At 73.8% G+C, this 57671-nt stretch carries 38 protein-coding genes and 3 tRNA genes (1 of these 41 running past the window's edge); 20 read left to right on the top strand and 21 right to left on the bottom strand.

Translation table 11 applies throughout. The features are described 5' to 3' along the window. A protein-coding gene (locus tag ABT122_RS10795) for an acyl-CoA synthetase (RefSeq protein ID WP_351548529.1) crosses the window boundary here: on the top strand, nucleotides 1–1402 show its 3' portion. The gene continues 38 nt to the left of window position 1, outside the view; only the last 1402 of its 1440 coding nucleotides appear in the window; its start codon lies beyond the left edge, outside the window; its stop codon occupies nucleotides 1400–1402. Between the two features lie 124 nt (nucleotides 1403–1526). Further along, nucleotides 1527–2315, top strand: a complete 789-nt coding sequence (locus tag ABT122_RS10790; protein WP_351548526.1) for a VOC family protein — start codon at nucleotides 1527–1529, stop codon at nucleotides 2313–2315. An 81-nt stretch (nucleotides 2316–2396) separates the two neighbouring features. On the opposite strand, the gene ABT122_RS10785 is transcribed toward ABT122_RS10790, so the two are convergent. The 11 genes from ABT122_RS10785 to ABT122_RS10735 all read right to left on the bottom strand — a co-directional run bounded on the left by ABT122_RS10785 (nucleotide 2397) and on the right by ABT122_RS10735 (nucleotide 13182). Continuing rightward, the gene (locus ABT122_RS10785) at nucleotides 2397–4481 is read right to left on the bottom strand and encodes a ricin-type beta-trefoil lectin domain protein (protein ID WP_351548524.1); all 2085 of its coding nucleotides are present in this window, start codon (nucleotides 4479–4481) and stop codon (nucleotides 2397–2399) included. 370 nt (nucleotides 4482–4851) lie between these two features. Continuing rightward, the gene (locus ABT122_RS10780; RefSeq protein WP_351548522.1) at nucleotides 4852–6957 is read right to left on the bottom strand and encodes an ABC transporter permease; all 2106 of its coding nucleotides are present in this window, start codon (nucleotides 6955–6957) and stop codon (nucleotides 4852–4854) included. A gap of 180 nt (nucleotides 6958–7137) precedes the next feature. Further along, nucleotides 7138–7932 (bottom strand): molybdate ABC transporter substrate-binding protein, encoded by a 795-nt coding sequence (modA, locus tag ABT122_RS10775; protein WP_351548519.1) that lies wholly within the window; start codon nucleotides 7930–7932, stop codon nucleotides 7138–7140. Nucleotides 7933–7999: 67 nt separating this feature from the next. After that, on the bottom strand, nucleotides 8000–8392 hold the full coding sequence (locus ABT122_RS10770) for a TOBE domain-containing protein (RefSeq protein ID WP_351548516.1): 393 nt from the start codon (nucleotides 8390–8392) through the stop codon (nucleotides 8000–8002). A gap of 278 nt (nucleotides 8393–8670) precedes the next feature. Then, nucleotides 8671–9324 carry a response regulator gene (locus ABT122_RS10765; protein ID WP_351548513.1) on the bottom strand — a complete coding sequence of 218 codons (654 nt, stop codon included), beginning with the start codon at nucleotides 9322–9324 and terminating at the stop codon, nucleotides 8671–8673. Further along, entirely contained in the window at nucleotides 9314–10657 is a 1344-nt protein-coding gene (locus tag ABT122_RS10760) for a sensor histidine kinase (protein WP_502976129.1), read from the bottom strand. The genes ABT122_RS10765 and ABT122_RS10760 overlap by 11 nt, the downstream gene beginning before the upstream one ends. Before the next feature lie 177 nt (nucleotides 10658–10834). Further along, the gene (locus ABT122_RS10755; RefSeq protein ID WP_351548510.1) at nucleotides 10835–11629 is read right to left on the bottom strand and encodes an ABC transporter permease; all 795 of its coding nucleotides are present in this window, start codon (nucleotides 11627–11629) and stop codon (nucleotides 10835–10837) included. Further along, entirely contained in the window at nucleotides 11626–12543 is a 918-nt protein-coding gene (locus ABT122_RS10750; RefSeq protein WP_351548507.1) for an ABC transporter ATP-binding protein, read from the bottom strand. Before ABT122_RS10750 ends, ABT122_RS10755 begins: the two co-directional genes overlap by 4 nt. Nucleotides 12544–12746: 203 nt before the next feature. Then, nucleotides 12747–12820, bottom strand: a tRNA-Ile gene (locus tag ABT122_RS10745). A 208-nt stretch (nucleotides 12821–13028) separates the two neighbouring features. Continuing rightward, nucleotides 13029–13104, bottom strand: a tRNA-Asn gene (locus tag ABT122_RS10740). Nucleotides 13105–13109: 5 nt separating this feature from the next. Beyond that, nucleotides 13110–13182, bottom strand: a tRNA-Asn gene (locus ABT122_RS10735). 176 nt (nucleotides 13183–13358) lie between these two features. Here ABT122_RS10735 and ABT122_RS10730 point away from each other — a divergent pair. From ABT122_RS10730 to ABT122_RS10715, 4 genes are all read left to right on the top strand, one after another. After that, the gene (locus ABT122_RS10730; protein WP_351548504.1) at nucleotides 13359–13658 is read left to right on the top strand and encodes a YtxH domain-containing protein; all 300 of its coding nucleotides are present in this window, start codon (nucleotides 13359–13361) and stop codon (nucleotides 13656–13658) included. Between the two features lie 36 nt (nucleotides 13659–13694). Beyond that, a complete protein-coding gene (locus ABT122_RS10725; protein WP_351548501.1) occupies nucleotides 13695–15140 on the top strand; it encodes an FGGY family carbohydrate kinase in 1446 nt (481 codons plus the stop codon). A gap of 336 nt (nucleotides 15141–15476) precedes the next feature. After that, entirely contained in the window at nucleotides 15477–17210 is a 1734-nt protein-coding gene (locus ABT122_RS10720) for an ABC transporter ATP-binding protein (protein ID WP_351548498.1), read from the top strand. Continuing rightward, nucleotides 17207–19126 (top strand): ABC transporter ATP-binding protein, encoded by a 1920-nt coding sequence (locus tag ABT122_RS10715; RefSeq protein WP_351548495.1) that lies wholly within the window; start codon nucleotides 17207–17209, stop codon nucleotides 19124–19126. Before ABT122_RS10720 ends, ABT122_RS10715 begins: the two co-directional genes overlap by 4 nt. Before the next feature lie 169 nt (nucleotides 19127–19295). On the opposite strand, the gene ABT122_RS10710 is transcribed toward ABT122_RS10715, so the two are convergent. From ABT122_RS10710 to ABT122_RS10690, 5 genes are all read right to left on the bottom strand, one after another. Continuing rightward, nucleotides 19296–20393 (bottom strand): RNA polymerase sigma factor, encoded by a 1098-nt coding sequence (locus ABT122_RS10710; RefSeq protein WP_451069177.1) that lies wholly within the window; start codon nucleotides 20391–20393, stop codon nucleotides 19296–19298. A 499-nt stretch (nucleotides 20394–20892) separates the two neighbouring features. Continuing rightward, nucleotides 20893–22830 (bottom strand): DNA primase, encoded by a 1938-nt coding sequence (dnaG, locus tag ABT122_RS10705; RefSeq protein ID WP_351548492.1) that lies wholly within the window; start codon nucleotides 22828–22830, stop codon nucleotides 20893–20895. Nucleotides 22831–22885: 55 nt separating this feature from the next. Then, the gene (locus ABT122_RS10700) at nucleotides 22886–24148 is read right to left on the bottom strand and encodes an NAD(P)/FAD-dependent oxidoreductase (RefSeq protein ID WP_351548489.1); all 1263 of its coding nucleotides are present in this window, start codon (nucleotides 24146–24148) and stop codon (nucleotides 22886–22888) included. A gap of 167 nt (nucleotides 24149–24315) precedes the next feature. Then, nucleotides 24316–25611, bottom strand: coding sequence for a deoxyguanosinetriphosphate triphosphohydrolase (locus tag ABT122_RS10695; protein ID WP_351548487.1), 1296 nt, complete (start codon nucleotides 25609–25611; stop codon nucleotides 24316–24318). Between the two features lie 72 nt (nucleotides 25612–25683). After that, the gene (locus ABT122_RS10690) at nucleotides 25684–25857 is read right to left on the bottom strand and encodes a hypothetical protein (RefSeq protein ID WP_351548485.1); all 174 of its coding nucleotides are present in this window, start codon (nucleotides 25855–25857) and stop codon (nucleotides 25684–25686) included. 150 nt (nucleotides 25858–26007) lie between these two features. Between ABT122_RS10690 and ABT122_RS10685 the strand changes: the two genes are divergently transcribed. The 7 genes from ABT122_RS10685 (at nucleotide 26008) to ABT122_RS10655 (ending at nucleotide 40437) form a co-directional block, all read left to right on the top strand. Continuing rightward, nucleotides 26008–26883: a DUF4132 domain-containing protein gene (locus ABT122_RS10685; RefSeq protein ID WP_351548482.1), complete on the top strand. Its 876-nt coding sequence runs from the start codon at nucleotides 26008–26010 to the stop codon at nucleotides 26881–26883. Beyond that, nucleotides 26880–31916: a hypothetical protein gene (locus ABT122_RS10680; protein WP_351548479.1), complete on the top strand. Its 5037-nt coding sequence runs from the start codon at nucleotides 26880–26882 to the stop codon at nucleotides 31914–31916. Before ABT122_RS10685 ends, ABT122_RS10680 begins: the two co-directional genes overlap by 4 nt. Continuing rightward, the gene (locus ABT122_RS10675) at nucleotides 31913–33070 is read left to right on the top strand and encodes an AAA family ATPase (RefSeq protein WP_351548477.1); all 1158 of its coding nucleotides are present in this window, start codon (nucleotides 31913–31915) and stop codon (nucleotides 33068–33070) included. Before ABT122_RS10680 ends, ABT122_RS10675 begins: the two co-directional genes overlap by 4 nt. Further along, entirely contained in the window at nucleotides 33057–36656 is a 3600-nt protein-coding gene (locus tag ABT122_RS10670; protein WP_351548474.1) for a DUF5682 family protein, read from the top strand. The genes ABT122_RS10675 and ABT122_RS10670 overlap by 14 nt, the downstream gene beginning before the upstream one ends. Beyond that, nucleotides 36653–39061, top strand: coding sequence for a hypothetical protein (locus tag ABT122_RS10665; protein ID WP_351548471.1), 2409 nt, complete (start codon nucleotides 36653–36655; stop codon nucleotides 39059–39061). The genes ABT122_RS10670 and ABT122_RS10665 overlap by 4 nt, the downstream gene beginning before the upstream one ends. Before the next feature lie 96 nt (nucleotides 39062–39157). After that, nucleotides 39158–39772 carry a SanA/YdcF family protein gene (locus ABT122_RS10660; RefSeq protein WP_351548667.1) on the top strand — a complete coding sequence of 205 codons (615 nt, stop codon included), beginning with the start codon at nucleotides 39158–39160 and terminating at the stop codon, nucleotides 39770–39772. A gap of 83 nt (nucleotides 39773–39855) precedes the next feature. Continuing rightward, the gene (locus ABT122_RS10655) at nucleotides 39856–40437 is read left to right on the top strand and encodes a TIGR03086 family metal-binding protein (RefSeq protein WP_351548664.1); all 582 of its coding nucleotides are present in this window, start codon (nucleotides 39856–39858) and stop codon (nucleotides 40435–40437) included. A gap of 137 nt (nucleotides 40438–40574) precedes the next feature. Here the strand turns inward: ABT122_RS10655 and ABT122_RS10650 are convergent, their stop codons facing one another. Beyond that, a complete protein-coding gene (locus tag ABT122_RS10650) occupies nucleotides 40575–41198 on the bottom strand; it encodes an NADPH-dependent FMN reductase (protein ID WP_351548468.1) in 624 nt (207 codons plus the stop codon). Between the two features lie 102 nt (nucleotides 41199–41300). Between ABT122_RS10650 and ABT122_RS10645 the strand changes: the two genes are divergently transcribed. From ABT122_RS10645 to ABT122_RS10630, 4 genes are all read left to right on the top strand, one after another. Beyond that, a complete protein-coding gene (locus ABT122_RS10645; protein WP_351548465.1) occupies nucleotides 41301–42074 on the top strand; it encodes an aminotransferase class IV in 774 nt (257 codons plus the stop codon). Nucleotides 42075–42412: 338 nt separating this feature from the next. Continuing rightward, nucleotides 42413–43084, top strand: a complete 672-nt coding sequence (locus ABT122_RS10640; protein ID WP_351548463.1) for a GVDTG sorting domain-containing protein — start codon at nucleotides 42413–42415, stop codon at nucleotides 43082–43084. A 96-nt stretch (nucleotides 43085–43180) separates the two neighbouring features. Beyond that, a complete protein-coding gene (locus tag ABT122_RS10635; RefSeq protein ID WP_502976128.1) occupies nucleotides 43181–43909 on the top strand; it encodes a class F sortase in 729 nt (242 codons plus the stop codon). Between the two features lie 57 nt (nucleotides 43910–43966). Further along, nucleotides 43967–44893, top strand: a complete 927-nt coding sequence (locus tag ABT122_RS10630) for an oxidoreductase (RefSeq protein ID WP_351548460.1) — start codon at nucleotides 43967–43969, stop codon at nucleotides 44891–44893. A 79-nt stretch (nucleotides 44894–44972) separates the two neighbouring features. Here the strand turns inward: ABT122_RS10630 and ABT122_RS10625 are convergent, their stop codons facing one another. Further along, nucleotides 44973–45692, bottom strand: a complete 720-nt coding sequence (locus ABT122_RS10625) for a hypothetical protein (protein WP_351548458.1) — start codon at nucleotides 45690–45692, stop codon at nucleotides 44973–44975. A 378-nt stretch (nucleotides 45693–46070) separates the two neighbouring features. Between ABT122_RS10625 and ABT122_RS10620 the strand changes: the two genes are divergently transcribed. Both ABT122_RS10620 and ABT122_RS10615 read left to right on the top strand, forming a co-directional pair. Beyond that, nucleotides 46071–48119 (top strand): APC family permease, encoded by a 2049-nt coding sequence (locus ABT122_RS10620; protein ID WP_351548455.1) that lies wholly within the window; start codon nucleotides 46071–46073, stop codon nucleotides 48117–48119. Nucleotides 48120–48289: 170 nt separating this feature from the next. Then, a complete protein-coding gene (locus tag ABT122_RS10615; protein WP_351548661.1) occupies nucleotides 48290–49453 on the top strand; it encodes an alkaline phosphatase PhoX in 1164 nt (387 codons plus the stop codon). 163 nt (nucleotides 49454–49616) lie between these two features. Here the strand turns inward: ABT122_RS10615 and ABT122_RS10610 are convergent, their stop codons facing one another. From ABT122_RS10610 to dusB, 3 genes are all read right to left on the bottom strand, one after another. After that, a complete protein-coding gene (locus ABT122_RS10610; RefSeq protein WP_351548452.1) occupies nucleotides 49617–50669 on the bottom strand; it encodes an ArsR/SmtB family transcription factor in 1053 nt (350 codons plus the stop codon). Between the two features lie 461 nt (nucleotides 50670–51130). Then, nucleotides 51131–53950, bottom strand: coding sequence for a pyruvate, phosphate dikinase (ppdK, locus tag ABT122_RS10605; protein WP_451069350.1), 2820 nt, complete (start codon nucleotides 53948–53950; stop codon nucleotides 51131–51133). Nucleotides 53951–54300: 350 nt separating this feature from the next. Next, nucleotides 54301–55494, bottom strand: a complete 1194-nt coding sequence (dusB, locus tag ABT122_RS10600; RefSeq protein WP_351548448.1) for a tRNA dihydrouridine synthase DusB — start codon at nucleotides 55492–55494, stop codon at nucleotides 54301–54303. Between the two features lie 632 nt (nucleotides 55495–56126). Between dusB and ABT122_RS10595 the strand changes: the two genes are divergently transcribed. After that, complete coding sequence (locus tag ABT122_RS10595; RefSeq protein ID WP_351548445.1) at nucleotides 56127–57581, top strand: MFS transporter; 1455 nt, start codon at nucleotides 56127–56129, stop codon at nucleotides 57579–57581. The last annotated feature ends 90 nt before the right edge of the window (nucleotides 57582–57671 follow it).

Below are 57671 nucleotides of genomic sequence, written 5' to 3'. Positions count from 1 at the left end.
CCGGCCGGCCCTGCGCTTCGGGGAGCGCGCCCTGACCTATGGGGAGCTGACGGGCGCCGCCGGTTCGCTGGCGGTGCGGATCGGGGGCGCGTCCCGGGTAGCGCTCTGGGCCACCCCCACCCTGGAGACGGCGGTGGGGGTGGTCGCCGCGCTGCTCGCCGGGGTCCCCGTGGTGCCGCTCAACCCGAAGACGGGCGAGCGCGAGCTGGGGCACATCGTCGCGGACAGCGCGCCGGTGGCGGTGCTCGCCGGGCCCGGGGAGCAGCTGCCGGGGTCGCTGGCCGGTCTGGAGCGGATCGACATCCCGGTGAGCGGAAGCGCGGGGCCGCTGCCCGAGGACCCCGGGCCGCTCTCCCCGGCGCTGATCGTCTACACCTCGGGCACCACGGGACCGCCCAAGGGCGCGGTCCTCCCCCGCCGCGCCGTCGCCACCTCGCTGGACGCGCTGGCGGAGGCCTGGGCCTGGACCGGTGACGACGTGCTGGTCCACGCGCTGCCGCTGTTCCATGTCCACGGCCTGGTCCTGGGCGTGCTGGGCCCCCTGCGCCGGGGCGGCTCCGTGCGGCACCTGGGCCGCTTCTCGGTGGCGGGCGCCGCCCGGGAGCTGACGGCCGGCGGCACCATGCTCTTCGGTGTGCCCACGATGTACCACCGGCTGGCCGAGGCCCTCGGCGGCGACCCGGAGCTGCGCAAGGCCCTGGCGGGCGCCCGGCTGCTGGTGTCGGGTTCGGCCGCGCTCCCGCTCCACGACCACCAGCGCATCGAGGCGGCGACGGGCCGCCGGGTGATCGAGCGCTACGGCATGACGGAGACGCTGATGAACACTAGCGTGCGGCTGGACGGGGAGCCCCGGCGGGGTTCGGTCGGGACGCCGCTGCGCGGTGTCGAGCTGCGGCTCACCGAGGAGGACGGCTCCGTTGTCACGGCGTACGACGGTGTGACCATCGGCGAGATCCAGGTGCGCGGCGAGCATCTCTTCACCGGGTATCTGAACCGCCCGGACGCCACGGCCGCCGCTTTCGACGGGGACTGGTTCCGCACCGGCGACATGGCCGTCCGGGACCCGGACGGCTCGGTCCGCATCGTCGGCCGCCGGGCCACCGACCTCATCAAGAGCGGTGGCTACAAGATCGGCGCGGGTGAGATCGAGAACGCCCTGCTGGAGCACCCGGGTGTCCGCGAGGCCGCGGTGACCGGCGAGCCGGACGCGGATCTGGGTGAGCGGGTGGTGGCGTGGATCGTCCCGGCCGACGCGGGCGCCCCGCCCTCCGCCGAGGAGCTGGCCGGGCATGTGGCCGCTCAACTGGCCCCGCACAAGCGCCCCCGCACGGTCCGGTTCCTGCCCGCCCTGCCGCGCAATGACATGGGCAAGATCATGAAGCGGGCGCTGGAGGCTCCCTGAGACCGGGCCGTTCGAGCACTGTTCGAATTGAGGGGCTCTCGGCGCGCGGGCTCCTCCGGGGGCGCCTAGCGTGAAGGGAGGCAGCCGCTCCGGGCTGCCCCTTCGCCGCGGAAGGAGCCGCACCATGGCCGTACGATCGGAGGGCACACCCTGCTGGGCGGATGCGATGTTCCCCGACCTGGAGGCAGCGAAGAGGTTCTACGGCGAGCTGCTGGGGTGGACGTTCGGCGAGAGTTCCGCGGAGTTCGGCCACTACACCCAGGCGACCCTGGACGGCAGGGCGGTGGCCGCCGTCTTCCCCCGGGACCCGGGCACCGACACCCCGGCCGCCTGGAACCTCTACTTCGCCACCCCGGACGCGGAGGCCACGGCATCGGCGATCCGGGAGAACGGCGGCGAGCTGGTCAAGGAGCCCATGACTGTCGCGGACTTCGGGAGGATGGTGGTCGCGAGGGACCCCAGCGGGGTGTACTTCAGCGCCTGGCAGGCCGGCGCCCACGAGGGCTTCGAGACGACGGGCGAACCGGGCTCCTACGCCTGGGCCGAGGTCTGCACCCGCGAGGAGCGGAAGGCGGACTCCTTCTTTCCCGTGGTCTTCCCGTTCCAGGTGGAGCGGATGGAGAGCGAGCGGGTCGACTACCGGTTGTGGCGGGTCGGCGGCGAGCCGGTGGGTGGCCGGCTGAAGATGTCGGACAACTTCCCGCCGGAGGCGCCCCCGTTCATCAATGTGTACTTCTCGGTGGCGGACACCGACGCGGCGGTCGCCACCGTCCGCAGCCTCGGCGGCCAGTTGCTGTACGGGCCGAAGGACAGCCCCTTCGGGCGGTTCGCCCCGGTCATGGACCCGCAGGGAGCGGTGTTCACCGTGATCGACACCGGGACGCGCGCGGGCGAGATGCCCGCCTTCTCCTGACACACCCGCTCCCCACGCCGGTACTCCGGCCCGCCCGGAAGGACACCTCCGGACGGGCCGGGATTCCCGGGAGCGGAGTCGTCACCGCGGCCCGGCGGACTCCTCGGTGTCCGGGAGCCCGGCGGGGCGGGCCGCGCCGGACTCCCCGCCGCTGTCCCACACCCGGTCGGAGCGGGCCGAGCGGGGCGCGCCGCCGGCGCTGCCCCGGGCCGGGGCCTGAAGCTCCGGCAGCAGCGGGGCCCCCGGGCCGGACCGGGCGCGCCGCCCGGCCGGGGCCGACGCCTCCACCTCGCGGGTGTCCGCCGTGCCGGTGGCGGCGCGGGGCGTCAGCCGGGGCGTCATGACCGAGGCGTGTGTCAGCCAGCGCTGGGCCCGGGAGCCGTCACGGGGCCGGGCCACCACATCGGCCCCGGCCTCGGACGAGCCGGGGGCCACGGCCAGCCGGCCGTCCCAGTGCGGGATCAACTGGCCCCGCACGGTGAGGTCGTACCGCACGGCCCCGCCCGACCGCTCCCCGCCGCCCCTGCCGTCCCCGCCGCCCCTGCCGTCCCCGCCGCCCCTGTCGCCCTTGCCGTCCCCGCCGTCCCGGCTGTCCTTGCCGTCCCTGTCATCCCTGTCGTCCCGACCGCCCCCGCCGTCCCGGCCGTCCCCGCCGCCCCTGCCGTCCCCGCCGCCCCTGTCGCCCTTGCCGTCCCCGCCGTCCCGGCTGTCCTTGCCGTCCCTGTCATCCCTGTCGTCCCGACCGCCCCCGCCGTCCCGGCCGTCCTTGCAGGGTGTGAGGGTGAGTACGCCGTCCTGGGAACGGGAGTTGAGACAGAGTCCGGGCGCGGCGGCGGAGCGCAGCAGGCCGTCCTGCTCGTGAATCCACTTCTGGGTGAGGGAGTGGGAGCAGTCGGCGGTGGTGGCCGCGGCGTCCCGGCGGGCCCGCTGCTCGCGCAGATCGAGGCAGAGGCCCGACCCGGCGTGGTGGAAGTGGATGGTGACCGGGCCCGGCGGGTGGGCGGCCGCGGTCGCCGACGGCAGCGGGCCCGGGGTGACGGTCACCCGGTCGCTGGGCACGGGGGAGGCCGACGCGGTGCCGGCGGGCGCCGCCACCCCGTCCGTGTCGCCGCCCTGGAGTCCGCTGACGACAGTGGCGGCGACCAGCAGCCCCGTGGCCGCTCCGACCCCGGTGACCAGGGCCGAGCGCCCCTGCCGGGAGAGCCCGCGGCCCCGGGGCCGGCGGGGTGCCGGGGGCCCGGCGGCAGATCGCTCCGGCCGCTCCGGTGGCGCCGCGCCGGCCGGCCGGCGCCCGGTTCCGCGTACCGCCGCCGCCCGCGCCTGGTAGCGGGCGTTTCTGCGGGTGGGCCGTGAGTCCAGATAGGGCTGCGCGGCCGGTCCGAGCACCGCCTGGGCGAGGAGCAGGGGGAGCCGTCCGTCGCGGTGGTCGAGCTGTTCGGCGGCGAACCGGCAGTGCGGGCAGCCGACGGGGTGCGAGCGCATATCGGGGGGCAGTTCACCGCCCCGGCGCAGGCTCACATCGAGCAGCCGATTGTAGTGGCGGCATTCGCACTCGGGTGCGATTTCCAGATGGGCGCGGAGAATCCCGGCCCTGAGCATTTCGTGCGCCTGGCCGAGCTGGACGGCCGCGCCGCGCGGATGCATCGCGAGTAAACCCGAGGGTAGGGATATGTCCTCCGCCTCGGCCTCGGTATGCCACAGGAGGCATTGCGCGGGGCCCGGCAATGCCAGAAAGGCCCGGGAGACCAGCAGGCGATTCTCCGGCAGGGTGAACATGCCGACGGGAACGGTGCGGCCGGTCTCGGGATTCTGGAGTTCGGGCAGCGCGGTAACCCGTTCATCGGCCGCCCAGCCCTTGGCGATATGCCGGGCGGTCAGCAGAAGAAGCGGACGGAGTGCGGCGGTCGTGCGAACTCGCCGGAGATTCTCCAGCACTCTGCTGAAGGCGGCGGTGGTGAGGAGAGCGGCGGCCTTCGCCGACGGTGTGCCGATCGCGGCATAGTCGTGGACCGGCTGCCAGTGTCTCGCCAGCAGCGCCGCCACCGGCCGGGCGTCGCCTCGATCGGCCCCGGCGCGCACCGCGGCGGCCAGGCCTTCGTCGGACGAGGCGGAGTCGAGACCGGTGCGGGCAGGGGGAACGGAACCCTGAGGGCGGGGATTTCGCATAGGACGTCTTTCCATCCTGGGCATTGCGGTGGGGGGTTGGGGCAGTGCCGTGCGGCCCGGAGCCGGCGGACCGGGGATTCGGGTCAATGGAGGCGTCGAGGCCATCGAGGTCGTCGGGGTCGGGAAAAGTCCAATGAGGTCCGGTGAAGTCCGGTGAAGTCCGTCGGCATGGGTCGGGGGCGGCTGGGTCACTGCGCACGTACCGCGACCGGACCGCCGAATGGGAGAGCGGATACCGGCTCTGCACCGCCACCCATGCGAACGGCCGCACAAAACCGGCCGTGTTCGGACGTGAGAGGGCTCACTTTCGCACAACCGCCGGTGCGGAACAAGAGTTCAAGAAGCCGCCGAAAGAGCTGAGTTGACCGGCTCAGAGCGGAGTGAGAACAACCTCTGTGGCCTTGACACTCGTCCACACGGCGGTGCCGTCGACGAGACCGAGTTCGGTGGCGGCCCGGGGGGTGATCTCGGCGACCAGATCGGGGGCCCGCGCCGAAGTGATCAGTACGCGCAGTCTGCTGCCACTGGCGGTGATCTCCCCCACCGTGCCCGGCCAGACATTGCGCGGACTGCCCCCGGGCCGCTCCCGGTGCACGGATACCGCCTCGGGAGCGATGACGGCGAGGGCCTCGACCCCGGGGGCGAGGGGTTCCGCGACGGTCAGCCGCCCGCCGCCGGGCAGCGCGAGCCCGGACTCGGTGGTGGTGCCGGCCCAGGCGTTGCGGCCGAGCATCCTCGCCACCCACGGGGAGCGCGGCCGGCGGGCGACCTCGGCGGGAGAGGCGTCCTGGAGGGTCCGGCCCTCGTCCAGGACCAGGACCCGATCGGCGAGGGAGAGCGCCTCCACCGGGTCGTGGGTGACGATCAGACAGACCCCGCCGAAGCCTTCGAGATGGGTGCGCAGGGTGTGGCGCACCCGGGCGCGGGTCGTCTGGTCGAGCGCCGCCAGCGGCTCGTCGAGCAGCAGCAGCCGGGGGCGGGCGGCCAGGGCGCGGGCGAGGGCCACCCGCTGGGCCTGCCCCCCGGAGAGCTGCGCGGGCCGGCGCGCGGCGAGATGCCCGACCCCGAGGCGGTCCAGCCACTCCTGGGCACCGCGCCGGGCCTCGGCGCGCGGCACGCCCTGGGCGCGCGGCCCGTACGCCGTGTTGCCGAGGGCGCTCAGCCGCGGGAAGAGCGCTCCGTCCTGCGGGACCCAGGCGACGCCCCGCCGGTGCGGTGGCAGCCCGGTGACATCGTCGCCGCCGAGGCGGAGCACGGCGTGGGCGCGGGGCGTGAGGCCGAGGAGGGCCCGCAGCAGGGTGGTCTTGCCCGCGCCGTTGGGCCCGACGACGGCGATCGTGGTACCGGGCCCGGCATCGAGGGTGAGCCGGTTGAACCCGGTCAGCTCGGCGTGCAGCGGCCAGAGTCCACCGGGCGACGGCGGTACGAGGACGGGGACGAGGGTGCCCTCGGGGGCGGGCCCGGGAGCGGGAGCGGGAGCGGGGGTGCCCGCGGCAGCGGGAGCGGGGGTGCCCGCGGCAGCGGGAGCGGGGGTGCCCGCGGCAACGGGAGCGGGGGTGCCCGCGGCAACGGGAGCGGGGGTGCCCGCGGCAGCGGGAGCGATCGGGGGTTCCGGCGCAGGCTCCTCGGGAACCTCCGCCCGGTGACCGGGCCCCTCCGCCCCGGCCCCGGCTCCCTGGGTCCACCGCCCGCGCAGACCGATGAGTACCGCCATCGCGATGCCCAGGAGCAGCAGGGAGAGGGAGGTCGCCGCCTCGGGCCGCTCCTGGAGGAGGAGATAGACCTGGAGCGGCAGGGTCTGGGTCTCCCCGGGCAGATTCCCGGCGAAGGTGATGGTCGCGCCGAACTCGCCGAGCGCTCGGGCCCAGGTGAGCGCGGCGCCGGCGATCAGCCCGGGGGCGACCATCGGCAGGGTGACGGTGAAGAACACCCGTACCGGAGAGGCACCGAGGGAGGCCGCGGTCTCCTCGTAGCCGGGGCGCAGTCCGCCGAGCGCGCCTTCCAGGCTGATGACCAGGAACGGCATCGCGACGAAGGTGGCGGCGACCACGGCGCCGGAGGTGTGGAAGGGAAGGGTGATGCCGAAGGTGCTCTCCAGCCAGGGGCCGGCGACGCCCCGGCGCCCGAAGGCGAGCAGGAGGGCCACGCCCCCGACGGTGGGCGGCAGCACCATCGGCAGCAGCACCAGGGAGCGTACGAGCGCCTTGCCGCGGAAGGGGACCCGGGCGAGCACCCAGGCGAGCGGCACCCCGAGGAGCAGGGAGAGGCCGAGCGCCCAGAACGAGACGAGGAGGGAGAGCCGCAGCGCCTGAAGGACGGCCGGGCTGCTCAGATGCGTACCGAGGTCGGCCCACTCGGTGCGGAGGAGAATCCCGGCGAGCGGCAGCAGCAGGAACGCGATGGCGAGGAGCGCGGGGACGGCGAGCGCCAGGGGGACGCGGGTGCCGGCGGGGCCCTGGGGGCGGAGGCGCTTCAACGGGGTTCCTGGTGTGCGTGGGGTACGCGGTGCGGTTGCCGTGCTCGGGTGCGGTTGCCGTGCTCGGGTGCGGTTGCCGTGCTCGGGTGCGGTCGGTGTGCTCGGGGCATTCGGTGTGCGTGCGGTCCATGGTGCCCGGTGCGCGGGCCGTTCGCTCCCGCGCACCGGCGGCGGCCGGGGTCAGGGCTTCTGGAAGCCCGCGTCCCGGAGAATCCGCTGTGCCTCGGGCCCGCTCAGCCAGGTCACGAACGCGGCGGCGGCCTCGGAGTGCTTCGAGGTCTTGAGGGTCGCGGCCGGGTACTGGGCGATGGCGTTCTGTCCGTCCGGGATCTCGACCGCGTCCACCTTGTCCTCGGCGGTGGCCGCGTCGGTCTTGTAGACGAGCCCGGCGTCTGCCTCTCCCATCTCGACCTTGCTGAGCACGGCCCGCACATTGGGCTCCTGGGAGACCGGCTTCACGGTGATCTTCTGGGCGCCGAGAATCTGCTCGCTGTAGCGGCCCACCGGCACCTCGGGCGCGGCCAGGACCACCTTCAGCTCGCTGTCGGCCAGGTCCTTCAGCTCGTCGATCCCTTCCGGGTTGCCCTCGGTGGTGGCGATCACCAGCCGGTTCTTCGCGATGACGGTCGGGGTGCCGGTGTCGTCCCCCAGCCGGTCCATCGTCTTCGTGTCGGCGGTGACAAGGACGTCCGCGGGGGCGCCCTGTCCGACCTGGGCCGCCAGTTCCTGCGAGCCGGCGAAGGAGAAGGTCACCTCGGTGCCGGGGTGCTTCTTCTCGTAGGCGGCGCCCGCGGTCCTGAAGACATCGGTGAGGGAGGAGGCCGCCAGCACCACCAGCTCGGCCTTCGGCGGGGCGCCGCCGGTGCCGGAGGCCCGGGGGCTGTCGCCCGCCGCGCCGTCCTCGTCGGTGCCGCAGGCGGCGAGCGGCACGAGCAGCGCCGCGGTGAGAGCGGCGGCGAGGGCACGGCGGTTCATGGAGGTCTCTCCTTGTCGGGGTGGTGAAGCGGTGGACCGGCGGGCCGGGAGCGGGGTCGCCGTGCGGTCAGGTCCGGTCGATGTGCACATTGGTCGACTTCACCCGGGCGGTGGCCCGCATTCCGACCTCAAGACCCAGTTCCTCGACGGCTTCCCTGGTCAGCAGCGATACGAGCCGGTGCGGACCGGCCTGGATCTCGACCTGGGCGGCGACATCGCCGAGCTTCACGGCGGTGACGATGCCGGGGAAGGCGTTGCGCGCGGAGGTGTACGGGGTCTCCTCCTCACCGCCGGTCTGGGCGACCTCGATGGAGAAGGCGGCGAGATCCCGGCCGTCGATCAGCCGGCGCCCGCTCTCGTCACGGTGGGTCGCGACCCGGCCCGCGTCCGCCCAGCGGCGCGCGGTGTCGGGGCTCACGCCGAGGAGACGGGCGGCCTGGCCAATGGTGTAGGACTGCATATGCGACACGTTAGGCGTCCCGGGGTCGCATATACAAGGTGATATGCAGGGATGGCCTGGCCTCTGCGCATACCGGAGCCGACAGTCCCGGCCCGCCCGGGGCCCCTCGTGGGTACGGCGGCGCGACCGGCTACGGGCTCCGGGCACGGGCAGGGGCATTCTGTACGGGCAGGGGCACGGGCACTCCGCACAGGCACGGGCACTCCGCACAGGCACAGGCGCTCTGTACGGGCAGGGGCACGGGCACTCCGCACGGGCACGGGCTCCGCGCACGGGCCTCAGCCGAGGATCTTCCGCTCGTACGCCACCGCGACCGCCGCCGCCCGGTCCTTGACGCCCAGCTTGCCGTAGACATGGGTGAGATGGGTCTTCACCGTCGCCTCGCTGATGAACAGCTCCCGCGCGATCTCCCGGTTCGGTGTGCCCCGCGCGACCAGGACGAGCACCTCCCGCTCCCGGGCGGAGAGCGCCGCGCGGGCCGGGCCGGCGGGGGTGCGCACGGCGGTGACCAGGCGGGAGGCGACCGCCGGGGAGAGGACCGTACGCCCCTGGGCGGCGGCGCGCACCCCGGCGACGAGGTCCTCGCGCGGGGCGTCCTTGAGCAGATAGCCCGTGGCGCCGGCCTCGATCGCGGGGAGTGTGTCGGAGTCGGTGTCGTAGGTGGTGAGGACCAGGACACGCGGGCGCGGCCCGCGCCGGGCCAGCTCCCTGATCGCGTCGACACCGTTCCCACCCGGCATGCGCAGATCCATCAGAACGACATCCGGGTCGAGTTCGGCGGCGCGCGCGACGGCCTCGGTGCCGTCCGCCGCCTCGCCGAGGACCGTGAAGCCGTCGACGGACTCGAACAGGCCGCGCAGCCCGTCGCGGACGACGGGGTGGTCGTCCGCGATCACGAGGGTGATGGCCCCGTCCGTCCGTTCAGTGGTCATGGCGGACCAACGGTACCCGGGCCGAGACGGCGGTTCCGCCGCCCGGCTCGGACTCCACCGTGACCTCGCCCGCGACGCGTTCGGCGCGGGCCCGCATCCCGGCCAGGCCGAAGCCGCCGCTCCGGGTGCGCGCGGGCGGGTCGAGCGGGTCGAAGCCGCGGCCGTCGTCGCGCACGTCCAGGGTGACCTCGCCGTCCATGAAGGAGAGGGTGACACCGGCGCGGCTCGCGCCCGAGTGCCGTGCGGCGTTGGCGAGGGCCTCCCCCGCGATCCGCAGGAGCGTCCCCGCGATCTCGTCGTGCAGCGGCTCGGCGGTGCCGGTGACGGTGAACCCGGCGGCCACTCCCGTACGGCGGGACCAGGCGGCGACCGTGCGCCTCAGCGCCTCCGGCAGCGTCGCGTCGTCCAGGTCCGACGGGGCGAGGTCGTGGACGGAGCGGCGGGCCTCGCCGAGGCTGTACCGGGCCAGCTCGGTGGCCCGGTCGAGGTGTTCACGGGCCCGCTCCGGGTCGGATGCGCCGGCGACCACCCGGAGCTGGGCGATGATCCCCGTCAGCCCCTGTGCGAGGGTGTCGTGGATCTCGGCGGCGACGCGCCGGCGCTCGTCGGCGATGCCCGCCTCCCGCGCCTGGAGCACGAGTTGGGTGTGGAGGGCGGCGTTCTCGTCCAGGGCCTCCTGGAGAGCCGTGTTGGTGCGCTCCAGTTCGGCGATGGTGGCGGCCTGGGCGCTGCTGCGCTCGGTCTCCTTCTCCTCCAGATGGCCCATGACGGAGACCAGCACCAGATTGAAGACGAACAGCGCGCCGAACGCGGCCCAGCCGACCGCCCCCTTGGGCGGCAGCCCACCGGACTGCGCCCCGGCCAGGGTGATGGCCGTGGCGGCCAGGCCCGGCCAGAGCAGGGGGCGCGGCAGCAGCCGGTCGGCGCCGAGGTACCCGACGGACGCGTAGAACGCGAAGAAGGGGTTGAGCCAGGTCAGGGCGGAGGCGATGGCCCACCGCACGCCGTAGTGGACGGCGTCGGCCCGGCACGGCGCCGTGCGCCCGGGCGGCACCCGGCCGCCCCCGCCGCGCCGGATGTCCAGCGCGAGGGCCGCCGCGACCAGGGCTCCGGTCGCGTACCAGTCGGCGCGGCCCATGCCGACGACCTCGCCCGTCGCCAGCGCGAGCAGCAGACTGAAGCCGAGCAGGGAGCGGGGGGCGTACCGCTGGAGCGCCCGCTGCCGTTCCTCGACCGCCGCCCCGGCCGCCGCCCCGGCCGCCGCGTGCCCGGGGCCCCCGCGCGCGACCGTATCCGCCACCTGCCCGGACACCCCGCCCCTGACCGCATCCACCTCCGCCCCCTCCTCCGCCCCTGCGTCCCCATCCGCCACGCGCCCGAACGCCCTGTCCGTACCGCTTCTTCCGCCGCCCACCGCGCCGCCCATCCCCTCAGTCTGCGGGGCCGGGACCGCGCGCGGTCAACGGCTTCCCCGAGCCCGTGTCCGCCGCGCGCCCACTCCCCGGGGCCCTCACTCCCAGCGGAACCAGCGCCCCGCCGCACCGATCAGCACCACCGCCCAGAGCGCGAGGACACCGAGGTGCGACCAGGCGGGCCAGTCGCCCGCCGCGGCATCGCCGAGAGCCCGCGCCGCGGCGCCGAACGGCGTGCCCTCGACGACGGCCGCCAGCGCGTCCGGCATCGCCTGCACGGGCATCCACACGCCCGCGCAGAACATCGAGGGGAAGAAGATCACCGAGCCGATCACATGCGCGGCCTTCGTCGTGCCGGAGAGCGCGGAGACGAGAGCGCCCAGGCAGAGCGCGACGGCGACGGACAGCACCAGCGCGAGCAGATACCCGGCGACCTGTCCCGGCAGCCGTATGCCGAAGGCGGCGCGGCCCACGGCGAGCGCGAGCACCGCCGAGGCCAGAGCGGCGGCCCCGTGGATTCCCATCTGCGCGCCGAGCACGGCGGCGGGCCGCACCGGAGTCGTCGACATGCGCCGCAGGATGCCGCGCTCGCGGTATCCGGTGATGACCGGCGGCATGGTCTGGAGACCCGCCACGATCATGCCGAGCAGCACCGTGACGGGCCCATAGGTGTCGATGACCCGCAGGCCGCCGAGAGCCTCGTCGGGCTCGCGGAAGGAGGGGATGGAGCCGAGGATCACCAGCAGGCCGGTGGGGAAGGCCAGAATCCAGAAGAGACTGCCGGGCTCGCGGCGGAAGAGCCGGAACTCGGCGGTGAGCACGGCGCGTTCGGCGGAGCGCGCGGCGGACACGGGAGCGGTGGCGCCGGTGCGGGCGCTGGTGCGGGTGCTCATGAGAGGGCGGCTCCTGAGGTGAGGTCGAGAAAGGCGTCGTCCAGCGTGGCGTCGGAGACCCGGAGCCGGCGGGCGGTGATGTGCCGGCGGGCGAGCAGGGTGATGACGGCGTCGACGGTCTCGTCGGTGCCGCCGAGCGTCACCCGGCCGTCCTCGCACACCACCGAGGCGAGCCCGGGCAGGGAGCCGAGGTCGGCGTCGCCGAGCGGTTCGGAGGGGGTGAACGCGATCACGGTCGCCCCGGCGGACCGGCGGATCAGCCCGTCCGGGGTGTCGAGCGCGGCGACGCGCCCCTGGTGGATCACGGCGATCCGGTCGCAGAGCCGCTGCGCCTCCTCCATGAAGTGGGTGACGAGGAGAACGGTGACCCCGCCGGCCCGTACGTCCTCGATGAGCTGCCAGGTGTCGCGGCGGGAGCGCGGGTCGAGCCCCGTGGTCAGCTCGTCCAGCACGACCACCCGCGGGTTGCCGACGAGGGCGAGCGCGATGAAGAGCCGCTGCTTCTGCCCTCCGCTGAGCTGGGCGAACCGGGTGCCCAGCTTGTCGGTGAGCCCCAGCCGCTCGGCCAGGGGCCGCCAGTCGGCGGGGGCCGGATAGCACGCCGCGTACAGCTCCAGCGCCTCCCGCGCGGTCAGCTTCGGCTGGAGCTCGCTCTCCTGGAGCTGGGCGCCGAGTATCCGGGTGAGCGCCCGGTGATCCCGTACGGGATCGAGCCCGGCGACCCGGACCCGGCCGCGGTCGGGCACCCGGAGCCCTTCGACGCATTCGACGGTGGTGGTCTTCCCCGCGCCGTTCGGGCCGAGGATTCCGAAGATCTCGCCCTCCTCGACGGCGAACGAGACCCCGTCCACGACGGTCCGCCCGGCATACGACTTGCGCAGCCCGGCGACTTCGATGAGTGGTGTACTGGTCATGGGCCGAGCCTGCCGGGGCGGCGGCCTCCGGGGCATCGCCCATCGCGCTCGAAGGCGCATCAACCGATCGGTTGACCCACCCCCGCGACCCGTCGGCCGGGGCGGGCACGGCCCGGGAAACGACGGAGCGCCCCTGACCGGTGCCTGACCAGTAGGAGCGCTCGACCGCTGGTGGGAACGATTCATCGAACAAACGTTCACCGTGGGGCGGGTGGGACTCGAACCCACGGCCGACGGATTATGAGTCCGCTGCTCTAACCGGCTGAGCTACCGCCCCTAACGGCGCGTCGCGCACAAATGTGCGCGCCGTCTGCCGCAGCATAGCCGCTCATACGATCTCCTGCTTCGGATGGTCGGCATCGCTCGTGGGGGAAGACGGCGCTGCCCGCCGCCAGGTTGCCCGGCGGTCCGGAACAGCTCGGGAACGGGTTTGGAACAGGTCCGGAACATACGAAAAAGGACCCTCAAGGGGTCCTCTTCCGTGGTGGCTCCCCCGGCTGGACTCGAACCAGCAACCCTCCGGTTAACAGCCGAATGCTCTGCCAATTGAGCTACAGGGGACCGCGCTCCCCCGACTGGACTCGAACCAGTAACCTGCCGGTTAACAGCCGGCTGCTCTGCCAATTGAGCTACAGGGGATTGCGTCGCGTGCACCGAACGTACCTACCGGGGGGCTCCCGGAGGGCGTGCGCTCGCTGCGACACATACATTAGCGCAAGCAGGGGGGTGCTCCGCCAATCGGTATGGTCCTGGGTGATCACGGGTCGCGCCGGGTAGACGGGCAGGCACGTACGCAACCGAAGGGTGGCAGCGCCATGCGGTACAAGCTCACATTCGTGGTCGGACTCGCCATCGGCTATGTGATCGGGACACGGGCCGGTCGCGAGCGTTACGAACAGATGAGAAAGAGCGCCCGGCAGTTCTCCCAGAACCCCGCCGTGCGCAACGCGGCCGAGTCCGCGGTGCAGAGCGGGCGCGAGGTCGCGGGCAAGGCCCTGCACACCGTGAGTACCAAGGTCGGCGACCGCATCCCCGAGTCGGTCACGGAGCGGGTGAGGTCCCTGCGGGAGCGCGGTTCCGGCGTCGAGGACGACTGGGGAACCAGCAACACCTGACATCCGGCACTCCCCGGGTGGGGCAGAATCTGTTCCATGGGGATAGTCGCCGGCTTGGACAGTTCATCTGCGTTCACCCAGATCGTCGTCTGTGACGCGGACACGGGTGCCGTGCTGCGGCAGGGCTATGCCCCGCACCCCGTGGACCCGAAGGCCGGGGAGATCGACCCGCAGGCCTGGCTGCTCTCGCTCGGCGAGGCGGCGGCCGGCGGGCTCCTGGAGGGTGTGGAGGCCATCGGGGTCTCCGCGCAGCAGCACGGCCTGGTCCTCCTGGACCAGCAGGGATCGCTGGTCCGCCCCGCGCTGACCGGCAACGACAAGCGCGCGCAGGTCGCCGCCGCCGATCTGATCGACGCGCTCGGCGGGCGCCGGGCCTGGGCCGAGGCCGTCGGCTCGGTGCCGCAGGCCGCGCACCCGGTGGCCAAGCTGCGCTGGCTGACGCGCACCGAGCCCCAGTCGGCGCAGCGGGTGGCGGGAGTGCTCCAGCCGCACGACTGGCTCGTGTGGCAGCTGCTCGGCCGCCCCGCCCGCCGGACCACCGACCGCGGCGGCGCCTCCGGCACCGGCTACTGGTCGGCGGCCACCGGCTCGTACCGCCCCGATCTGGTCGAACTGGCCCTCGGTCACCAGTGCGCGCTGCCCGATGTGCTCGGGCCCGCCGAGTCGGCCGGCACCACCCCCGAGGGGCTGCTCATCTCCGCCGGCACCGGCGAGACGATGGCCGCGGCCTTCGGGCTCGGCGTCGCCTCCGGGGACGCGGTGGTCTCACTCGGAGCCTCCGGTTCCGTGATGGCCGTCCACCACGAGGCGCTGGCCGACCCCAACGGCATGATCACCTCGTACGCGGACGCCACCGGGATGCATCTGCCGGTGGTGCACACCCTCAACGCGGTGCGGGCGCTGCGCGGCGCCGCCGAGATGCTCGGCCTCGACGACCTCGACGCCCTCTCCGAACTGGCGATGAAGTCCACCCCCGGCGCTTCGGGGCTGGTTCTGCTGCCGTATCTGGAGGGCGAGCGCACCCCCAGGCTGCCGCACACCGCCGGCACGCTCAGCGGGCTGCGGCGCGAGTCGATGAAGCCCGAGCACCTGGCGCGGGCCGCCTTCGAGGGAATGCTCTGCTCGCTCGCCGACGCGATGGACGTGCTGCGCGGACGGGGTGTGGAGGTGCGCCGGGTCTTCCTGCTGGGCGCGAGCGCGGGGCTGCCCGCCGTGCAGGCCGCGGCTCCGGGAATCTTCGGCGCGCAGGTGGTCGTGCCCGAGCCCGCCGACTACGCGGCGCTCGGCGCGGCCCGGCAGGCCGCCTGGGCGCTCGGCGCCGCGCGGGGGACGCTGTCGCCGGCCGCCCCGCCGGTCTGGCAGGACGCCGTCGTGCGCGTGCTGGAGCCCGGTGACGAGACGGCCGTGGGCCAGGCGGTGCGGCAGCAGTACAGCGCGACGCGGGAGCAACTGCACCCCGGGGCCTTCGGTCCGGCGCACTGAGACGGGGCGCACCGGGACGGGGTGCGCCGATGCTCCGAGACGGGACGCACCGGGACGGCGTGGCCCGGGCCGCGCGGGTGGCCCGGGGCGGCGCGCATGTCCCGGGCGGCGCGGGCCGCGGGCAGGGCGGGTCCCGGAAGCGCGGGCCGCGCGGGCCGATGGGCCGGGGCGGGCGCGGTGATCGCCCCGGCGCGCGAGCCCCGGCGCGGCGGGTGTGACTTGACCCGCCCTTGAAACAAACCGTTGGGGTTCACGGGCTCCGGTGCAGCAAGATGGTGAGGCCCCCGGCCACACCTCTGCCCTGCCCTGCCCTGCCGCCGACCCCGAGAGACGCGCGTGCTGATACAGCTGCTGCGGACACATCTGCGTCCGTACAAGAAACCGATCGCCCTCCTGGTCTTTCTGCAACTCCTCCAGACCAGCGCCACCCTCTATCTGCCCACCCTGAACGCCGACATCATCGACGACGGTGTGGTGAAGGGCGATACAGGCGTCATCCTCAGCCTCGGTTCGGTCATGATCGCCGTGAGTCTGGTGCAGGTGATCTGCAATATCGGCGCCGTCTACTACGGGGCCCGCACCGCATCCGCGCTCGGGCGCGATGTCCGCGCCGCCGTCTTCGACCGGGTGCAGAGCTTCTCCGCGCGCGAGGTCGGACACTTCGGCGCCCCGTCGCTGATCACCCGTACGACCAACGACGTCCAGCAGATCCAGATGCTGGTTCTGCTGGCGTTCACCCTGATGGTCTCCGCCCCGATCATGTGTGTGGGCGGCATCGTCATGGCGCTCGGCCAGGATGTGACCCTCTCCGCCGTGCTGCTGGCCGTCGTCCCGGTGCTCGGGATCTCGGTGACGGTCATGGTGATCAAGATGAGGCCGCTCTTCCGGACCATGCAGGAACGGCTCGACACCGTCAACCGGGTGCTGCGGGAGCAGATCACCGGCAACCGCGTCATCCGCGCCTTTGTCCGCGACGGCTACGAGCAGGACCGTTTCGGTGAGGCCAACACCGAGCTGACGGATGTCTCGCTCGGCACCGGGCGGCTGATGGCGCTGATGTTCCCGACCGTGCTGACGGTGGTGAACGTCTCCTCCGTCGCCGTCGTCTGGTTCGGCGCGATGCGGGTCGACAGCGGGGCGATCCAGATCGGCGCGCTCACCGCGTTCCTCGCCTATCTGATGCAGATCGTGATGGCGGTGATGATGGCCACCTTCATGTTCATGATGGTGCCGCGCGCGGAGGTCTGCGCCGAGCGGATCGAGGAGGTGCTGGGCACCGATTCGAGCGTGGTGCCGCCCACCGCCCCCGTGCGCGAGCTGGCCCGGCACGGCCATCTGGAACTGCGGGACGTGCAGTTCTGCTACCCGGGCGCCGAGGAGCCGGTGCTGCGCGAGGTGGCACTCGCCGCGCGCCCCGGGGAGACCACCGCGATCATCGGATCGACCGGAAGCGGCAAGTCCACCCTGCTCGGTCTGGTGCCCCGGCTCTTCGACGCCACGGGCGGGGAGGTGCTGGTCGACGGGGTGAATGTGCGCGATCTCGACCCGGCGCTGATGGCGCGGACCGTGGGGCTCGTGCCCCAGAAGCCGTATCTCTTCTCCGGCACGGTGGCCACCAACCTCCGCTACGGCCGGCCCGGCGCGAGCGACGAGGAGCTGTGGCAGGCCCTTGAGGTGGCGCAGGCGGCCGGTTTCGTGCGCGAACTCGACGGCCGGCTCGACGCGCCGATCGCCCAGGGCGGCACCAATGTCTCCGGCGGGCAGCGGCAGCGGCTGGCGATCGCCCGGACCCTGGTCCAGCGTCCGGAGATCTATCTCTTCGATGACTCGTTCTCGGCGCTGGACTACGCCACGGACGCGGCGCTGCGGGCCGCGCTGGCGCTGGAGACCGCGGAGGCGACCGTGGTGATCGTCGCCCAGCGGGTCTCGACGATCCGGGACGCGGACCGGATCGTGGTCCTGGACGAGGGGCGGGTCGTGGGAACGGGCAGTCACCGGGAACTGATGGCGGCCAATGAGACCTATCGCGAGATCGTGCTCTCGCAGCTGACGGAGGCTGAGGCCGCATGAGCGGGCCACGCATGATGATGGGCGGCTCGGCCGAGCGCTCCATGGACTTCAAGGGCTCGGTCAAGCGGCTGCTCAAGGCGCTGGCTCCCGACCGGGTGCTGCTGTGGGGGATGCTCGCGGCGGCGCTGCTGAGCGTCGGGTTCTCGGTGGTGGGCCCGATGGTGCTCGGCTGGGCGACCGATCTGGTCTTCGCCGGGGTCGTCGGCCGGGACCTGCCCGAGGGCGGCACCAAGGCCGAGACGATCGAGGGCCTGCGGGAGAAGGGCGACGACGGTCTCGCCGACATGCTCTCCGGGGTGGACTTCACCCCCGGTGAGGGGATCGACTTCGGCGCCGTGGGCCAGGTGCTGCTGGTGGCGCTCGCGCTGTTCCTGGTCTCCGGGGCGCTGGCGCTGGTCGCGAGCCGGCTGTCGATCAAGGTGATCAACCGGTCCATGTACCGGATGCGGGAGGACGTCCAGGCCAAGCTGTCGCGGCTGCCGCTGTCGTACTTCGACCGCGCCAAGCGCGGCGAGGTGCTGAGCCGGGTCACCAATGACATCGACAACATCGGACAGACCCTCCAGCAGACGATGGGCCAGCTGATCAACTCGCTGCTGACCATCGCGGGCGTGCTGGTGATGATGTTCTGGATCTCCCCGCTGCTGGCCCTGGTCGCGCTGGTCACGGTGCCGCTGTCGATCTGGATCGCGGCCCGGGTGGGCAAGCGCTCCCAGCCGCACTTCATCCAGCAGTGGCGCTCGACCGGGAAGCTCAACGCCCATATCGAGGAGATGTACACCGGTCACGCGCTGGTGAAGGTCTTCGGGCGGCAGAAGGAGTCGGCCGAGGGGTTCGCCGAGCAGAACGAGGCGCTGTACGAGGCCGGGTTCAAGGCGCAGTTCAACAGCGGGGTGATGCAGCCGCTGATGTTCTTCGTCTCCAACCTCAACTATGTGCTGGTGGCCGTGGTCGGCGGACTGCGGGTCGCGACCGGGACGCTCTCGATCGGCGATGTGCAGGCGTTCATCCAGTACTCCCGGCAGTTCTCGATGCCGCTGACGCAGGTGGCGTCGATGGCGAATCTGGTGCAGTCGGGCGTGGCCTCCGCCGAGCGGGTCTTCGAGCTGCTGGACGCGGAGGAGCAGGAGCCGGACAGCCCGTCCGTCGAACTGCCGGAGCGCCCGGCCGGGCAGGTCTCGCTGGAGCGGGTCTCCTTCCGGTACGAGCCGGAGAAGCCGCTGATCGAGGGGCTCTCGCTGAGTGTGGAGCCGGGCCAGACGGTCGCGATCGTCGGCCCCACGGGCGCGGGCAAGACCACGCTGGTGAATCTGCTGATGCGGTTCTACGAGGTCACGGGCGGCCGGATCTCCCTCGACGGGGTGGATGTCGCGAAGATGTCGCGGGACGATCTGCGGTCGTCCATCGGGATGGTGCTCCAGGACACCTGGCTCTTCGGCGGCTCCATAGCGGACAACATCGCGTACGGGGCTCCTCGCGAGGTGAGCCGTGCGGAGATCGAGGAAGCGGCGCGGGCGGCGCACGCGGACCGTTTCATCCGTACCCTCCCCGAGGGCTACGACACGGTCATCGACGACGACGGCGCCGGGGTCAGCGCGGGCGAGAAGCAGTTGATCACCATCGCGCGGGCGTTCCTCTCCGACCCGGTGATCCTGGTGCTGGACGAGGCGACCAGCTCGGTCGACACCCGTACGGAGGTGCTGATCCAGAAGGCGATGGCGCGGCTCTCCCACGGGCGCACCAGCTTTGTGATCGCGCACCGGCTCTCCACCATCCGGGACGCCGATGTGATCCTGGTGATGGAGAACGGCGCGATCGTCGAGCAGGGCAGCCACGATGAACTGCTGACGGCGCGGGGCGCGTACGCCCGGCTGTACTCGGCGCAGTTCGCGCAGGCGGTCGCGGAGGTGGACTGAGCGCGGACGGCCGCGTCAGGACTCGGTGCCCGCCGGGTCGGTCGCGGCCGGTCGCGGCTGTGCCCGCCGGGACGGTCGCGGCTTGTGCGCGGAGGGGCGGTCGCGGAGGGGCGGGGCGCGGGCGGTCACGGGCACAGGGGTGGGCCGGGTCCGCGCCGCTGCCGGGGCGTCAGTCCAGATAGCCGCGGAGCTGGTCGGCGAAGGCGTGGTCGCGCAGTTTGTTGAGGGTCTTGGACTCGATCTGGCGGATGCGTTCCCGTGTCACGCCGAAGATCCGGCCGATCTCCTCCAGGGTGCGCGGCCTGCCGTCGACCAGTCCGTACCGCAGCTGGACCACCTTGCGCTCGCGCTCGCCGAGCGTGGAGAGCACGGCCTCCAGATGTTCGCGGAGCAGCAGGAAGGCGGCGGACTCCACGGGTGAGGCGGCGTCGCCGTCCTCGATGAGGTCGCCGAGGGCGACATCGTCCTCCTCCCCCACGGGCGCGTGCAGCGAGACGGGTTCCTGGGCGAGCCGGAGCACCTCGCTGACCCGCTCGGGCGCCAGGTCGAGCTGGGCGGCGACCTCCTGGGGCGTCGGTTCGCAGCCGCGCTCCTGGAGCATCCGGCGCTGGACCCGGACGACCCGGTTGATCAGCTCCACCACATGGACGGGGACGCGGATGGTCCGGGCCTGGTCGGCGAGGGCCCGGGACATGGCCTGGCGAATCCACCAGGTGGCGTAGGTGGAGAACTTGTAGCCGCGGGCGTAGTCGAATTTCTCGACCGCGCGGATGAGGCCGAGGTTCCCCTCCTGGACGAGGTCGAGCATGGTCAGCCCGCGCCCGACATAGCGCTTGGCGACGGAGACGACGAGCCGGAGATTGGCCTCGATCAGCCGGCGCTTGGCCATCCGGCCCATGACGACGAGCCGGTCGAGATCCACGGCGAGCCGGGAGTTGTTGATGTCGGGGGTGTTGCTGAGCTTCTCCTCGGCGAAGAGGCCGGCCTCGACCCGGCGGGCGAGTTCCACCTCCTCGGCGGCGGTGAGCAGGGAGATCCGGCCGATCTCCCGCAGATACTGGCGGAAGAGGTCGGACGACGGGCCGCCGCTCTCACCGCGGGCCGCGCGCCGGGGCTCCGGCGCGTCGGGTACCTCCACGGCGTCCTCGGCCGCGCGGCCGGCGGGCCGGGGCAGGGAATCGGGGTGGTGCGCGGGCAGGCTCTGCGCGGGGACGGCCGCGAGGGTCTCCGTCCCCGCGCGGCGGTGGGCCGGCGGTGTGTCGGTCAGGCTCTCGGCCGGGCTGTCGGCCAGGGTCCGGGTCTGCACGGGGGGCGACCTCCAGGGTGATCGCTGCCGGTTCACGGGCGTGCGGCAGCGGGACGGAGGCGGGCGGGCCGCTGTCCGTCCCGTACACGATGAGCGAATCGATCCAACGGGGGTGCGTGGGCCCACTGCGATGGGCCGGCCGCGCTCCGAGGACTCAGGCACCGCCCCCAGTGTGGGGTACGACACACAGCCGCCACGAGGGGCGTGCGGGGACTTTCTGAGGCCCTTGCGTGACCGGGTGGTTACCGAGCCGGGATCGGGTGGTGTTCCCGGGACCCCCGCGCGGGCTCCCCCGGCCGGGGCCGCGTGGGCGTCTCCCGGGGCGAGGGGCGATCGGGGCGGCGGTTCCGGGGGGGGTGGGGCGGGCCGGTCGGCGGGTGCCGGGCCCGGTCGGGGCGGGCCGGTCGGCGAGGCGCGGTGCCAGGGCTCGCGAGCCCCGGCACGATCCGAAAGAGACGACCTAGAGCGCCGCGGCGCCGTGGTTCCGCAGGGAGCGGGCGTACTGCTGGAGGACCCACAGTTCGTTCTGTACGGCGGTGTGCTGCTCGGGGTCCGCGTGCTGGCCGAGGCGGGAGAGGGTGCCCTGGATCTCGGCGATCCGCCGGTCGACCGCGCGCAGCCGGACCTGGACGAGCTGCTCGCCCGCGTAGGTCTCGTCGACGATCTTCGCGTGGATGGCCTCGACGGCCATCTCGGTGACCATGGCGCGCACGGTGTCGTTGGCGGCGGCCTCGCGGACCCGGGCGAGATAGCCGGGGCTGTCCGCCCGGCCCTGCTCGGCCCCGCCCGCCTCGGCGATGGTCTGACGGACATCCGCGTACGGAGGGGCGGTGAACTCGTCGGCCCCGTAGGCGTCGAAGGCCGGGGAGACCAGCTCGGGGCGCTGGAGGGCGAGCTTGAGCAGCTCGCGCTCGGTGCGGTGGGCGGGGCTGCGGAGATTGAGGGCGGGGCCGGAGCCGCCGGGGACGGCCGTGGGCTGCTGCCGGTCAGCGCCGCCCCGCCCGGGGGCGCCGTTGCGGGAGGGGGCGCCGGTACGGGAGGAGGCCGGGCCGCGCCCGCCCCGGTCCCGGGCCCAGCGGGCGAGCTGGGCGACCCGTTTGACGACGAACTGGGTGTCGAGGATGCCGACGATCCCCGCGAGCTGTACGGCGGATTCGTGCTGGATGGCGAAGTTCTTGATGCCGGCGACGATGGGCGCGGCCTCGTCCAGCGCGGCGGCCCGGCCGGCGGGGGTCTCCAGGTTGTGGCGTGTCACGACCTGGCGGATGGCGAACTCGAAGAGCGGGGTGCGGGTGTCGACGAGCTTCCGCACCGCGCCGTCGCCCTCGGCGAGCCGCAGGTCGCAGGGGTCCATCCCGCCGGGGGTGATCGCGATGGAGGTCTCGGCGGCGAACTTCTGATCGTCCTCGAAGGCCCGGAGCGCGGCCTTCTGGCCGGCGGCGTCCCCGTCGAAGGTGAAGATCACCTCGGCGGTGGCATCGTCCATCAGCAGCCGCCGGAGGATCTTGATGTGGTCTCCGCCGAAGGCCGTGCCACAGGTGGCGATGGCGGTGGTGACCCCGGCCAGATGGCAGGCCATCACATCGGTGTACCCCTCGACGACGACGGCGCGGCGGGACTTGGCGATCTCCTTCTTGGCCAGGTCGATGCCGTAGAGCACCTGGGACTTCTTGTAGATGCCCGTTTCGGGGGTGTTCAGATACTTGGGCCCGTTGTCGCTCTCGTAGAGCTTGCGGGCACCGAAGCCGACAACATCGCCGGAAATGTCGCGAATGGGCCACATCAGCCGGCCGCGGAAGCGGTCGATGGGGCCCCGGCGGCCCTCCTGGGAGAGGCCGGAGAGGGTCAGCTCCTTGTCGCTGAAGCCCTTTCCGCGCAGGAAGCGGGTGAGGTGGTCCCAGCCCTGGGGGCTGTAGCCGACGCTGAAGTGCTGGGCGGCGGCGTGGTCGAAGCCCCGGTCGGCGAGGAAGGCGCGGCCGGTCTCGGCCTCGGGGCTGGTCTCCAGCTGCTCGATGTAGAACTGGGCGGCGACCTTGTGGGCCTCCACCAGGCGGATGCGCTCCCCCCGCTGGTGGCTGGGGTTGTACCCGCCCTCCTCGTACCGCAGGGTGATGCCGGCGGTGGCGGCCAGCCGCTCGACCGTCTCGGAGAAGGTGAGATGGTCGATCTTCATCACGAAGGCGATCGTGTCGCCGCCTTCCTGGCAGCCGAAGCAGTGGAAGAGACCCTTGCTCGGGCTGACCTGGAAGGAGGGGGACTTCTCGTCGTGGAAGGGGCAGAGCCCCTTCAGATTGCCGCCGCCCGCGTTGCGCAGCTGGAGGTAGTCGGACACGACGGCGTCGATCGGGACCGCGTCCCGAACCGCCTTGACGTCGTCATCGTTGATCCTGCCTGCCACATCTGAATTCTACGGGTGGACCGGGGCCTCTCCCGTCGGCTGTGGACAACTCCCGTCACGCGCTCAGCGACTCCAGGGGTACGGAGGGGTTGCCGAGGGCCTCCGGGTCCACCGCGGCACCCGAGCGGATCAGTGTCTGGATCGGGGCAGTGACGTCCCACACATTCACATTCATCCCGGCGAGCACCCGGTTCTCCTTCAGCCAGAACGCGATGAACTCGCGCTTTCCGGCGTCGCCGCGGAGCACCACCTGGTCGTACGAGCCGGCCGGGGCCCAGCCGGAGTACTCCAGGCCGAGGTCGTACTGGTCGGAGAAGAAGTACGGGACGCGGTCGTAGGAGACCTCCTGGCCGAGCATGGCGCGCGCGGCGGCCGGGCCGCCGTTGAGGGCGTTGGCCCAGTGCTCGACGCGGAGCCGGGAGCCGATCAGCGGGTGGTCGGCCGCGGCCACGTCGCCGGCGGCGCAGATGTCGGGGTCGGAGGTGCGCAGGGCGGCGTCGACGGCGATGCCTCCGCCGGCCGAGCGGTCGGCGATGGCGAGACCGGCCGCCTCGGCGAGCGCGGTGCGGGGGGCGGCGCCGATCGCGGCGAGGACATGGTGGGCGGGGTGCTCCTCGCCGTCGTCGGTGCGGACCGCCAGGACCATGCCGTCCTGGCCGGTGATCTCGGTGAGCCGGGCGCCGAAGTGGAAGCGGACCCCGTGGTCCTGGTGCAGCTCGGTGAAGACCTGGCCCAGCTCGGGGCCGATGACCTGGTGCAGCGGCGTGGCCTCGGACTCGACGACGGTCACCTCGGCGCCGTAGCCCCGGGCGGCGGCGGCGACCTCCAGGCCGATCCAGCCGGCGCCCGCGATGACCAGCCGCCCGTTGTCCCGGCCGAGGGCGGCGAGGACCTGGCGGAGCCGGTCGGCGTGGGCGAGGCGCCGCAGATGGTGGACCCCGGCGAGGTCGGTGCCCGGGATGTCCAGCCGGCGCGGTTCCGCTCCGGTGGCGAGCAGCAGCTTGTCGTAGTGGAGGACGGTGCCGTCGCCCAGCTCCACCGATTTCCCGGCGCGGTCGACGGCGACGACGGTCTGGCCGAGATGCAGTTCCACATCGGCCTGCGCGTACCAGCCGGGCTCGTGGACGAAGACGCTCTCGCGCTCCTCCTTGCCCTGGAGGTAGCCCTTGGACAGGGGCGGCCGTTCATAGGGGTGGTCCCGTTCGTCACCGACGAGGATCACGCGCCCGGTGAACCCCTCGGCGCGGAGGGTCTCGGCGGCCTTGGCTCCGGCGAGACCGCCGCCGACGATGACGAATGTCCGATGTCCATCGACCACTTGGTGCCTCCTTTTTCCGGCTGTTCCCGGCTGTTCCCGGCTGTTCCCGGCTCTTCCCGGCTTCTGCGCTGCCTGACAGGGAGCGTCCCGCACGGAGCGGGGCGGCGGAAGAGGGAGTGGTCCTGGCGTGTCCTGTCCCGGGTCCCTCCCCGGGCGGGCCATGCGGCCTAGAGGCGGGCCGTGAGCTGGGCGTGCAGGGTGCGGGCCGAGGCGTCGGTGAGGGAGGCGAGCTGATCCACAATCACCCGACCGCGCGCCCGGTCGTCGCTCGCGGCGTCGAAGAGGGCACGGAATTGCGGATCGAGTGTGTCGGGCGCGCGGGCCGTGACCGCCTCCGCCAGCTCGGTCAGCACGATGCGCTGGTCGGCCCGGAGGACGGCCTGCTCGTCGCGCTGCATCACATAGCGGTCGGCGACGGCCTTGAGCACCGCGCACTCGTTCCGCGCCGCGCGGGGGACGACCAGCTCGGCGGCGTACCGGGTGAGGGGGCCGGTGCCGTAGGCGTGGCGGGTGGCGCCCTCGGCGGCGAGGCAGAACCGGCCGATGAGCTGGCTGGCGGCGTCCTTGAGCCGGGCCTGCGCCAGGGCGGAGCCGTCGTAGTGGTGGGGCCACCACTCCTGGCCGACGAGGCGGTCGAGCGCCTCCGACAGCTCCTCGGGGTCGGTGTCCGCCGGGACGTATCTGCCGATGGCGACCCGCCATATCTCCGCCCGCTCGTCCTCGGCGAGCAGCAGATCCGGGTCGATGTGGCCGGCGTGCAGCCCGTCCTCGAAGTCGTGGACCGAGTAGGCGACATCGTCGGACCAGTCCATGACCTGGGCCTCGAAGCACTTGCGGTGGCCGGGGGCGCCCTCGCGAATCCACTCGAAGACGGGCAGGTCGTCCTCGTACACCCCGAACTTCACCGAGGTGGGGTCGGTGGGGTGGCCGCCTCGGGCCCAGGGGTACTTGGTGGCGGCGTCCAGCGCGGCGCGGGTGAGGTTGAGGCCGACGCTGATCACCTCGCCGTTCGCGGCGCGGGTGAAGCGCTTGGGCTCGATCCGGGTCAGCAGCCGCAGGGACTGGGCGTTGCCCTCGAAGCCGCCGCAGTCCTTGGCGAAGTCGTTGAGCGCGGTCTCGCCGTTGTGTCCGAACGGAGGGTGGCCCATGTCGTGGGAGAGACAGGCGGCCTCGACGAGGTCGGGGTCGCAGCCGAGCGCGGCGCCCAGCTCCCGGCCGACCTGGGCGCACTCCAGGGAGTGGGTGAGGCGGGTGCGCGGGCTGGCGTCCCAGGCCTGATTGCGGGTGCCGGGGGTGACGACCTGCGTCTTTCCGGCGAGCCTGCGCAGCGCCGAGGAGTGGAGCACCCGGGCGCGGTCGCGCTGGAACGCGGTCCGTCCCGGACGTTTGTCGGGCTCGGGGGCCCAGCGTGCGGTGGCCCTGTCGTCGTACGGGTCCTGAGTGGTGCCAGTGGTGCCTGCCATGCTCCGAAGGTAACCGGCCCCGGTGACAGCCGCCGCCACCGGTGATCGCGCGGGCGGCGGGCCGGGGCGCTCTCAGGGGCTGCCGGGAGGCGCGGACGGCGGGCCGGGGTGCTCGCCGCCCGGCCGGGGAGTGCCGTCGAGCCGGACGGTGCCGAGCCGGGTGCCCAGCTCGGCGGTGATCCGCAGCAGCAGCTGAGCCGTGGTGTCGAGGGGCGGGGACTCACGGGGATGCGCCGGCTCCGTCATGGGGGCGATCCTGCCGGGCCGGGGTTGCGGGGCTGTTGCCGTCCGGTGACGGGGGTTTTCCACAGGTTCGGCGGCCCGGAGGACCACTGTCAGACCGGTCACCTACTGTCATCGACATCGAAACCGGTACGTCGGGGAGGCGGTCTTGCCATGGGCTGGATCGAGACAGACAGCGGTGGCTACACCGTGGCGTTGGACGGCACGGGGGTGCTCTGCCGGAATGCGGCGGGCCGCCTGCTGAAGCAGGTTCCGCCGAAGCTGCGGGAGGATGCCGCGGTGGTGCGGCTGCGGCAGCTCGCGGAGTGGCTGGAACGGCACGATCGGGAGTGCCGGGAGCAGGTGGACATCTGGCTGGTGCGGTCACTGCCGGTGCCGGTGGCCCTGCTGGCGCGGGTGTGGCCGGACACGGCCTGGCAGTCGGCGCTGCGTGATCTGGTGGTCGCCCCGGTGGGGGCGGACGGCGCGGCGGACATGGAGCGCGCGGGCCTTCTGCGGGACGCGGACCCGGTGAAGGGCCTGGGGATCGTCGATCTGGACGGCGATTCGGTGCGGCTCGACTGCGAGAGCGTGCTGATACCCCACCCGGTGCTGCTGGAGGACCTGGAGGAGCTGCGGGAGTTCGCGGTGGAGCTGGGGGTCCGGCAGGGCGTGGAGCAGTTGTTCCGTGAGGTGTGGCGGCGGCCCGACGAGACGGCCGGCCAGGAGTGGCACGCCTACGCCAAGGCGAAGTTCGATCAGTTGCGGCACGCCACGGCGCGGGCGGTCGCGCTCGGGTACCGGGTGCGCGGCGGTCAGGTGCTCTGCCCGCTGGTGGAGGAGGGCCGCTCGCTGGAGGCGGCGTACTGGCTGGGTGCCGACTATCCGGACGCGGAGGCGCGCACCGGGGCCCTGGAGTGGCGGGACCGGGAGGGCCGGCGGCTGCCGCTGGCCGAGGTGGGGCCGGTCGCCTGGTCGGAGGGCGAGCGGATGGCGGCGCTGGTCCACGCCGGCCGGGTGGTCGTCGACGAGGACGAGGCGCTCCGGTGAGCGGCACACCGGGCGCGCACAGCACCCAGAGCACAGGCACGGGCACGGGCACGAGAAGCACTGACGGCACCGAGAACACCGCGGGGGAATCGATGGACGGACTGCTGGACGCGGGAGGGGTACTGCCGCTCGGCGGGGGCGGGACCAGGGACGGAAGCGGAAGCGGGGAGCCGGGCGCGGGACCGGGTGAGGGGCCGGGCGAGGCGCTGACGGCGCGGGCCTACGGCCATCCGGCGCTCGACGGGCGCACCGTGGTCCGGCTGGTGCCCGCGGCCATCGCCCCGGCGGAGGACCTGGCACTGGAGTACCTCGGCTTCGAGGGCGCCGGCGCGGCGGCCGTGGGCCGGGTGCGGCCCCAGTCGCTCGGCTTCCCCGCCTGGGCCCTGGTCCACGACCCGGCCCAGGGGCATCACGCGCTGGCCGTGGTCAAGGAGATGGAGCGCCTGGCGCGCCAGGTGGCCACCAAGCCGGGCCTGGCGAAGGAGGGCTTCGACGAGATCGGCACCCGGCTGGACCGCTCCGTACCGCACTTTCTGCCCACCTACTACGAGCAGGTGGGGCGGCTCTTCCTCGGGGTGGAGGCGCGGCAGCAGGCGTCGGTGTTCTTCGGGAAGGCGCGCGCGGCGGAGCAGCGGCACGCCCTGCCGGTGGACGAGGCACGGCTGCGCGAGGTCTTCCTGGAGTTCGCGGGGGCGGGCGCGCTCAGCGGCAAGGCGCTGCGGGAGTACGCGAAGGGCCTCGCCGAGCGGCTGACGCCCCAGGACGCGTACACGGAGTTCCGGGCGCTCTCCGCACAGCGGTGCACCGCGGGACTCACCCCGTACGCGGGGATGCTGGAGGATCTGCGGCGCCTCGCGCGGAGCGCCGGTCTCGACGCCGCCGCCGAGGAGGCCGCGCTGCTCGGCGAGATCATCCACACGGGGGCGATGAGCCGGGCGTCGGGCGGCTTCTGGAAGTCGGCGCTGCCCGCGCTGATCACCGTCGCCTCAGGTGATCAGTCCGTGCGGGAGCGGCTGCTGGCGCTCTGGCCGGAGGCCGGCGGTGAGAGCACCGAGGAGTTCGACGCGGCCTGGCTGGAGCTGCTGGAGCGGTGCGGGGCGGTCGCCCTCCTCCTCGACGGCACGGTCCCGGCAGCCAAGTGGCTCTCGGCCTGGAGCCGCTACCGTCACCGCGGCTGGCGCGATCTGAAGCGCGTCCCCGCCGAGCTGGCCCTGGTGGAGCGGCTCGCGGAGCGGCTGATCGCGGACGGCGCCCCGCTGAATCTGCTGCGCGGGGGCTGGCGCACCAGTGTCGACCTCGACCTGCTGGATCTCTGTCTCGCCCTGGGCATCCCCGTGAACCCCCCATCGGACGGCACGGGGAATCTGGAGCTGTCGCCCTGGTTCGCCGACGAGGGCGAGGGGCGCCGGGATCTGGTGGCGCTGGTCGCCGATGCCCGGTTCGCCGGGCTGCTGCGCGGCGGGGTGGAGCGGCTGTCGGCCGACGGGGGCGAGGGCCGGCTGAAGCAGGTCGTCGCCCATCCCGCGCTGCGCACGGTGCTGCGCGACTGGATCGGCGACCGCGCCGACGACCTGGACCGCCCGCTCGGGCTGCCGCTGCTGGACGGGCTGCTGGGGCGGCTGGCCCCGGTCTCGTCGGCGCTGGGCACCGCGCCGGAGGCGGCGGCCAGGATCACCGCCTTCTCCCCCGCCGGAGCCCTCGCGCACACCCTGCGCACCGGTGTGCTCGACGAGTTGGGCTGGCCCGCGCTGGAGGAGGCGCTCGGCGAGCTGGGCACGGCGGGCACAGCGGGCACCCCGGCCCGGGGCCGCCGCGGCGCCGACGACGAGAGCCACGCCCTGGCGGACGCCTGGCCGGCGCTGGTGGTGCGGCTCGGTCTGCGGGCCGTCGCGGTGGGGCCATCGGGCATCCTCGACCGGCAGACGCTCTCGCTGCCGGCGCCCAAGGCGCACCACTGGGACACTCCGCTGGTCCGCTGGATCGGCGGCCAGTGGCTCACGGTCAACGGGTACGGCGACGAGCGGCGGGGCCGCTGGTCGGGCCGGGCCGCCGAGGTCTTCACGCCGGACGGCACGCTCCCGGACACCTGGCTCTCGTGCCGCACGGCCTCGCTGGAGCTGGCGGACGGCAGCCGCACCTTCGGCGGGCGGCCGGTGCACCCCGGGGACACCTCGTTCGCGGGTGAGGCACGGCAGATCGCCTCGGACGGTGTCTCCGTGTGGGTGCTGCACGAGGGCGAGTGGTGGGACTACGACCCGGAGTCGGCGCGCCGGGGCCGGGTGACCGTTCCCGCGTTCTTCGACACGGCGCTCGCGGAGCGCCGGGGCACCCTGCTCCAGCGCTTCTGCCGGCTGCTGCCCGCCCGGCCGGGGCTGGAGTCCTCGCCGCTGGGGAGCAGGGACGGCCTGGTCGGCTGGTGGGTCCGGTTCGATCCGCGGGCGCGGACCCTCACCGCCTGCTCCGTGGACGGCAGCCGCAGCCCGGCGGTGCCGCTCCCCGCCGGCGCCCGCCCCGGGCAGATGTCGGACGGGATTCCGGTGCCGCCGCTGAAGCTGCCCGCCGGCGCGGTACTGCACCCCCGGGAGACCCGGGGGCACAGCGGGAAGGTCGATCTGCACGACGCGGACGGCACCCTGCTGGCCACCGTCGAGGAGGCGGGCAGTGCACCGGTGTACGCGGGGGGCACCCCGCTGGTGCCGCCGCTGGGGCACTGGCACGCGCTGCGCCCGCGCGACGAGCGGGGTTCGGCCGCCCTGCGCACCGTGACCGAGGCGGACGCGGCGGCGCTGCTGGCGGCCGTCGCGGAGGGCGCCGAACCGGCGGACGCCGTGCGGAAGCTGCTGCCGGAGATCACCCACACCGCGCTGGTGGCCGGTGTCGCCGGGCTGGTCGGGGAGGCCGCGCGGCACGCCGGGCGCATCGCGGTCCTGGCCAGGAGGGCCGCCGAGAAGGAGGAGACCGATGGTCTGCCGGTGGTGCGGTTCGCCCACGACGGGCCGCTGCGGCAGGCGCTCAACCCGCTCACCGACTCCCACAGCTCCTCCTACTGGAACTCCCGGGAGCAGGACACCGTCTCGGTCATGAACCAGCTCCGGTGGCTGGAGCGGATGCTGGCCCCGGGCGCGGGCGAGAGCCGGGAGACCACCGGCTCCGCCGCGGTGGAGTGGCTGGGGCTGCCCGGCTGGGGGCTGGCGGCCGCGGCGGTCAAGGCCGCTTCCCCGGCGACCCCGGAGAAGGAGAGCAAGGCGCTGCTGGAGTTCCTCGGCGCGGCCCTGGAGGTACGGGCCGGCGGGGACGCGGTCCTGCTGGACCCGCGCGGACGGCTGCGGCTCGTCAGACTGAGGGGTGAGACCTCCGAGGCGGCCGGCTCGTTCATCGGCACCGTCCGGCACACGGGGGCGCGGCGGCTGCTGGTGACGGCCGTGAAGCGGACCGAGCCGGGGCACGCGGTCTGGGAGTGCGTCGAGTACGACCCCGGCGGGGCCTTCGGCGGCTGGGACGGCCTCACCGAGGTCGGGTCCCGGGTGCTGGGCACCCCGGCGGACCCGCCGCGCGAGGAGGCGGTGCGCCGACTGCTGGACGGGGTGACGCGGCGCGGTCCGCTGCCGTACCGGCCGGAGCGGGCCCAGGAGTTCGCGGAGCGGGTGGGCATCGGCCCGGTGACCGCCGCGCTGGTCCAGCTCGGACTGCCCGGTGTCGACGACTACGGCAGGGACGGGCTGCTGCCCGCCGGGTTCCTGGCGCCGCTGGGGCTCAAGAGCGCCGATGCCAAGGCCGGCCGCACGGCGGCGAGCGCGCTGACCACCGCCGAACGGCAGCGGTACACGGGGCTGCTGCTCCCGGCGGACGGCGACGGCGTGGACCGCCTGTGGGCGGAGGGCTTCGACCTGGAGCCGCTCACCGGTGCCTGGCTGGCCGAGCGGGGCAGGCTGCGGGCCGTGCCCTCCTGGCTGACCGTCCGGATGGTGGCCGAGTTCTCCTCCGATCCCGGGCTGGAAGCGGCGCTCAACCCGGAGGCGCGGCCCGAGCTGACCGGCCGCACCGAGCAGCGGCTCGACAAGGACGGCGACCTGGAGCCGGCCGACGCCCGGAAGCTGCTCACCGGCGGCGCCCTGGGGTCGTACGAGTGCGCGCTGCGCTGGCTGGCGTACCGGCTGCCGTTCGGCGATCCGCTGCGGGCGGTGCTGCCGGTGACGCTGCGGATGGTGCGGGAGCGGCTCACCGATCCGGGGCTGCTGCTCGACCTCGGCGTGGACTGGGGGGAGGACGGCAAGCCGGTCTCGACCCGTATCCGGGAGGCCCATGGGCTGAGCCCGCGCCGCAAGGGCGCCAAGGACGGTCTGACGGAGGTGTCGGACGCGCTGGTGCTCGCCCCGATGAGCTACAGCTCGGCGCACGACTCGGTGTGGGTCAGATCCGCCGCCGTGGTCACGGGACCCGAGGCCGGTCCGGATCACCCGGCGCTGAAGCTGCTGCTCGCGGTGGCCGGGGAAGGGGGCGCGCTGGATTCGCTGCGGACCCTGCTCAGCGAGGAGTTCATGGCGCTGGTGTCGGCCGACGGGCCGGCCGGGGCGGCCCAGCACCCGGCGCACAGCGCCCCGGAGCTGGTGCCGGCGGCGGCGGAGCGGCTCGGCCTCTCCGAGGACGCGGCCACGCTCTATCTGATGCTGCTGGCGCTGCCGGACCCGGCGGACCGCGGCCAGGCGGAGTGGACCGGGTGGAAGCCGGCCCGGCTGAAGAAGGCGCGCGCGGAGCTGGCGGCCACGGATCTCGTGGTGGTGGCCAAGCGGGCGCGGGCCGGGCGTTCGCTCTTCCTGCCCGGGGGCTGGCTGGAGGCCAGGTCTCCGGCGCTGCCGCTGGAGAGCTGGAAGACGGCGCTGCTGCCCCAGGAGGAGTACGGCTTCACGGTGCCCGGCCGCCCCGTGGGGGAGCTGTTCCGGGCCGCCTGGCAGCGGGTGGTGGACGGCGACGCGCCGGGGTTCGAGGAGTTCGAGGGGCGCAACGCCCGGAAGGCCAGGAGGGGTTCGCGATGAGCGGGAAGGTGGCGGAGGGCGTGGCGCGGGGCGCGCGGCAGGTCGAGCTTCCGGAGGACCGGTACCGGCGGGAGCTGGAGTTCCTGGCCGCCTGTGACGAGGGTCCGAGGCCGCCGGGGTGGCGGATGACCCCGCGTTCGGTGGTGGTGTTCGTCTGTGGCTCCGACGGGGAGCCGCTGATCGCGCCGGACGGGCGGCGGCTGGTCGTCCCGCGGAAGTTCGTGGGCGACCGGGCGCTCGTCGAGCGGTGTGTGGTGACCCTGGCGGGCGAGCGGGGGCTGCTGCTGACCGGCGAGCCGGGCACGGCGAAGTCGATGCTGTCGGAGCTGCTGTCGGCCGCGGTGTGCGGAAGCAGCACCCTGACCGTCCAGGGCACCGCGGGCACCACCGAGGACCAGCTCCGCTACGGCTGGAACTACGCGATGCTCCTCGCCAAGGGCCCGAGCCGGGAGGCGCTGGTGCCGTCGCCGGTGCTGGCCGCGATGGTCCGGGGCGCGGTCGCCCGGATCGAGGAGGTCACCCGCTGTCTGCCGGAGGTGCAGGACGCGCTGGTGTCGCTGCTCTCCGAGCGCCGGATGTCGGTGCCCGAGCTGGCCGGCGCCGGGGACGCCGACGAGACGGTGCACGCGGTGCCGGGGTTCACCCTGATCGCCACGGCGAACCTCCGGGACAAGGGCGTCTCCGAGATGTCGGCCGCGCTCAAACGCCGTTTCAATTTCGAGGAGGTCGGCCCGATCCCGGATCTGGACGCCGAGACGGAGCTGGTGCGGGGGCAGGCGACAGCGGCGCTGGAGCGGTCGGGCGCGGCGTTCACCGTGGACGACACGGTGTTGCAGGCGCTGGTGACGGCGTTCCGGGATCTGCGCTCGGGGCGCAGCGCGGAAGGCTGGGAGATCGAGCGTCCCTCGACGGTGATGTCGACGGCGGAGGCGGTGCAGGTGGCCACCTCCATGGGGCTCGGCGCCGCCTATCTGGGCGACGGCCGGGATGTGGTGCGCACCCTGCCGGGCCATCTGCTGGGCACGGTCCGCAAGGACGACCCGTCCGACCACGCCCGGCTCCTCGGCTACTGGGACGGCCCGGTCCGCCGCCGGGCCGAGAGCGGGGCACCGCTGTGGCGGACGCTGTGGGAGCTGCGCGATGAGCTGGCCTGAGCCGGAGGCGGCCATGGAGCGGCTCGCCGACTGCCGGGAGCCGTATCTGATCGGGGTGCGGCACCACTCCCCCGCGCTGGCGGCGGCCGTTCCGGCGCTGCTCGACGGGGCGGCGCCCGAGGTGCTCCTCATCGAGCTGCCGGAGGAGTTCGCGCCCTGGCTCGGCCACTTGGGCGACCCGGCGACGGTGGCGCCGGTCGCGCTGGCGGGCAGCGGACGGGAGCTGGTGTTCCTGCCGTTCGCGGAGTTCTCGCCGGAGCTGGCGGCGATCCGCTGGGCGCGGGAGGCGGGGGTGGAGGTCCTTCCCTTCGATCTGCCGCTCGGCGCCCGGGTCCCGGGCGCCGAGCGCGACCGGGAGCCGGCCCCGGAGGCCGGTGCGCTCGGTGCCGCCCTGCGGGCCCGTGCCGGGGGCCGCCCCGGTGACGATCTCTGGGACCGGCTGGTCGAGGCGAGCGCACCCGGCGGGGACCCCGAGTCCCTGCGCCGCGCCGCGCTGCTGGTGGGCTGGGCGCTGCGCGGCGACGCCGGCCCGGTCTCCGCGTACGACCTGCGCCGTGAGGAGAACATGCGGCGCAGGCTCGCGGAGCACCGGGGGCGCAGGGCCGCGGCGGTCATCGGGGCGTTCCACGCCCCGGCGCTGGTGCCGGGGCCGCGCGCGGACGGCCCGCCCGGCCCGGACACCTCGCTCCGGGCGGCGGGGGCCTCCGGCGGCGAGGGGCGGCCCGAGCGGGCGGGGCCCGGCGGCGGGCGGTCGCCGGGGCCGGAGGGCCCACGGGCGGGCGGCCGGGATCTCGTCGAGGACGCCGGGGAGCCGATGGAGGTGGTGACCTCCCTGGTGCCCTACTCGTACGCGCTGCTGGACGAGCGGTCCGGGTACCCGGCCGGGATCAGGGACCCCGAGTGGCAGCACGGGGTGTTCCGGGCCGCCGGAGATCCGCGGCTGCTCGACGAGCTGCTGATCGGCACCGCGGTGCGGATCTGTGCGGCGGTGCGGGAGGCGGGGCACCCCAGTGGGCCCGCCGACGCGCGGGAAGTGGTGCGGGTCGCCCGGGACCTGGCGACGCTGCGGGGGCTGCCCGCCGCCGGGCGCGGAGAGCTGGCCGAGGCGGCGCGGACCGTGCTCACCCAGGGGCAGTTGCTCGGGCGGGGGCGGGTGGTGGCCTCGGCGATGGAGCGGGTCCTCGTCGGCTCGCGGCGGGGCAGGCCCGCGCCGGGCACCCCCCGCTCGGGGCTCGGGCCCTGTGTGGAGGCCCTGCTCGCCGAGGTGCGGCTGCCGGGGCCCGACGCGCCCGACCGCCGTGAGCTGCGGCTCGACATCCTCCGTTCCGGCCTCGACCGGCGCCGGGAGATCACCCTGCGGCGGCTGGCGGTCTGCCGGATTCCGTACGGCGAGCCGGGCGAGGTCGCCGGGGTCGGCGAGGCCGCCGCGCTGACCACCCGCTGGACCGTCGCCTGGTCGCCTTCGACGGCCGCGATGCTCGATGTCGCCGGGATGTACGGGGTGACGCTGGAGCAGGCCGCCGAGGGCCTGCTGCGGCAGCGCCGGGCCGACGAGCGCCGGCAGGGCGGCCCGACCGCCGCCGAGGTCCTCGACGGGCTCGGCGAAGCGGCTTCCTGCGCGCTGCTCCCGCTCGCGGCGGAGCGGCTCGCCGAGGTCGCGGAGCTGCTCCCGGCGACGGGCACCCTGCCCGAGCTGCTGCGCGCGATGGAGCTGCTGGACCGGGTCCGGTCGGGGCATGTCCCGGGTGTGGGCGCCGCATGGGAGCGCCCCGCGGTCGAAGCGGCGCTGGAGGAACTGGCCGCCGCCGGGGTCCGGGCGCTCGACGGGCTCGCCGGTTCGACCGCCGAGGCCGACGCGGCGGCCCTGGTCACCCTCGCCGGGCAGGCCGCGGAGACGGGCGGCGGGCTGCGGCTCGCCGACGCGCTCACCCGGCTGGAGTCCGGCGCCACGCCCCTCATCCGGGGCGCCGCGGGTGCGGCGCGGGTGCTGTTGGGGCAGCGGGACCCGGCCGATTTCGGCATCCGGCTGGCCTCCCGCGCGGACGCGGCGGGCTCCGCCGAGCTGCGCGCCGGACTGTCCGGTTTTCTGCGCGGGTCGCTGCTCGCCGCCGGCCCGCTGCTGGAGACCGGCAGGGCGCTGGACCCGCTGCTGGAGCGGGTGGAGTCCTTCGCGGACCGTGCGTTCCTGGAGCGGCTGCCCGCGCTCCGGGAGGGGTTCGACGTGCTCTCCCCGGCGGCCCGTTCGCGGCTGCTGTCGGTGGTGGAGGACCGCACGGGCGAGGCGGCGGGCACCCTGACGGGCCCGGTGGCGGACCCGGCGGCGCGGGCGCTGCTGGCGCTGGCGGATCTCGCGGGGCGGGAGGCGCTGGCCGCGCGGGGGCTGCTTCCCCGGAGCGCTCCGGCCCGGAGCACGGCCGCGACCACGACCGCGACCGCCGCCCCGGCCCGGCCTTCCGGCGGCGCGGATCACTCGCTCACGGCGGGCGCGCGCTGGCGGCTGCTGCTCGGGCGCGGTCAGCAGCCGACGGCACAGGGGCGGCGGGTCGCCACCGCCCTGGACGAGCTGTACGGGAGCGGCCGGGGCGAGGGCTCCCGGGGCGAGTACGGCAGCGGGCCGGGGGGCGGCGGCGAGCCCTCGTACCCGGATGTCCGGTCCTGGTCGGAGGAGCTGGCCGCGCTCTTCGGCCCGGGTGTACGGGAGGAGGTACTGGCCGCGGCCGCCGACTCCGGCCGGCTCGACGCGGCGCTCGAACTGGACCCGGCGGCCGTCCGCCCCTCCGTGGAGCTGCTGCGGACGGTGCTCGCCTCCGCGGGCGGCCTGCCCGAGCAGCAGCTCGCCCAGCTCCGGCCGCTGGTGGCCCGGCTGGTCCAGGAGCTGACGGCGGCGCTCGCGAACCGGCTGCGCCCCGCGCTCACCGGTCTCGCGCACCCCCGGCCCACCCGGCGTCCGGGCGGCCCGCTGGATCTCCCGCGCACCCTGCGGGCGAATCTGACGACGGTCAGGCGCGACGCCGGATCGGGCGAGGTGACCGTTCTCCCGGAGCGGCCCGTCTTCCGGACCCGGGCCCGCCGGTCGACCGACTGGCGGGTGGTGCTGGTGGTGGACGTCTCCGGGTCGATGGAGGCGTCCACGGTCTGGGCCGCGCTCACCGCGTCCGTGCTCGCCGGGGTCCCGGCGCTCAGCACGCATTTCGTGGCCTTCTCCACCGAGGTGCTCGACCTCACGGACCGGGTGGAGGACCCGCTGAGTCTGCTGCTGGAGGTCCGGGTGGGCGGCGGGACCAGGATCGCGCACGGGCTGCGGCACGCGCGGGATCTGGTGACCGTCCCGTCCCGGACGATGGTCGTGCTGATCAGCGACTTCGAGGAGGGCGGCCCGGTCGGGCCGCTGCTCGCGGAGGTGCGGGCGCTGGTGGACGCGGGCGTCCATGTCCTCGGCTGTGCCTCGCTCGACGACCGGGGCCGGCCCCGGTACTCGACGGGTGTGGCGAGCCGGCTGGTGGCGGCCGGGATGCCGGTCGCCGCACTCAGTCCCCTGGAGCTGGCCCGCTGGGTCGGCGAGCGCGTAGGAGGTACGCACCGGTGACCGACGACTCTGCCCCGGGGCTGCCCCCGGTGGCCGCCGATGTGGCGGCCGGGGCTCTGGATCTGCTCCCCGCGAGGCTGCGCAAGCGGGTGGACGCGGCGGTGGCGAAGATGGCGGGCCGTCCGGTGGAGGGGGTGCCGGGCGGGGTGCGGGTGAGGGTGGACGAGGAGAGCTGGGTGATGTTGAGGGTGAGCGGGGGGGTGGTGGTCGCGGAGGGGGACGCGGTGTGCGGGTGTCTGCTGGCGCCGGCCTGCCTGCACCGCGCGGCGATCCTCGCCGCGTGCCCGGTGGCCGAGCCCTCCGAGATCCTCCCGCTCGACCGGGCCCCCTTGACGCGGTCCCCCCGCACCCCGGACTCTCCCGCCGACCCGGCGGCCGGGGACGCCCCCGGGGCCACGGGCGCCCTCACCCAGGGCACATCAGCCCGCCGGGCGATCGGGGACAGCCCCGAGGCCCCAGGCACCCAGACCCCGAACACACCAGCCTGCCGGGCGATCGGGGACAGCCCCGAGGCCCCAGGCGCCCTCACCCAGGACACACCAGCCCGCCGGGCGATCGGGGACAGCCCCGAGGCCCCAGGCGCCCTCACCCAGGACACACCAGCCCGTCCGGCGATTGAGGACGGACCCCGAGGCACGGGTGCCCGCACCCAGGCGGGCCCAGGTCGGGGGCCAGCCCCCGAACCCCCGCTCCTCAAACGCCGGAGGGGCTGGATGGGCGAACCCCCACTCCTCACACACCAAGAGGGCCAGGTGGCCGAGCCCCCACTCCCCACACACCAAGAAGGCCAGGCGGGCGAACCCGCGCGCGACCAAGCCCGTCCGGCGATTGAGGACGGACCCCGGGCCACAGGCACCCGCACCCGCACCCGCACCCGCACCCGCACCCAGGGCACATCAGCCCGTCCAGCCATGGACCAAGCCCGGGGCCCTGGGCAGGCGGGGGCGGCTCACCCCGTTCTCGGGGTGGTGCGGCGGGCTCTCGTCGGGGTGCTCGTCAGAGGGGTCGGCGGGGGCGGGGCCGTGCAGCGGGCCGAGGTGCTGCACGCCGCGCACTCCGCCCGGCTCGCCGGATTCCCGCTGCCCGCCGCCGCCGCGGTCCGCATCGCCCGGCGGCTGACCGAGGCCCAGGGCAACGACCCCGCGTTCCGGCTCTCCGAGCTGACCGCCGAGCTGACCGGGCTGCTCGACCTCCTGGACCGGCCGGACGACGCCGCGGCCCCGCCGCGCCGCTCCTACCAGCCGGCCAAGCCCCTCCGGCTGTTCGGCCTCTTCACCGAACCGGTGGTCACCGCCTCCGGCTACGCGGGCGCGACCGCCTACGGCTGCGCCCCGGACGGCACCCTCCACACGGTCTCGGACATCATGCCCGGCCCCCCGGCGCGCGCGGTGCGGGCGTCCGGGTCCCCGCTGCCGGGCGGCTGCGCGCTCCCGCTGCGCGAGTGGGGGGACGGCGGCGCGGTGATCCTCACCGACCCGACGGTCTCCCCGGACGGGCGGATCGGCGCCGGCGCCGGGGTCCGTTCGGTCCGGGCGGCCGGCGCCGCCTGGCACGAGCCGCCGCTCGACGCCCTGTGGCGGCGGCCCCCGGCCGATCAGCTGACCGCCGCGCTCGACTGGTCGGCGGAGCCCGCCGGGGTCCGCCGCGCGGGCGGCGATCTGCTCTTCCTCACCGGGACGGTCACCGCCGAAGGCTTCCGGGCCGACGGCGGCCCGGTGCTGCGGCTGCTCGCCCCGGACGAGCGCGCGGAGCTGGCGTACGCGGAGAATCTGCGGCTGCTCGCCTCCCGACCGGGTCTCCGGCTGCGGCTGATCGCGCGCCTGGCGGCCGACCGCCCGGGCGCGGTGCGGGCGCTGGCGGCGGCGTGGACCGGACACGACGGCGAGCAGGTCCGCGCCGATCTCGGACTGCGGCGGCTGAACCGCTCCCTGATACCGGCGCCGCCACCGGCACCGGCGACACCCACCGCACCGTCGCCACCGCCCCCGGCGCTGCCCATGGAGCTGGATCTGCTGCGGCGGGCGGTGGACCGGGCGGTCGCGGGCGGCCGGGCCGTCACCGCCGCATCGGCCGACGGGGAACTTCCGCGCAGACTCGGCGCGGCGGGGCTGGCGACCGGGGCGGAGTGCGCGCGGGCCCTGGCCGAGCGGGCGGCCGACCGCCGCCACGACGGCCTCGGCCGGCTGCTCCCCGCGGACCCGGACGCCTTCGCCACGGCGTGGCTCGCCGCCTCCCTCTATGTCTCGGCGGCGACCCGCGCCCTGCTGCCCGCGGCCTGGTCGGCGGGCGGGGCCGGGGAACCGGAGCGAACCCCGGAAGCGGTCCCGGAAACAGCCGGAGACAGCCCCTCGGAGAGACACGCGGAGAGACACGGCGAGAACCGAATCCCCCCGAACACCGTCTGAGCCGGTGTGAACCCCCCCAGATGGAAACTGCCCGGACCCGGCCGGCCGCGGCTGCCCCGCACCCAGCGGGGCAAGCGGCGGCTGGTGCAGGCGGCCATGCTCGGCTGTGTGCTGGCGCTGACCCCCGCGACCTGGATGCACGCCGTCGCCGACAGCCATGTGCGCACCGTCGCCGAGGTGCCCGCGCAGGACGTGGCCGTGGTCTTCGGCGCCGGGCTGTGGGACGGCAGGCCCACCCCTTATCTGGCGCACCGGCTGGACACGGCGGCCGAGCTGTACCGCGCGGGCAAGGTCAGGGTGGTGCTGGTCACCGGCGACAACAGCCGGGAGGAGTACGACGAGCCCGACGCCATGCGGACGTATCTGACCGAGCGCGGGGTGCCCGACGACCGGGTCGTGAGCGACTACGCCGGGTTCGACACCTGGGACTCCTGTGTCCGGGCGAAGAAGATCTTCGGTGTGGACCGGGCGGTCCTGGTGACCCAGGGCTTCCACATCCGGCGGGCGGTGGCGCTCTGCCGCTCGGCGGGGATCGAGTCGTACGGGGTCGGGGTCGACGAGCCGCACGACTCGACCTGGTACTACGGCGGCGTCCGGGAGATGTTCGCCGCGGGCAAGGCGGCGCTGGATGTGGCGCTGAAGCCCGATCCCCGGTTCCTGGGGGACGAGGAGAAGGGTGTGGCGGAGGCGCTCGCGGCAGCGGGCGGGTGAGACCGGACGACACGGCCGCGCGGACACGCGGGCGGTGGCTCGCGCTGTCCCGGCCCGCGCGCGACAGTGGCTCCATGGGAAACATGGACACGGATGTGGCGACCCTGCTCAGCCGGCACTCCGAGGCCCTCGCGCTCTTCGGGGACCGGGTGCACCGGGTGCGGGACGACCAGTGGGACGACGCGACGCCCTGTACCGAGTGGTCCGTCAGGGATCTGGTCAACCATCTGACCGCCGAGCAACTGTGGGTTCCGGACCTGGTCACGGAGGGGTCGACGGTGGCGGATGTGGGCGACGCCCACGACGGCGACGTGCTCGGGCCGCACCCGCGCGCGGCCTGGGACGCCGCCGCCCGCGCGTCCCGGAAGGCGTTCGCGGCGCCGGGCGCGCCGGCGCGCACGGTGTCGCTCTCGTACGGCGACACCCCGGCCGTCGCCTACTGCGCCCAGATGATCACTGACGCGGTGGTGCACAGCTGGGATCTGTCGCGGGCGATCGGGGCGTCCGAGCGGCTGCCGGACGCCTTGGTCTCGTTCGCGCTGGAGGAGGTCACGCCGTACGCCTCGGCCCTGTCGGAGTCGGGGCTCTTCGCCCCGCCCATCGAGCCCCCGCCGGGCGACAGTCACCAGGCCAGGCTGCTCGCCCTGCTGGGCCGGCGCGCCTGACGGAAGCGCGGGCCCGGCGCGACCGCCCCGCCACCGCCCCCAGCCGAGGCCCCGCCCCGCCACCGCCTCAGCCGACGCCCCGCACCCCCGCCTCCCGCCGGCCGACAAGCCGGCCCCGCCCGCCCGGAGCGCGCCCCTCAGCTCCCGTACTTCCGCACCGCCTTCGCGTCCCGCAGGCTCTGCCCCCACCACGCGAGCTGCTCCAGCATCGCCTTCGCGGCGGCGCCGGGGGCCTCCGGGTCCCGGTGCCGGCCCTCCTCGTCGAAGTGGCCGCGCGGATTGTGGAAGGAGACGGTGTCGCGGATGGTCACCGAGTGCATCTCGGCGAAGACCTGCCGCAACTGCTCGACCGCCCGCAGACCGCCCGACATCCCGCCGTAGGAGACGAACCCGACCGGCTTCACGCGCCACTCGCTGAAGTGCCAGTCGATGAGCGCCTTGATGGAGGCGGGGAAGGAGTGGTTGTACTCGGGGGTGATGACGACGAACGCGTCGGCGGCGGCGAGCCGGGGCGAGATCCGGCCGAGCGAGGCGGCGACGGCGGGGGCCAGATCGCTGGTCATCCCGGTGGGCAGCTCCTCCCGCCCCAGATCGACGACCTCGACGGCGAACTCCGGGTGTGCCCGGGCGTGTTCCAGGAACCACTCGCCGATGACCGGACCGAACCGGCCTTCGCGGTTGCTGGCCAGGATGACGACCAGCTTCAGGGGGGTGGAGGGGACAGGGGTGGTCGGCGGGTTCTCCCGCGTGGTGAGGTCCATGACGAGAAGACTCGTACCTCAACCTAAATTGAGGTCAAGCGCCGGAAGGTCACCCGATCGGTGATACTCCCGCCGCGCCGGCGCCCCTCCTACCGTGGTGGCATGACCTATATAGCCGTCAACGGTGTCACCGCCACGGCCGGGACCCTCGCCATGCCCGCCCTCAACACCTATGGGCACTTCACCGCGATGCAGGTCAGGGACGGCCGGGTGCGTGGGCTCGGACTCCATCTCCAGCGGCTGGACGGCTCGACACGGGAGCTGTACGGAAGCGGACTCGACGGGGAGCGGGTACGGGAGGAGATCCGGCGGGGCCTGAGCGCGGCGGGCGTGTCGGACGGGTCCGTACGGGTGTATGTGTACTGGCCCGAGGGCGATGAGCGGCCCACCCTCATGGTCACCGTGCGCGAGCCGCGCACCATGGAGCCGGCCCCGAAGCGGCTGCTCTCCGTGCCGTACGTCCGCGACCATCCGCACATCAAGCACCTGGGCTCCTTCGGGCAGAACCACGCCCTGGCCGTCGTATCGCGCGCGGGATACGACGAGGCCCTGCTCACCGCGCCGGACGGGACGGTGACCGAGGGCGCGGTCACCAACATCGCCTTCTGGGACGGCACCACGGCGGTCTGGCCCGAGGCTCCCTGTCTGATGGGGATGACCCGGTCGCTGCTGGAGCCCCGGCTGCCCTCGGCCCGGCGCCGGGTCACCCTCGGCGATCTGCCCGGATACTCCGCGGCCTTCCTCACCAATTCCCGGGGGTTCGCCCCCGTCTCCCGGATCGACACGGCGGAACGGACGGTGGAGTACGCCGTCGACCGGGCGCTCATGGCGTCGGTGACCTCGGCGTACGACGCCGTGGAGTGGGACCGCGTCTGACCGGGCCCGGGACGAGGGGGCCGGCCGGGGGGTGAACGGCGCGGAGGCGAACGGCGCGGGGGTGAACGGCCCGGAGGCGAATGGCGCGGAGGCGAACGGCCCGGAGGCGAATGGCGCGGGACAGCCGGCCCGAGGGTGAACGGGTGAACCCGTCACTCATTCAGCACGCCTGCCATCTGATTGGTCATCACCCGCTCTGACCTGCGACAACACTCCCCGTCCAGCGCGACACGCCGAGTGCGCGGAAAAATCTGATGCCCCATCAGCAGGCGTGGGAGGCGCGGTGCGCCTTATCTCTGAGGTGACGTAGTCAGCACCACGCTTTTCGGAGGAACTCCATGCGCACCACCGCCCGACTGTTCATCTCTGCCGGACTGGCGGTCGCCACCATAGGCCTCACGGCCCCCGGAGCGTACGCCGGGGACCCCGAGTCCCTGGAGGTGTTCCCATCCACCGCCGCCCCGGGGGCGACCGTCACCGCGAATACCACCGCCTGCGGCGAGGAGGGCCAGGGCGTCGGAGACGCCCGCTCCCTGGGTGCGGGCGAGTTCCGGATGTCCCCCGGCTCCCACAAGGAGTCCGTGGTGGGGCAGTTCCTGGTCCCGCACGGGGTCCAGGCCGGGGCGTACGGCGTCAGTGTGCGCTGCGCCAACGGCAAACGGGTCACCGGTGAGGTGACCCTGCGCCACCGCGACGGCGAGTCCGCCTCGTACAGCAACAAGAACGAGGGCGAGGAATCGGGCTCGCACGACAGTGGCGGCAACAGCAGTGGCGACAGCAGCGGACACAGCAGCGGCGCCAGTGACCACGGCTCGGGTGGATACGAGGAGAACGACTCGGGCGGGCAGCAGCACCATCAGCAGCCCAGTGGTCATGTACAGACCGGTGTCGGGGGCAGTGTCGCCCCCGACACCGACCGGATGGCGGCGGGGGTGGCCGTACTGGTCGCCGCCGGCGCCGGCGGGACCCTGCTCCTGCGTCGCCGGGCGAGCGGCGCGCAGGGCAGTTGACGGACGGCTCCGAGACCGGCCGTCACCCGCCGTCACCCCGCCCCCGGCGGGCCCACCGCGGCCCGCCGGGGGCGGGGAGACCCATCAGGAGGAGCGATGAGCGGCGACCGGGCCAAGGGCTGGGGCATTGCCGCGGCCGTCTGCGCGGGCCTGTGGCTGGTGCAGAACGGCGCTCAGAACGTCACCCCGCCCATGCCGTCGGCCGCCGAGGCCTTCGCCGCGGGACCGCACGAGCACACCGAGGCGGCGGCCGACCCGCTGCCCCCGTCGGGACCGGTGCGGCTGCGCATCCCGTACATCGATGTGGACACCCCGCTCATGGGCCTCGCACTCGCCCGGGACGGCAGCCTGGAGGTGCCGCCGCCCGATGCCCGCAACCTCGCCGGCTGGTACCGCGACGGGACTCCCCCGGGCTCGAAGGGCACCGCCGTCGTCGCCGGGCACGTCGACAACGCCAAGGGGCCCGCTGTCTTCTACGGGCTCGGCGCGCTCAAGAAGGGCAACCGGATCGAGGTCTCGCGCCAGGACGGGCGTACCGCCGTGTTCACCATCGACGCGATCGAGGTGTACGGGACGGAGGAGTTCCCCGACGCGAAGGTGTACGGGCCCCGGGGGCGGGCCGAGCTGCGGGTGATCACCTGCGGGGGCGGCTTCAGCGAGAAGGGCGGATACCAGGGCAATGTGGTCGCCTTCGCCCATCTCATCGGGGTGCGCGCCGGAGCGGGACCCGAGGCCGGGCCCCCGGTCGCGCCGGAGTCCGCGCCGGGGCCCGGGGCGGCGGCGCTGGACACCGGCCCCGCCGTGGAGAGTGGCTCCCCGGCCTGACGGCTCCTACGCTGAGCGCCCGGACGACGGGCACGGCGAAGGGTCAGGGTGAGGGCGATGGCGGGCTGGCGCACCAGCGACATGGCGGATCAGCACGGACGGACGGCCGTGGTCACCGGCGCCAACAGCGGCATCGGTCTGATCACGGCCCGGGAGCTGGCCCGCAAGGGCGCACGGGTGGTACTCGCCTGTCGCAGCGAGGAGCGCGGCCGGCAGGCGGAGGGGCTGATCAGGGGGGCGGTGCCCAGCGCGGAGGTGGAGTGCCGGCGGCTGGACCTGGGGGATCTGGCGTCGGTGCGCGAGTTCGCGGCGCGCCTTCCGCACGACCGGCTCGATCTGCTGATCAACAACGCCGGGGTGATGGCGCTGCCGCAGGGACGGACCGCCGACGGGTTCGAGACCCAGTTCGGGGTGAACCACCTCGGCCACTTCGCGCTCACCGGGCTGCTGCTGCCGAGACTGCTCGGCACGGCGGGCGCCCGGGTGGTGACGGTCTCCAGCGGGATGCACGCCCTGGCCAATCTGGACATGGGCGACCTCAACAGCGAACGCCACTACCGGCGCTGGATCGCGTACGGCCGGTCCAAGACGGCGAATCTGCTCTTCACCCACGAGCTGGCGCGGCGGCTCGCGGCGGCCGGCTCCGAGGTCGTGGCCGCCGCCGCCCACCCCGGGTACGCCTCCACCAACCTCCAGACCGCCGGGCCGCGCATGGAGGGGCGCCGGGCCGCCGAGCAGGTGGTGCGCCTCGGCAATCTGGTGCTCGCGCAGACCGCGACGGCGGGCGCGCTCCCGACGCTGTACGCGGCGACCGCGCCCGGGGTGCGCCCCGACTCCTTCACCGGCCCGGGCCGGCTCGGCTGGCGCGGCGCCCCCGCGCCCTCCTGGCGGACCGGGTGGACCCGCAGCGATGTGGCGGGCGAGCGGCTGTGGGTGGCGTCGGAGCAGCTCACGGGGGTGGTGTACGAGGGGCTGGCGCCCTGAGCGCCCTGAGCGCCCTGAGCGCCGGGTGGGCCCGGCACCGCCCGGGGAAGCCGCGGGCCCGGCACCGCCCGGGCAGGTCCTAGCGGAGTTCGGACACCTCGAAGACGGCGCGGACGGTGTCCGCCTCGATCCGGTCGGAGAGGTGCTGGAGCATGGCGGAGCCGGTGCCGAGCAGTCCGCGCTCCCGGGATTTGCGGACGCCCCGGTCCAGTTCGTGCCAGAGCAGGGGGTTGCCGGCGAGGGTGCTCGGGTCCACCTCGACCCGGCGGCCCCGGATGTCGGTGAGCACGATGCGCTGGGACACACCGCCCCGACGGGCCGCCCGGGTGAGCAGATCCGTGCTGACACGGCGTTCGCGGAACAGTCCCCGGACGGAGAGCCAGTGGCGGCCCGCCGTCACCCGGGGCGGGAAGAGGACGGCGAAGAGCGTGACCGAGAGGGTGGTCCACAGGGCGGAGCGGGAGCCGTCGAGGGTGCCGCCGGAGAAGTCCATGAGGTGGAGGAGGACTCCGAGGCTGAGCGCGCAGAAGGCGGCGGCCCGGATGTCGCCCACCCACCGCCGGTCCTCCGCGAGCACCGTCTCCCGGCGCTCGGCCCGGGCGAACCCCTCGTCACCGGGGCCGCCGTCACCGAGCAGGAACCCCCCGGGCCCGGTCCGGGTGGCCCCAGCGGGGCTCCCGGCCGCCCCGGCCTCGGCCGGCGCGCCGAACCCGCCGACCCCGCCGACCCCGCCGCCCCCGGCGGCCCGCTCGCCGGGCCCGGCGGACGCTCCCGCCCCGCCCGCGCCACCGCCCGGCACGCACCCGTCCCCCGCACCGGCGGACCCGGCGGACCCACCCCCGCCGGCTGACCCGGCGTCACCGGGTCCCCGGTCAGGGGCGCCCCCGCTCCCCCGCGCCTCGCCGTTCCGGCGCCCACTTCCGCTCTCGCTCTCCATGGGGGGACGGTAGGGCCGCGCGGCCCCCGCTGTCCGCCTGTCGGGAGAACCGCTGACGGGTTCTCTACGCGGGGCGTCAAAGTCGTGTGAAGACCGGGCGCACCGGCGCATGGAACATGACAAAACGGCACGGCGGGCGGCGGGCGCCCCGGCACGCTGGGGCTGCCGTTGGCCGGCTCGGCCGTCGGGGCGCGGGCCGGCGCACACTTCCGGGCCCACCACCGGAGGTTCCCCGTCACGATGACCACTCTCCCCACGCGCCCCGGCGGACCAGGCACACCCGGCGGACCCAACACACCCCGCACACCCAGCACACCCAGCACATCGGGCGCCTCCGCCGCACCGGACGCGTCCAGCACACCCGGCGCCCCCAGCGCGTCCAGCACCCCCGGGGCGTCCAGCACCCCCAGCACCCCCGGCCCGCCGCGCGGCAGAGCGACCGCACGGCCCCCCGGGCCCGACGGTGACGGCGGCGGTGAGCGGCACCGGCTGACCTCGCTCCAGGGCCTGGCCGCGCTCTCCCTGGACGCCATGGCCTCGGTGGCGTACGGCCCCGAGGCCATCGTCCTGGTCCTCGCGGCGGCGGGCGCCGCCGGGCTCGGCCACACCCTGCCCGTCACCCTCGCCATCGCCGCCCTGCTGACGGTCCTCGTCGCCTCCTACCGCCAGGTCATCGCCGCCTTCCCGGACGGCGGCGGCTCCTACGCCGTCGCCCGCGCCCATCTGGGCCGCCGCACCGGGCTGGTCGCCGCCGCCTCGCTGATCCTCGACTACGTACTGAACGTGGCGGTCTCCGTCACGGCGGGCGTGGCCGCGCTGACCTCGGCCTTCCCCGAGCTGTACGACGACCGGCTGGTGCTCTGCCTCGGTGTGCTGGTGCTGGTCACGGGGGTGAATCTGCGCGGCATCGTCGACTCGGCGAAGGCCTTCATCGTGCCCACCGCCGTCTTCGTCGGCTCGATCCTCACCGTGATCGTGGCCGGGCTCCTCCGGGACACCCCGGCGTCCACGGAGGCCGCGGCCGGGCACGCGTCCGTGCTCGGCGACAGCGCCACCACCGTCGGCGCGCTCCTCCTGCTGAAGGCGTTCGCGTCCGGCTGCTCCGCGCTGACCGGGGTGGAGGCGGTCGCCAACGCCGTACCGTCCTTCCGCGCACCGGCCGTCCGGCGCGCCCAGCGCACCGAGGTCGCCCTCGGCGCGCTGCTCGGGGTGATGCTGATCGGCCTCTCCGTGCTCATCGGCCGCTTCCATCTCCAGCCGGTGGAGGGCGTGACCGTCCTCGCCCAGCTCGCGGACGCCTCCCTCGGCCACAACTGGGGTTTCTATGTCGTCCAGTTCGCCACCGTCGTCCTGCTGGCGCTCGCCGCCAACACCTCCTTCGGCGGGCTGCCGGTGCTGATGTCGCTGCTCGCCCGCGACAACTACCTCCCGCATGTCTTCCGGCTGAAGGCCGACCGGGAGGTGCACCGCCACGGCGTGGTCGCCCTGGGCGCCGTCGCGGCCCTGCTGCTGTTCTTCTCCGGCGGCGACACCAACACCCTGGTGCCGCTCTTCGCGATCGGGGTGTTCGTGGGCTTCACCATCTGCCAGACCGGCATGGTGGTCCACTGGCGGGCGCACCGCTCCCCCGGGTGGCGGCGCAGGGCCGTGCTCAACGGTCTGGGAGCGGTGCTCACGGGGGTGAGCGCGGTCGTGGTCGCCGCCACCAAGTTCACCGAGGGCGCCTGGCTGGTGGTGATCGCGCTGCCGGTGCTGGTGCTGCTCTTCGAGCGGGTGCACGGGGCGTACGGGCGGATCGACGAGGGCATCGGCCTGGGCCGGGTGCCGGAGGCCCCGCACCGGGACCGGTCGCTGGTGATCGTTCCCGTATCGCATCTGTCCCGGCTGACCTGCGAGGCGGTGAACGCGGCCGTGTCGCTGGGCGACGAGGTGCGGGCGGTGACGGTGACCCATCAGGACGCGGAGGGCCGGGCGGAGTCCCGGGCGCTGCGCCGGGACTGGGAGCGGTGGAACCCGGGGGTCGAGCTGGTGGAGCTGAACGCGGAGCACCGGACGATAGGGCGGCCGGTGTCGGAGTATGTCCGCCGCATCCACCGCTACCACCCGGGGACCCGGGTCACGGTGCTGATCGCGGAGGTGGAGCCCCGCCGGCTGTGGCAGCGGCTGCTCCAGAACCAGCGCGGGGCGGTGCTGGCGCACGCGGTCCGCCGGGACACGGACGCGGTGATCTGCCGGTTGCGCTTCCGGCTCCCCGATACTGGGCGGGCGCCGAACCTCCGGAACCGCTAGGACCTCCCGGTATTCCCCGGGGTCCGGGCCGTACGGGTCCATCCGGGTTGACGCACCGTCAACCCGGCGCCCTCCGGGTTCCCTCGTCGCGCGGCCCCGCGCCGCCGCCCGGCGGTGCGGGCTGTCACCGACGCATGGAGCGGCACATGGAACGCTGGAGCGAACGGCGGATCGAACGGCGGGGCTTTCTGCGCACGGCGGTGATCGGCGCCTCGGCGTCCGCCGCGTTCGGCGGCTCGCTGTGGCGGGGCGCGGCCCACGCGGACCCGGCGCAGCCCGGCCCCGGCCCGTACGGCGCGCTGCTCCCGGCGGACGCGCGGGGCATCGCGCTGCCGAGCGGGTTCGGCAGCCGGGTGATCGCGCGCTCGGGGGAGCCGGTCGCGGGCACCTCGTACCGCTGGCACAGCGCCCCGGACGGCGGCGCGTGCTTCGCGGACGGCACCGGGTGGATCTATGTCTCCAACTCGGAGATCAACCCCTCGGGCGGGGCGAGCGCGGTGGTCCTCTCGGCGTCGGGTGAGATCACCGGCGCGTACCGCATCCTCTCCGGCACCCGGCAGAACTGCGCGGGCGGGCGGACGCCGTGGAACACCTGGCTCTCCTGCGAGGAGGTCGGGCGCGGCCATGTGTACGAGACCGATCCCTGGGGGGTCGCGGCGGCGGTGCGGCGGGACGCGATGGGCCGGTTCAAGCACGAGGCGGCGGCGGCCGACCCCGTACGGCGGGTGGTGTATCTGACGGAGGACGAGCCCGACGGCTGTCTGTACCGCTTCGTCCCCACCGTCTGGGGTTCGCTCGCCACCGGCACGCTCCAGGTGCTGATCGCGTCCACCGCCACCTCGGGCCGGTTCACCTGGGCGGATGTCCCCGATCCGGCGGCGGTGGACACCCCGACGCGCCGGCAGGTCGCGGGGGCCAAGCGGTTCAGCGGCGGCGAGGGGTGTCACTATGCCGATGACACGGTCTGGTTCACCACCAAGGGGGACAACCGGGTCTGGGAGCTGGACGCGGCGGACGGCACCTATGGGCTGGCGTACGACGACTCCCTGGTCGAGACGGGCGGGACGCCGCTCACGGGGGTCGACAATGTCACCGGCAGCGCGTCGGGCGATCTGTTCGTGGCGGAGGACGGCGGCACCATGGACATCTGTGTGATCACGCGGGAGGGCGAGGTGGCGACCTTTCTGCGGGTCGAGGGGCAGTCGTCGTCGGAGATCACCGGCCCGGCGTTCTCCCCGGACGGCTCCCGGCTGTACTTCTCCAGCCAGTACGGTACGAGCGGTTCGGCGGCGGGTGGCATCACCTATGAGGTGACCGGCCCCTTCCGGTCGTAGCCACCCGGCGGCGTCCACGGCGCGGGCCGGGCCCGCCGGTACGGCATCCGTCGGCCGGTACGGGGCCGGTCCTGATCCTGGTCGTGGCCCCGGTCCTGGCCCCGGTCCTGATCCTGGCCCTGGTCGTGGCCCTGGTCGTGATCGCGGTCGTGATCGCGGCCGGTCAGCCGGTGGCCTCGGCCGGGGCGCCGCCCCGGAGCAGGGCCGCGCCCAGCGGGGTCAGGGTGTGGAGCACGGCGTTGCCGTGGCGCAGCGTCAGCACCAGGCCCGCTTCCCTGAGCACGGCGGCGTGCTGGCTGGCGGAGGCGAGCGAGACCCCGGCTCTGCGGGCGAGTTCGCTGGTGGTGCAGCCGTAGCGGATGGCCTGGAGGACGGCGGAGCGGGTGTGGCCCACCAGCCGGCCGAGGGAGGGGCCCAGCGCGGTGCCGGCGCTCTCCCCGAAGGCGGGCTCGGGGCTGTGGGCGGCGGGGTAGACGAGGACCGGCGGGAGGCTGGGGTCCCGGTAGACGACCGGGGTGCCCCGGCAGAAGAACGAGGGCTGGAGCAGCAGCCCCCGGCCGTCCAGGGTCACTTCGCGGTCGACCGGGTAGTCCGACTCCAGGACGGGGGCCCGCCAGCGCAGCACGGGCGGGAGCGAGCCGAGCAGTTCGGCCGTGCCGCCGTCGAGCAGCGCCCGGCCCCGCACCGCGCGGTCGGCCTCGACCCGGGCCTGGATGTGGGCCCAGTACGGCTCGATGGCGGCGCGGTGATAGCTGCGCAGTACGGAGAGGAGCCGGGCGAGGGGTTCGGCGCGGCCCTCGGCGAGTCCGGCGAGCCGCCCGGCCCGTTCGGCGGCGCGCTCGGCGGGCCGTTCGGTCGTTCGGTCGGATTTCTGTTCCGGGGTGGTTCCGGCGGCGGCCGTCACAAGGGCCAGTTCGGAATGGAGGCGCCCGGGGGCGGTCCCCCGGATCGCCTCAAGTCCCGCCTCCAGCCCGCCGCTGCCCTCGCGCGGAGTGAGAAAGTCCGGGAAATATCCCCGGGGCGGCACCAGAGCGGAGAGCAGGCTTGTTTCACCATTCAACCGCGTTCGGGTTTCCGTCCGCCATTCGCCGAACATCTGAGCGCGGCGGCGCTCTCTCAATCGATGAAAACTGAGAATCGTTTCCCACAGCGCATCCGGCCTTGTGGCCATTCTCACTCTGGCCAGGTCATCGCCGGTGAAATGGATACGCAGCACTGAACCGAACCCCCACTGTTGCACCCGCAATCGCCCCGATCACTGAGTATGCACGTCATCACAGGCGGTTACCACGGAGTTTCAGCCAGAGTTGAAATGTCTCGCCCGAGTTGGGTGCGAACCGAAAGGCTGTACGGCGTCGGGCAGGTTCCTTCTGTCTCCGATGGATGAGCGAAGACCGTGGGGGGCTTCGCACATCCGGCGGCGGGTGACAGAAGGTGCGGCTCCCTGTTCGGCTGGGGTAATGGGGCGCGGCCCGTGGATGGGGATCTACAGGCCGCGCCCCGCCCTCCGTTTCTCAGGCGAACGACAGAATTTACGGCTCCGTCAAGATCGGTCTCACTGGCGTACGGTTCGTATCAAGACCCTATTCACCAAGGTCTTTACGGAAGTACCGAAAGAAACCGAAGGGCACTGCGGCCCCGGGCGCAACAGCCGCCGCCGCGGGGCCTGTTGAGGACCTAGCGCGTGCCGGTCCCGTCACCCTTCGGGGCCAGTGCCGCCGCGCGCCCCGCCTCCAGCCGCGCCACCGGGATGCGGAACGGCGAGCAGGAGACGTAGTCGAGCCCCACCTCGTGGAAGAAGTGCACGGACTCCGGGTCACCGCCGTGCTCCCCGCAGACCCCCAGCTTCAGATCGGGGCGGGTCGCCCGCCCGTCCGCCACCGCGCTCCGCACCAGCGAGCCGACGCCGTCGCGGTCGATGGTCTCGAAGGGCGAGACACCGAAGATGCCCTTCTCCAGGTAGGCGGTGAAGAAGCTCGCCTCCACATCGTCCCGGGAGAAGCCCCAGACCGTCTGCGTGAGGTCGTTGGTGCCGAAGCTGAAGAACTCGGCGGCCTCGGCGATCTGTCCGGCGGTCAGCGCGGCACGCGGCAGCTCGATCATGGTGCCGAGCGCGAGCTTCAGCTCGACCCCGGTGGCGGCCCGCACCTCCGCGATGACCTGCTCGGCCTCGTCCCGGACGATCTCCAGCTCCTGGACGGTGCCCACCAGCGGGATCATGATCTCGGCGCGCGGGTCGCCCTTGGCGTCCTTGCGGGCCGCGGCGGCCTCGGCGATGGCCCGGACCTGCATGGCGAAGAGACCGGGGATGACCAGACCGAGCCGTACGCCCCGCAGGCCCAGCATGGGGTTCTGCTCGTGCAGCCGGTGGACGGCCTGGAGGAGGCGGAGATCGTTCTCGTTGTGGTCCTTGCGGGACTCGGCGAGGGCCACCCGCACCGACAGCTCGGTGATGTCCGGGAGGAACTCGTGCAGCGGCGGGTCGAGCAGCCGGATCGTCACCGGCAGTCCGTCCATCGCCTCGAACAGCTCGATGAAGTCCTTCTTCTGGAGCGGCAGGAGCTGCTCCAGCGCGGTGGTGCGCTCGTCGTCGGTGTCGGCGAGGATCAGCTTCTCGACCATCTCGCGGCGCTCGCCGAGGAACATGTGCTCGGTGCGGCAGAGCCCGATGCCCTGGGCGCCGAACCGCCGGGCGCGCAGGGCGTCCTCGGCGTTGTCGGCGTTGGCGCGCACCCGCAGCCGGCGCACCCGGTCGGCGTACGACATGATCCGGTGGACGGCGCCGACCAGCTCGTCGGCGTCGTCGGCGCCCGCGTGCATCCGGCCCTCGAAGTACTCGACGACCGGGGACGGCACGACCGGCACCTCGCCGAGGTAGACCTTGCCGGTGGAGCCGTCGATGGAGACGACGTCCCCCTCCTCGATGACGGTGGTGCCGGCGGTCATCCGGCGCCGCTTGGTGTCGACCTCCAGCTCCTCCGCGCCGCAGACACAGGTCTTGCCCATGCCCCGGGCGACGACGGCCGCGTGGGAGGTCTTGCCGCCGCGCGAGGTGAGGATGCCCTCGGCGGCGATCATCCCGTCGAGGTCGTCGGGGTTGGTCTCGCGGCGGATGAGGATGACCTTCTCGCCGGAGCGGGACCACTTGATGGCGGTGTACGAGTCGAAGACGGCCTTGCCGACGGCGGCGCCGGGCGAGGCGGCGATGCCCCGGCCGAGCAGCTCGGCCCGGGCCGCCTCGTCGAAGCGGGGGAACATCAGCTGGGCGAGCTGGGCGCCGGTGACCCGCTGGAGGGCCTCGGCCTCGTCGATCAGGCCCTGGTCGACGAGTTGGGTGGCGATCCGGAAGGCGGCGCCCGCGGTCCGCTTGCCGACCCGGGTCTGGAGCATCCAGAGCTGCCCGCGCTCGATGGTGAACTCGATGTCGCAGAGGTCCTGGTAGTGGTTCTCCAGGGTCTCCATGATCTGCATCAGCCGGTCGTACGAGACCTTGTCGATCTTCTCCAGATCGGCGAGGGGCACGGTGTTGCGGATGCCCGCGACGACGTCCTCACCCTGGGCGTTCTGGAGGTAGTCGCCGTAGACGCCCTGCTGGCCGCTGGCCGGGTCGCGGGTGAAGGCGACCCCGGTGCCGGAGTCGGGGCCGAGGTTGCCGAAGACCATGGAGCAGATGTTGACGGCGGTGCCGAGGTCGCCGGGGATGCGCTCCTGGCGGCGGTAGAGCTTGGCGCGGTCGCCGTTCCAGGAGTCGAAGACCGCGGTGACGGCCAGGTCCATCTGCTCGCGCGGGTCCTGCGGGAAGTCCCGCCCCGCCCGGGACTTGACGATCTTCTTGAACTGCTTGACCAGTGCCTTCAGATCGGCCGCGTCCAGATCGGTGTCGACGCTGACCTTCTTGGCCTCCTTGGTGGCATCGAGTGCCTCCTCGAAGAGGTCGCCTTCGACGCCGAGGACGGTCTTGCCGAACATCTGGATGAGCCGGCGGTAGGAGTCCCAGGCGAAGCGCTCATCGCCGGACTGCTCGGCGAGGCCGGCCACGGAGGCGTCGGAGAGGCCGATGTTGAGGACGGTGTCCATCATGCCGGGCATGGAGAACTTGGCGCCCGAGCGCACCGAGACCAGCAGCGGGTCGTCCGCCTGGCCCAGCTTCTTGCCCATGCGGCGCTCCAGCGCTTCGAGGTGCGCACTCACCTCGTCGCGCAGGGCGGCGGGCTCCGCGCCGCTCTCCAGGTAGACCTTGCAGGCCTCGGTGGTGATGGTGAAGCCCGGAGGGACGGGCAGCCGGAGGTTGGTCATCTCGGCGAGGTTCGCACCCTTCCCGCCGAGGAGATCCTTGAGGTCCCTGTTGCCCTCGGTGAAGTCGTAGACGAACTTCTGGTCCGGCTGAACGTTCTTTTCCGACACGTCTCTCGACTCCTCAAGAGGCTCGGTGGCTGCCCTGACGGCGAGGAACATACCCAGATCAAAGGCGTCTGGGTACGTCCACCTGGTCGTCATGGGGCCGTAACCACCCGTCCGCCAGCGGATCGAAAGGCGACCGGGGAGCGCCCGGGCGGCCTTCGCCGCTTCAAGGCTTGAATCCATGCCCACCCAAGGCGACGGTGACGGGGGCCGGTGCGACGCACGGTGACGAGTGGGGAGCCGGGTGTTGAGGGAGTGAAGCCACGAAGGGTGGCACTCCGTGCCACCCTTCCGAGAGATGCAGTCGCCACTATTTCGCTCATCTGAGCGGCACCCCTATCAGGGGTGGCGAGAATCACGCGCCCGAAGGACCCGCCGGTCCACCATCCGGACCGGGTGGAGCACGCCGAGCGGTGCAGGGGGGGAGGGTGCGGGGGGCGGGGCGGTCAGCCGCCGGAGGTGTCCAGTTCGGCCTCGGCGCTCACGGCGGAGCAGTCGTACGGGTCCTTGAGCCAGCCGTCCGGGAGCACCACCCGGTTGTTCCCGGAGGTGCGCCCGCGCGGGCCGTCCGCGCCGGCGGGCCAGGGCTGGTCCAGGTCGAGCAGCGCGAGCCGCTCGTCCAGCTCGGCGAGCGAGGAGGTGACCGCGAGCCGCTTGCGCATCTCGGAGCCGACCGCGAAGCCCTTGAGGTACCAGGCCACGTGCTTACGGAAGTCGATCACTCCGCGCGCCTCGTCGCCGATCCACTCGCCGAGCAGCTCGGCGTGGCGGCGCATCACCCCGGCGACCTCCCGCAGGGTGGGCGCGGCGGCGCCGCCCGTTCCCTCGAAGGCCGAGACGAGATCGCCGAAGAGCCAGGGCCGTCCGAGACAGCCGCGCCCCACGACCACACCGTCGCAGCCGGTCTCCCGCACCATCCGCAGCGCGTCGTCGGCCGACCAGATGTCGCCGTTGCCCAGCACCGGGATTTCCGGGACGTGCTCCTTCAGCCGGGCGATGGCGTCCCAGTCCGCCGTGCCGCCGTAGTGCTGGGCGGCGGTGCGGCCGTGCAGCGCGATGGCGGTGACACCCTCCTCGACGGCGATCCGGCCGGCGTCGAGATAGGTGATGTGGTCGTCGTCGATGCCCTTGCGCATCTTCATGGTGACCGGGAGGTCCCCGGCGTTGGAGACGGCCTCGTGGAGGATCGCCCGCAGCAGGGGCCGCTTGTACGGGAGGGCGGAGCCGCCGCCCTTGCGGGTGACCTTGGGGACCGGGCAGCCGAAGTTCAGATCGATGTGGTCGGCGAGCCCCTCGTCCACGATCATGCGGACCGCCTTGCCGACGGTGACCGGGTCCACACCGTAGAGCTGGATGGAGCGGGGGGTCTCGTGGGCGTCGAAATGGATCAGCTGCATGGTCTTGTCATTGCGCTCGACCAGCGCCCGCGTGGTGATCATCTCGCTGACGAAGAGCCCCTTGGACCCCGCGTCGGCCCCCCGCGCGGGCACCCCTCCGAACCCCCGGACCCCCTCGGCGAACTCCCGGCAGAGGGTGCGGAAGGGGGCGTTGGTGATGCCGGCCATGGGGGCGAGGATGACGGGGGGCTGGACGGTGTGGGGGCCGATGGAGAGGGGGGACGCGGGGGCGAGCGTGGTCATTCCTTCATTGTCCCGCATCCCCTGCGGTGGGTGCGCCCCTCCCGGGGGGGGTGCCTCACGGTGCGCCCCCGCAGGATGCGGGCCCCTGTGCCCCGGGGTCCGTCCTCAATCGCCGGACGGGCTGAATTTGCTCGGGTTGCCCATGACACTGGAGGCACCCCCAGACGCGCTGAGCAGACCCCCCGGCGATTGAGCAGCACCACCCCGGCCCCTCCGGCGACTGAGCAGCACCACCCCAGCCCCTCCGGCGACTGAGGAGCACCACCCCAGCCCCTCCGGCGACTGAGCAGCACCACCCCAGCCCCTCCGGCGACTGAGGAGCACCACCCCAGCCCCTCCGGCGATTGAGGAGCGGGGGTTCGGGGGCCGGCCCCCGACCGTGGCCCGCACAGTGCGGGGCTCCCGTGGCACAGGGTCCGTCCTCAAACGCCGGACGGGCTGAATTTGCTCGGGCCACCCCCGGAGCGGGGTCCGTCCTCAAACTCCCCCAGAGCTGCCTCCGGGAGGTGCCCCCGGACGGGCTGAAATCGCTCGGGTTGCCCATGGCTCCGGGGGAGATTGAGGCGTGGAGGGGCGGGGGCGGCTCGCGGCCGGGGGGTGCGAGGGGAGGCGGGGGGTCGTACTGTCCAGGCATGTCCGAGCCAGCCCCCCGGCGGCGCCTCCTGATCCTGGCGATCTGCTGCACCTCCCTCCTGATCGTCAGCCTCGACAACACCATCCTCAACGTCGCCCTCCCCTCCATCGGCCACGACCTCCACGCCTCCGTCTCCGGCCTCCAATGGACCATCGACGCCTACACCCTCGTCCTGGCCTCCCTCCTGATGCTCTCGGGCTCCACCGCCGACCGCATCGGACGGCGCAAGGTCTTCATGGCCGGCCTGATCCTCTTCACCCTCGGCTCGCTGCTCTGCTCCCTCGCCCCCACCCTGGAGTCCCTCGTCGTCTTCCGGATGATCCAGGCGATCGGCGGCTCCATGCTCAACCCGGTCGCCATGTCGATCATCACCAACACCTTCACCGACCCGGGCGAACGGGCCCGTGCCATCGGGATCTGGGGCGGGGTGGTCGGGATCTCGATGGCGGCGGGGCCGATCGTGGGCGGGCTGCTGGTCGACACCATCGGCTGGCGCTCCATCTTCTGGGTCAATCTGCCCGTCGGTATCGGCGCCCTCCTGCTGACCTGGCGCTACATCCCCGAGTCCAAGGCGCCCAGACCCCGCCGCGCCGACCCGGTGGGGCAGCTGCTGATCATCGCCCTGCTGGGCTCCCTCACCTACGCGATCATCGAGACCGACCCCGTCTTCGGCGCGATCGCGCTGATCGCCCTGGCGGGCGTGGTGGTGTACGAGCCCCGGCGCCGCGAACCCCTCATCGATCTGCGCTTCTTCCGCAGCGCGCCCTTCAGCGGGGCCACGGTCATCGCGATCAGCGCCTTCGCCGCGCTCGCCGGGTTCCTCTTTCTGAACACCCTGTATCTGCAGAACGCGCGCGGCTACTCCGCGCTGCACGCCGGTCTCTACATGCTGCCCATGGCCACGATGGCCCTGGTCTGCGCGCCGCTGTCGGGGCGGATGGTGGCCGGCCGGGGCCCCCGGCTGCCGCTGCTGATCGCGGGCGTCACGATGGGGGCCTGCGGGGTGCTCTTCGCGGCCTTCGAGGCGGAGACCTCGGATGTGCTGCTCTTCACCGGCTATGTGCTCTTCGGGATCGGCTTCGGGCTGGTGAACACCCCGATCACCAATACGGCCGTCTCCGGGATGCCGCGCGCCCAGGCGGGGGTCGCCGCCGCCGTCGCCTCCACCAGCCGGCAGATCGGGCAGACGCTGGGCGTCGCGGTGATCGGCACGGTCCTGGCGGCCGGTGTCACGGTCGGCGCCACCGGCCCCGGGTACGCGGACGCCTTTGTGGCGGCCTCACGGCCCGCCTGGTGGATCATCGCCGGGTGCGGGCTCTCCGTGCTGGTGGTGGGCGCGCTCACCAGCGGCGCCTGGGCCCGGCGCACCGCCTCGCGGTGCGCCGGGCGGCTGGCGGAGCCCGCCGAACCCGCCGGGGCCGAGACCTCCCGGCCCGGCGGGCGCCCGGGCTAGGGAGTTTCTTTCGGATCGGGCCGGATCGGTGAGCGGGGTCCGGTGCCGTGGATCGCGAGGCGGAGGAGGGAGCCCACGCGGAGCGCCGGC

It is taken from the genome of Streptomyces sp. NPDC001985, from assembly GCF_040296845.1.
Taxonomy (GTDB): domain Bacteria; phylum Actinomycetota; class Actinomycetes; order Streptomycetales; family Streptomycetaceae; genus Streptomyces.
This window is presented reverse-complemented; position numbering and strand designations above follow the sequence as displayed.

Bases quoted from the DNA above. Each gene is read 5' to 3' on its own strand.
- ABT122_RS10675 (WP_351548477.1), top strand. From the start codon at position 31,913: ATGAGCGGGAAGGTGGCGGAGGGCGTGGCGCGGGGCGCGCGGCAGGTC.
- ABT122_RS10750 (WP_351548507.1), bottom strand. From the start codon at position 12,543: ATGACCAGTACACCACTCATCGAAGTCGCCGGGCTGCGCAAGTCGTAT.
- ABT122_RS10790 (WP_351548526.1), top strand. From the start codon at position 1,527: ATGGCCGTACGATCGGAGGGCACACCCTGCTGGGCGGATGCGATGTTC.
- ABT122_RS10715 (WP_351548495.1), top strand. From the start codon at position 17,207: ATGAGCGGGCCACGCATGATGATGGGCGGCTCGGCCGAGCGCTCCATG.
- modA (WP_351548519.1), bottom strand. From the start codon at position 7,932: ATGAACCGCCGTGCCCTCGCCGCCGCTCTCACCGCGGCGCTGCTCGTG.
- ABT122_RS10650 (WP_351548468.1), bottom strand. From the start codon at position 41,198: ATGGACCTCACCACGCGGGAGAACCCGCCGACCACCCCTGTCCCCTCC.
- ABT122_RS10685 (WP_351548482.1), top strand. From the start codon at position 26,008: ATGGGCTGGATCGAGACAGACAGCGGTGGCTACACCGTGGCGTTGGAC.
- ABT122_RS10635 (WP_502976128.1), top strand. From the start codon at position 43,181: ATGAGCGGCGACCGGGCCAAGGGCTGGGGCATTGCCGCGGCCGTCTGC.
- ABT122_RS10660 (WP_351548667.1), top strand. From the start codon at position 39,158: ATGCTCGGCTGTGTGCTGGCGCTGACCCCCGCGACCTGGATGCACGCC.
- ABT122_RS10770 (WP_351548516.1), bottom strand. From the start codon at position 8,392: ATGCAGTCCTACACCATTGGCCAGGCCGCCCGTCTCCTCGGCGTGAGC.
- ABT122_RS10630 (WP_351548460.1), top strand. From the start codon at position 43,967: ATGGCGGGCTGGCGCACCAGCGACATGGCGGATCAGCACGGACGGACG.
- ABT122_RS10640 (WP_351548463.1), top strand. From the start codon at position 42,413: ATGCGCACCACCGCCCGACTGTTCATCTCTGCCGGACTGGCGGTCGCC.
- ABT122_RS10670 (WP_351548474.1), top strand. From the start codon at position 33,057: ATGAGCTGGCCTGAGCCGGAGGCGGCCATGGAGCGGCTCGCCGACTGC.
- ABT122_RS10620 (WP_351548455.1), top strand. From the start codon at position 46,071: ATGACCACTCTCCCCACGCGCCCCGGCGGACCAGGCACACCCGGCGGA.
- ABT122_RS10785 (WP_351548524.1), bottom strand. From the start codon at position 4,481: ATGCGAAATCCCCGCCCTCAGGGTTCCGTTCCCCCTGCCCGCACCGGT.
- ABT122_RS10595 (WP_351548445.1), top strand. From the start codon at position 56,127: ATGTCCGAGCCAGCCCCCCGGCGGCGCCTCCTGATCCTGGCGATCTGC.
- ABT122_RS10755 (WP_351548510.1), bottom strand. From the start codon at position 11,629: ATGAGCACCCGCACCAGCGCCCGCACCGGCGCCACCGCTCCCGTGTCC.
- ABT122_RS10655 (WP_351548664.1), top strand. From the start codon at position 39,856: ATGGACACGGATGTGGCGACCCTGCTCAGCCGGCACTCCGAGGCCCTC.
- ABT122_RS10725 (WP_351548501.1), top strand. From the start codon at position 13,695: ATGGGGATAGTCGCCGGCTTGGACAGTTCATCTGCGTTCACCCAGATC.
- ABT122_RS10730 (WP_351548504.1), top strand. From the start codon at position 13,359: ATGCGGTACAAGCTCACATTCGTGGTCGGACTCGCCATCGGCTATGTG.
- ABT122_RS10765 (WP_351548513.1), bottom strand. From the start codon at position 9,324: ATGACCACTGAACGGACGGACGGGGCCATCACCCTCGTGATCGCGGAC.
- ppdK (WP_451069350.1), bottom strand. From the start codon at position 53,950: ATGACGACCAGGTGGACGTACCCAGACGCCTTTGATCTGGGTATGTTC.
- ABT122_RS10645 (WP_351548465.1), top strand. From the start codon at position 41,301: ATGACCTATATAGCCGTCAACGGTGTCACCGCCACGGCCGGGACCCTC.
- ABT122_RS10695 (WP_351548487.1), bottom strand. From the start codon at position 25,611: ATGGCAGGCACCACTGGCACCACTCAGGACCCGTACGACGACAGGGCC.
- dusB (WP_351548448.1), bottom strand. From the start codon at position 55,494: ATGACCACGCTCGCCCCCGCGTCCCCCCTCTCCATCGGCCCCCACACC.
- ABT122_RS10690 (WP_351548485.1), bottom strand. From the start codon at position 25,857: ATGACGGAGCCGGCGCATCCCCGTGAGTCCCCGCCCCTCGACACCACG.